Raw genomic sequence first — 55,102 nt, 5'->3', positions numbered from 1 at the left:
CTCAAGCACGGCCGCGCCGACCACCTCGACGCCGTGATCGACAAGCTGCGCGAAGCCGGCGCCACCGTGACGGCGGGCGAGGGCTTTATCCGCATCCAGGCCAGCGGCCGCATGAAGGCGCAATCCTTCCGCACCACCGAATACCCCGGTTTTCCGACCGACATGCAGGCCCAGTTCATGGCGCTCAATGCCATCGCGCTGGGCAGCAGCACCGTGACCGAGACGATTTTTGAAAACCGCTTCATGCACGTCAACGAGATGGTGCGCCTGGGCGCGAAGATCCAGATCGACGGCAAGATCGCCGTCATGGAGGGCGTCGAAAAGCTCTCCGGCGCGACTGTCATGGCCACCGACCTGCGCGCCTCCGCCAGCCTGGTGATCGCCGGCCTTGTGGCTGAAGGCGAAACCCTGGTGGACCGCATCTACCACCTGGACCGCGGCTACGACCAGATGGAAGCCAAGCTGCGCGGAATCGGCGCCGACATCGAGCGGATAAAAGCATGATCACGCTCGCGCTCTCCAAGGGCCGCATCTTTGACGACATCCTGCCGCTGCTCAAAAGCGCTGGCATCGAGGTGCTGGACGACCCTGAAAAATCCCGCAAGCTGATCCTGGATACCAACCAGCCCGGCGTACGCGTGGTGCTGGTGCGCGCCACCGACGTGCCCACCTACGTGCAATACGGCGGTGCCGATCTCGGCGTGGTCGGCAAGGACACCCTGCTCGAGTCCGGCAGCCAGGGCCTGTACCAGCCGCTTGATTTACAGATCGCCAAATGCCGCATCAGCGTGGCCGTGCGCGAAGGTTTTGACTACGCCGCCGCCGTGCGCCAGGGCTCGCGCCTGAAAGTCGCCACCAAATACGTGGCGATCGCCCGCGACTTCTTCGCCACCAAGGGCGTGCACGTCGACCTGATCAAGCTCTACGGCAGCATGGAACTGGCGCCGCTCACGGGTCTGGCCGACGCCATCGTCGACCTGGTGTCCACCGGTAGCACGCTCAAGGCCAACCATCTCGTCGAAGTCGAGCGCATCATGGACATCAGCTCGCACCTGGTGGTGAACCAGACCGCGCTCAAGCTCAAGCAGGCGCCCATACGCCAGCTCATAGACGCCCTTTCCGCCGCCACGGCCTCCTCGAAAAAACCCTGACCCATGAAACTGACCGCCGCGCCCGCCCGCCTTTCCACGATTTCCGGCAGCTTTGAGGCCGACTTCAAGGCGCGGCTGCATTGGTCGGCGGACACCGACGCGGCCATCGAGCAGCGCGTGGCCGACATCCTGGCCGACGTGCAGCAGCGCGGCGATGCGGCGGTGCTGGAATACACCGCGCGCTTCGACGGCCTGGATGCTGGTGGTATGGGCCAACTGGAACTCACGCAGGCCGAACTCAAAGCCGCTTTCGACGCGATTCCAGCCGCCCAGCGCGACGCGCTCGAAGCCGCCGCGCGCCGCGTGCGCAGCTACCACGAAGCCCAGAAGAAGGCCAGTGGCGAAAGCTGGAGCTACCGCGACGAAGACGGCACCCTGCTCGGCCAGAAGGTCACGCCGTTGGACCGCGTCGGCATCTACGTGCCCGGCGGCAAGGCGGCTTACCCCTCGTCGGTGCTGATGAACGCCATCCCCGCCCACGTGGCCGGCGTCGGCGAGATCATCATGGTCGTGCCCACCCCCAAGGGTGAGAAAAACGCTCTGGTGCTGGCCGCCGCCTACGTGGCGGGCGTGACCCGCGCCTTCACCATTGGCGGCGCGCAGGCCGTGGCCGCGCTGGCCTACGGCACGCAGACCGTGCCCAAGGTCGACAAGATCACCGGCCCCGGCAACGCCTACGTCGCCAGCGCAAAAAAGCGCGTCTTCGGCACCGTGGGCATAGACATGATCGCCGGTCCGTCAGAAATCCTGGTGCTGGCCGACGGCAGCACGCCGGCCGACTGGGTGGCCATGGACTTGTTCAGCCAGGCCGAGCACGACGAGCTTGCCCAAAGCATTCTGCTGTGCCCCGACGCCGCCTACATCGACGCCGTGCAGGCCGCCATAGACCGCCTGCTGCCTGAAATGCCGCGCGCCGAGATCATCGCCAAGTCCTTGAACGGACGCGGCGCGCTGATCCACACGCGCAGCATGGAAGAGGCCTGTGCGATCAGCAACCGCATCGCGCCCGAACACCTGGAAGTCTCCAGCCGCGAGCCGCACAAGTGGGAGCCGCTGCTCAAGCACGCCGGCGCCATCTTCCTGGGCGCCTATACCAGCGAGTCGCTGGGTGACTACTGCGCCGGCCCGAACCACGTACTGCCCACCAGCGGCACGGCGCGGTTCAGTTCGCCGCTGGGCGTCTACGATTTCCAGAAGCGCTCCAGCCTCATCGAGGTCAGCGAAGCCGGCGCGCAGATTCTCGGGAAGGTCGCTGCCGAGCTGGCCTACGGCGAAGGCCTTCAAGCCCACGCCCGTGCCGCCGAGATGCGATTGAAGACCGTCCCCGAGATGAGAAAGACCAAATGACCCTGCCTGCACCCTCCCTGGACCCCAAACTCAAAAAGCTGATCCGCCAGGACGTGCAGTCCATGCACGCCTACGCCATCCAGGACTCGGCCGGCATGGTCAAGCTCGACGCCATGGAGAACCCGCACCGCCTGCCCGCGGCGCTGCAGGCGCACCTGGGCCAGCGCCTGGGCGCGCTCGCGCTGAACCGCTATCCCGACGGGCGGGTCAACGACCTGCGCCGCGCGCTGGCCGACTATGCGCAGATGCCCGAGGGCTTCGACATCATGCTGGGCAACGGCTCGGATGAGTTGATCTCGCTGCTGGCCATGGCTTGCGACGTGGAGGGCGGCTCCATCCTGGCGCCCATGCCCGGTTTTGTGATGTACGGCATGAGCGCGCAGCTGCAGGGCCTCAAATTCATCGGCGTGCCGCTGACGGCCGACTTTGAGCTTGATGAAGCTGCCATGCTGGCCGCCATCAAGGAGCACCAGCCTTCCATCATCTACCTGGCCTACCCCAACAACCCCACGGCCAACCTGTGGGACGACGCGGTGATCGAAAAAATCGTCGCGGCGGCGCCCGGGCTGGTCGTGATGGACGAGGCCTACCAGCCGTTTTCGAGCAAAAGCTACATCGACCGCATCGCCGGACACGGCCACGTGCTGCTGATGCGCACCATGAGCAAGTTCGGCCTGGCCGGTGTGCGCATCGGCTACATGATGGGGCCCAAGGCCCTGATCGCCGAGGTCGACAAGGTGCGCCCGCCCTACAACATCAGCGTGCTCAATTACGAATGTGCGCTGTTCGCGCTGGAGCACCAGGAAGAATTCGCCGCCCAGGCCCAGGAACTGGTGGCCCAGCGCGCCGTGCTGATGGATGCGCTGGCCGCCCTCGCGCCCAAGGGCATTAAGGCCTGGAAAAGCGACGCCAACATGATCCTGGTGCGCGTGCCCGATGCGGCCAAAACCTTTGAAGGCATGAAATCGCACAAGGTGCTGGTCAAAAACGTTTCTAAAATGCATCCATTGCTGGCCAATTGTTTGCGCCTGACGGTCGGCACCGCGGACGAGAACGCGCAAATGCTGGCGGCGCTTGAAAAATCCCTATGACCATCCCCACACCTGTTTCCACCGAACCGAGAACGGCCGAGGTCTCGCGCAACACGGCGGAAACCCAGATCACCGTCAAGCTCAACCTCGACGGCACCGGCAAGGCCAGCCTGTCGACGGGCATAGGCTTTTTTGACCACATGCTGGACCAGATCGCCCGCCACGGGCTGATCGACCTGGACATCCAGGCCAAGGGCGACTTGCACATCGACGGCCACCACACGGTGGAAGACGTGGGCATCACGCTGGGGCAGGCCGTGGCCAAGGCCGTGGGCGACAAGAAGGGCCTGCGCCGCTACGGCCATGCCTATGTGCCGCTCGACGAGGCACTGTCGCGCGTGGTGATCGATTTTTCGGGCCGCCCGGGGCTGGAAATGCATGTGCCCTTCAAGAGCGGCATGATCGGCACTTTCGACAGCCAGCTGGCCTACGAGTTCTTCCAGGGCTTTGTGAACCACGCTTTTGTCACCCTGCACATCGACAACCTCAAGGGCGAAAACGCCCATCACCAGGCCGAAACCGTGTTCAAGGCCTTTGCCCGGGCGCTGCGCATGGCGCTGGAGATCGACCCGCGCTCGGTAGGCGTGATTCCTTCGACCAAGGGTTCGCTGTAAGCCAAGCCCTTGCTGTCCCTCCAACTTTGATCCCCTGATGGCAAAACCCAAAACAGTGGCCGTGGTCGACTACGGCATGGGCAACCTGCATTCCGTGTCGCAAGCCGTGCGCCATGTGGCGGCGGGCAGCGGCTTTGAGGTGCTGGTCACCTCCCGGGCCGAAGACGTGATGGCGGCCGAGCGCATCGTGCTGCCCGGCCAGGGCGCGATTGCCGACTGCATGCGTGAGCTGGCCGATTCCGGCATGCTGGACTCGGTGCTGCACGCGGCGGCCCACAAGCCGCTGTTCGGCGTCTGCGTCGGCATGCAGATGCTGCTGAGCCACAGCGACGAAGGCCAGCCCGGCGACGGCGGGACAGGCACAGCCGGCCTGGGGTTGATCCCCGGCGAGGTCGTCAAGTTCGAACTGGCGGGCAGGACCCAGCCCGACGGCAGCCGCTACAAGGTGCCGCAAATGGGCTGGAACCAGGTTTACCAAAATGGTGCGGGCACGGCCAAAGCCCACCCGGTCTGGGCCGGCGTGCCCGACGGCGCCTACTTTTACTTCGTGCACAGCTTTTATGCCCGCCCGTCGGATGCGCGCCACATCGCCGGCGAAGCCGACTACGGCGCGCGCTTTACGGCGGCGGTTGCACGCGATAATATTTTTGCCACCCAGTTCCACCCCGAAAAAAGCGCCGGCCACGGCCTGGCCCTGTACCGCAACTTCCTGCACTGGAATCCCTGAGTCCCTTGGGTCAGACCCGGGTATCGGGGCGCGCCGCTTTTTGTTACCCTGAGCACCCGTTTCTTTTTTACCGTCTTTTTTACCGCCACATGCTACTCATCCCCGCGATTGACCTGAAAGACGGTCACTGCGTCCGCCTCAAACAGGGCGACATGGATCAATCCACCATCTTCAGCGAAGACCCGGCCGCCATGGCGCGCAACTGGGTCGACAAGGGCGCGCGCCGCCTGCACCTGGTGGACCTGAACGGCGCGTTCGCGGGGAAACCCAAAAATGAGGCGGCCATCAAGCAGATCCTGGCTGAAGTCGGCAGCGAAATCGACGTGCAGCTGGGCGGCGGCATCCGCGACCTGGACACCATTGAGCGCTACCTCGACGCCGGCCTGCGCTACGTCATCATCGGCACGGCCGCCGTGAAGAACCCGGGTTTCCTGCAGGACGCCTGCACCGCCTTCGGCGGCCACATCATCGTCGGCCTGGACGCCAAGGACGGCAAGGTCGCCACCGACGGCTGGAGCAAGATGACCGGGCACGAGGTCATCGACCTCGGCAAGAAATTCCAGGACTACGGCGTCGAATCCATCATCTACACCGACATAGGCCGCGACGGCATGCTCAGCGGCATCAACATCGCCGCCACCGTCAAGCTGGCCCAGGCGCTGACGATTCCGGTGATCGCCTCGGGCGGACTGTCCAACATGGCCGACATCGAGGCCTTGTGCGAAGTCGAGGAAGAGGGCGTGGAAGGCGTGATCTGCGGCCGCTCGATTTACAGCGGTGATCTCGACTTTGAGAAAGCCCAGGCTCGGGCGGACGAATTAAACGGATGACCGCTGTTGCGATGAAGAGCGGCTCTTCATGCCAGCCAGGGCCGCGGAACCGGCTTTGCCGGGCCGCAGGCGCAGCGGCCCCCTCGGGGGGCAGCGCACTACGCGAAGCGAGAAGCGTGGGGGCCACATGCTAGCCAAACGAATCATTCCTTGCCTCGACGTCACCGGCGGCCGCGTGGTCAAGGGCGTCAACTTCACCCAGCTGCGTGACGCGGGCGACCCGGTGGAAATCGCGGCGCGCTACAACGATCAGGGCGCCGACGAACTCACCTTCCTCGACATCACCGCCACCAGCGACGCGCGCGACCTGATCCTGCCCATCATCGAGGCCGTGGCCTCGCAGGTTTTCATTCCGCTGACCGTGGGCGGTGGGGTGCGCACCGTCGAGGACGTGCGCCGACTGCTCAATTCCGGCGCCGACAAGACCAGTTTCAACTCGGCCGCCATCGCCAACCCGCAGGTCATCGCGGACGCATCCGCCAAGTACGGCTCGCAGTGCATCGTGGTGGCGATTGACGCCAAGCGGCGCAATGCAGAGGACGAAAAACGCCTGACCCCTGCCGGCGAACCGGTGGGCCCCGGCTGGGACGTCTACAGCCACGGCGGGCGCAAAAACACCGGCCTGGACGCCGTGGCCTGGGCCACCGAGATGGCGCGGCGCGGCGCCGGCGAGATTTTGCTGACCAGCATGGACCGCGACGGCACCAAGTCGGGCTTCGACCTGGCGCTGACCCGCGCGGTGAGCGACGCCGTCAGCGTGCCGGTGATCGCCTCGGGCGGCGTCGGCAACCTGGAACACCTGGCCGACGGCATCCAGACCGGCGGCGCCGACGCAGTGCTGGCCGCCAGCATCTTCCATTACGGTGAATACACCGTGCAGCAGGCCAAGCAGCACATGGCAGCGCGCGGCATCCCCATGAGGTTGAAATAAGCCCGCAGGATTCGCGCGCGGCGTGCCGCTGCGCCTTGCCTCCGCCGGTTTTATGTTGCAATCGGCTGTAATGCCCAAATCTTCGAGAATATGCCGATGAACTGGTTGGACGACGTTAGCTGGGACGACAAGGGCCTGATCCCGGTCATTGCGCAGGAAGCCTCCAGCGGCGATGTGCTCATGTTCGCCTGGATGAACCGCGAGGCACTGCAAAAAACCGCCGAACTCGGCCAGGCGGTCTATTACAGCCGCTCACGCGGGCGCCTCTGGCACAAGGGCGAAGAATCCGGCAATCAGCAAACGGTGCATGAAATCCGCCTGGACTGCGACAACGACGTGATCCTGCTCAAGGTGACGCAACTGGGCCACACGCCGGGCATCGCCTGCCACACCGGCCGCCACAGCTGCTTTTTCAGTGTGTATAAAGACGGCCAGTGGGTGGTGACCGAGCCGGTCCTGAAAGACCCGACAACGATGTACAAACAGACCCCCGGCAAACATGAGCACGAATGACTCCCTCCAGCGCCTGGCGCACATCATCGAAAGCCGCAAAGCGGCCAACGGCGGAGACCCGGGCACAAGTTATGTGGCGCGCCTGCTGCACAAAGGCCCGGACGCCTTCCTGAAAAAAATCGGCGAGGAAGCCACCGAAACCGTGATGGCTGCCAAGGACATCGACTGCGCGCTGAGCCACGGTGGTGCGGCGGGTGAACTCAAGGGTAAGCTGGTCGGCGAAGTCGCCGACCTGTGGTTCCACAGCCTGATCGCGCTGGCGCATTACGGGCTGAGCCCGACCGACGTGATCGCCGAACTGGAGCGCCGCGAAGGCACCAGCGGCATCGAGGAAAAAGCCTTGCGCAAGGCGCAGCAACGCGATGCGGCCGAAAAGCCATGAGGGCACCGGCCGTCGATTTTCTTTTGACTTCACCGTGACAGGAACCTGAGCGATGGAAACCGACCTGGCCGAATTCGAAGGCAAAAACCCCAACGACCGCATCGTCATGCATGTGCTTTACGGCCTGCACACGCTGGCCTGGTTCAGCGGCGGCGTGTTCGCGGTGATTGCCGTGATCGTCAATTACATACGCCGCGCCGATGAATCCGATGCGCTGTACATCGACCACCACAACTACATGATCCGCACATTCTGGTGGACGCTGGGCTGGCTGGTGCTGCTGTCGCCTCTGTGGCTGCTGTTGTTCTTCCCGGGCCTCTTTGCCTATGGCATCGTCTGGCTCTGGTACCTGTACCGTTGCGTGCGCGGCTGGATGCGTTTCAACAGCCACCGGCCTACTTGATTTCTTCAGAGCAACCAAGCCATGAACCACTCCGACAACTGCATTTTCTGCAAGATCGCTGCGGGCGCCATTCCCAGCCGCAAGGTGTACGAAGACGACGAACTGTTCGCTTTTCACGACATCAATCCCTGGGCGCCCGTGCATTTTTTGATCATCCCCAAGGACCATATTCCGTCGATGGCGCAGGTGGGCCCTGAGCACGCGGCGCTGCTGGGCCGCATGCTGGTTTTGGCGCCGAGGCTGGCGATGGAGCAGGGCTGCAACCCTTATCCCGAGGGCGGCTACCGCATCGTGACCAACACCGGCTCGGAAGGCGGGCAGGAAGTGCACCACCTGCATTTCCACGTCATTGGCGGTCCACGCCCTTGGCTGAAAGGCTGAAGAGAGCTGGGGAACCCCGGGCCGCGTAAGCACACTAACCCGGTAGGCCAATGGGTCTAATAGGCGTCCCGGCGGGACTGGCCTTTAGAATCAATGCAATTGCGTGCAAACCGCCCCAAACCGGCAATATTGCATTTACACCTGTATTTACAGATTAGGAGCAAATCATGGGTTCATTTTCCATCTGGCACTGGCTGATCGTGCTGTTGATCGTGGTGATGGTTTTCGGCACCAAAAAGCTGAAAAACATGGGCAGCGACCTCGGCGGCGCCGTCAAAGGCTTCAAGGACGGCATGAAGGACGGCAGCCAGACGCCCGCCGACGTGCCCGTGCCGCCAGCCAGCGTGACCAACGCACAAGCTGCCGACAAAACGACGATCGACGTCGAAGCGCGCCAGAAGTCGTAATTCAGGCCTGACACTCCGTGATTGACCTCGGCATTTCCAAAATGGCGCTGATAGGCGCCGTGGCGCTGATCGTCATCGGCCCGGAAAAACTGCCGCGCGTGGCACGCACCGTGGGCATGCTGCTGGGCAAGGCGCAGCGCTATGTGGCCGACGTCAAGAATGAAGTCAACCGCTCCATGGAGCTGGACGAGCTCAAGAAGATGAAGGAAACCGTCGAGGGCGCCGCCCGCGACGTCGAGAACTCCATCCAGACCAACGCCAGCGATTTTGAAAAATCCTGGGCCGAGGCAACCGGCGACTCGTCCTCCAGCGCCTTGCCGGGCATGGAAATCTTCCCCGAATACAAGCACCCGAAAAAGAAGTGGCGCCTCAAGCAGGGCGCGACGCCCCAGTGGTACAAGGCCCGTTCCGGCGTGCGCACCCGTGCGCAGTCGGGGGCCGCGCGCGTGGCGCGCTTCCGTCCGCAGCCGGGCCGCCTGTCTTGAGCCTTGCTGCCGATCTTCTGTTCTTTGCGCATCTTCCGGCGCCACCCATCCAGCGCAAATTCCCTTCATGAGCGATCCCAACACCGACAAGCCTGACGAACTCGCGGGCACCGAGCAGCCTTTTGTGCAGCACCTCATGGAGCTGCGCGACCGGATGATCAAGGCGGTGATCGCCATCGGGATTGCCGCCGCCGTGCTGGCGGTGTACCCGGGCGCCAGCGCGCTCTATGACCTGATGGCCGCGCCCCTGGTGGCCACGCTGCCCAAGGGGGCCACGCTGATTGCCATCAGCGTGATCACGCCCTTTGTGGTGCCGATCAAGATTTTGTTCATGGCGGCCTTCATGATCGCGCTGCCGGTGGTGCTTTACCAGGTCTGGGCCTTCGTCGCTCCGGGCCTTTACTCGCACGAGAAAAAACTCGTCATGCCGCTGGTGGTTTCCAGCACCTTGCTGTTTTTTTTCGGCGTGGCCTTTTGTTATTTCGTCGTGTTCGGCCAGGTGTTTGCCTTTATCCAGAGCTTTGCGCCCAAGTCGATCACGGCCACGCCGGATATCGAGGAATACCTGAGTTTTGTGCTGGGGATGTTCCTGGCGTTCGGCCTCGCCTTTGAGGTGCCGATCGCGGTGATTTTGCTGGTGCGCATGGGGGTACTCACCGTGTCCCAGCTGCGCCAGTACCGCGGTTATTTCTGGGTGATTGCGGCTGTCGGCACCGCGCTGGTGACCCCGCCGGACGCGGGCTCGATGATCATGCTGCTGGGCGTCGTCGGTGGGCTTTATGAAGTGGGCATCCTTGCCGCCCTGCTCTTCGTCAAGCACACCAAAAAGCCGGAAGACGACGGCGAGGCCGAAGCGGCCAAGCCCTGATTCTTTGGCGGACTAGCGCTGCGGCTGCGGTTTAGGCCGCTGGCGCTTGCCGGGCGTTACCGCAATCTCCGTCTCTTTGTCCTTGCGCAGCACCGTCAGCGGCGCGGGCGTGCCTGGTTTGAGGGCCGCCACGGCGGTCAGCAGCTGGCTCACGTTACGCACATTCTTGCCGTCCACGGCGGTGATCACGTCGCCGGGCTGTATGCCGGCGTGCGCGGCCGGGCCGTTTTGCAGTACGCCGGTGATGATGACGCCCCCGTCTTTTGCGGCGGCCGGCTTGAGGCCGAAAGTCTCGGCGAGTTCGGGGTTCAAGTCCTGCGGCTCAACGCCTATCCAGCCGCGTGTGACCTGGCCGTCTTTCACGATACCTTCCAGCACCTGTTTGGCGGTGGACACCGGAATCGCGAAGCCTATGCCCATGGAGCCGCCCGAGCGCGAGTAGATCGCGGTGTTGATGCCCATCAGGTTGCCGTTCACGTCGACCAGCGCGCCGCCCGAGTTGCCGGGGTTGATGGCTGCGTCGGTCTGGATGAAGTTTTCAAAGGTGTTGATGCCCAGCTGGTTGCGGCCCAGCGCGCTCACGATGCCGCCGGTCACGGTCTGGCCCACGCCGAAGGGGTTGCCGATGGCCAGCACCGGGTCGCCCACCTGCAGCGCATCGGAGTTGCCCAGCACGATGACAGGCAGCTTGTCGAGTTCGATTTTCAGGATGGCCAGGTCGGTGTCGGGGTCGGTGCCTATGACCTGGGCCTTGGCCTTGCGCGTGTCGTTGAGGATGACCTCGATCTCGTCGGCGCCTTCCACCACATGGTTGTTGGTCAGGATGTAGCCGCTGGCGCTGATGATGACGCCGCTGCCCAGGCCGCCCTGCGGCTCGTTGGGACTCTGGTCGCCGAAGAAGAACTTGAACCACGGGTCTTCGGCATGCGGGTTTTTCGCCGCGGCCTTGCTGGTGTTGATGCTGACGACGGCGGCGGAGGCCACCTTGGCGGCCGAGGCAAAGCCGCCTGCCGCGCCCGCGCTGCGCGGCGTGCTGCCGGCCGGCGCCTCGATCACCGAGACGCCTGGCGTGTTGCCGCGGTCCAGCCACTGGGGCTTGAGCGTGGCGACGACGAAGTAAGCCGCCAGCAGGACGGTGACGGCTTGGGAAAACAGGAGCCAGGTACGCTTCATGAGTGAGTGGGGGAGTGTCGGCAAAAAAAACGTCAAAAACCGCGCGGAGCTTGGCGCTGCAAGCCTCTATTGTCCCTCAGGTCCATCAAGTCCCCAAGCCTTTCGCCGGCCGCCCGCGCCTGAGACAATCGCCGCATGAGCACCACACGACAGGATTTGCTGCAGGCCTTTGATGCGCTTTTGCAGCCCGCGCGCTTCAAGGACTACGGCCCCAACGGCCTGCAGGTCGAGGGCAGGCCCGAAGTCCGCAAGATCGTCTCCGGCGTCACCGCCAGCCTGGCGCTAATCGAGGCGGCCATTGCCGCGCAGGCCGATGCCATTTTTGTGCACCACGGCTTGTTCTGGCGCGGCCAGGACGGCCGCGTCACGGGCTGGATGAAGCAGCGCCTGGCCTTGCTGCTGGCGCATGACGTCAACCTCTATGCCTACCACCTGCCGCTGGACGCGCATCCCGAACTGGGTAACAACGCCCAGCTGGGCCTGCAACTGGGCCTGACGGCCGGCGGGCGCTTCGGCGAGCAGGACCTGGGTTTTATGGGCGCAAGCACCGACGGCAATGGGTTCACCGACGCCGCTGCGCTGGCGGCGCATGTGCAGCGGGTCTTGGGACGGCAGGTGGTATTGGCCGGACCGGCTCAGAAGCCCGTCCGCAACATCGCCTGGTGCACGGGCGGCGCGCAAGGCTACTTCGAGGCGGCGATCGCGGCGGGCGCCGATGCCTTTATCACCGGCGAGATTTCCGAGCCGCAAGCGCATTACGCGCGAGAGATGGGCGTGGCCTTCATGGCCTGCGGCCACCACGCCTCCGAGCGTTATGGGGCGCCGGCGGTGGCGGGACGGGTGGCTGCGCAACTGGGCCTGGCCCACGAGTTCATCGATATCGACAACCCGGCCTGAGGCCTGCCCGTCGGGGGGGGCGATTCAGGCGGGCTTGTGGCGCGGCCTGCCGGTCCGCGGGGATTTGCTGTTGACGGGTTTCGGGTGTTTGGGGCGCACAGCCGCTTTCGGCGGCGCATTGCGCAGGGCGCGCCAGCTGGAGCCCAGCTCGGCATGCTCGACCGGCACGGCGGTGTGGCTTTCCAGGTCCAGCAAGGCCGCACGGGAACGCATGGCACGCGCCGCCTCCGCCACCGATTGCGCCTCGTGCAGCAACTGGTCCACGTCCTTGTCCGCGGTGGACAGGTGAACGATGCCGACGGCGATGTCGGGTGTGATCCGCAGGTGCCGGCCGTCCAGCGAGGGCACGTCCATGGGCCGGCGCAGGCTGGAAGCCACGCGCAGGCCCAGCGTGCGTATCCAGCGCGGTGAATGCATGGTCTCCAGCAACACCACGAAGCAGCGGTCGTAGTAGCGGCCCGCCGGGTTCACGGTGCCGGTATGGCGCTGCATGCGGCGCGCCAGCTGGATGTAGATGTCGTTCAGGCCCGCCTGGCCGATTTGCGGCAGCAGGCGTTCGGGCTCGAACAGCAGCACGGCCATCAGGGCGCCGTCGCGCCGGGTGCGCAGGCGGCGGCGCTGCGCGCGGATGATTTTCTGCACCATGGCCACGCCGTCATAGAGCTGGGTGATGGGATCGCGGCGGGACACCTCGCCCTGCATCATCTGCCGGGTCTGGTGGTTGCGCAGCCACAGCATCGCGGCAGTGATGACCACGCTGAGCAGCGCCGTCAGCGCCACGCCGCCCTGCAGCAGCAGCGGCGGCCGCGTGGTGTTCAGCGCCATCCCGTAAAGGCCGATCTGCGCGGGCAGGGTCAGCAGGCACCCCAGCGCCAGGCCCCAGGCCAGCCTGTCGCCCAGTTGCGTGGCGCGCACCGACAGCCACAGAACCACCGACAGGTTGGCGATGGCCAGCGCGCCCGAGGCCGGCAGGCGCCAGTCAGGGGCAAGGAGCAGTAGGCACAGCGGGCCGCCTGCCAGGCATACCAGGGTCATCCCCAGCAGGCTGGCTTTCATCACGCGGTCGCGCTGGTGGGCCGACAGCCATTTGCTGGCGCCGAAACTGCCGACGGCGGCGCACAGCGGGCCCGACAGGATTTGCGCGGTGGCCAGCCACTCCCGCGCATCCGGCCAAAGGGCGGCGGGCAGGCCGCTGAGCAGCATCACCACCACCCAGCACAGGGCCAGGTAGGCCAGCGTCTGCCACGCGGCGCGGTTGCGGCTGTAACAGGCGTCGGCCAACGCCAGCAGGAGCACAAGGCCCAGCGCGCCGGCGGCAGCGCTCCAAAGCATCATGTCGGCGTCGGGCATCAAGAGGTGGGCGGCGGCATTCATGGCTAGCTCAACCTTGCGCGCGCGGGCTTGCCGGCCGCCGTGCTCTGGTTTGCGCCAAAATAGCCCAAGAATGCATTTGCCCGAATCCCCTTCGTCTTTTTACCCGCCGCGGCGTCTTGCCGCCTGCAGGCTTACCCGTTTTTTCGCGATTATGGTCCGTCCGGCCGTGGAATGCACTTTGCGGCCCGAATGGTCTACCGTGAAGCGGAGGGCGCCCTGTGGCTAAGCCGCTGCTCGTCACCATGGGCGATCCGGCCGGCATAGGCCCGGAAATCATCGCCCGGGTTTTTCGCGAAGCGCCGGCCGACATGGCGGGCTGCGCCGTGGTGGGTGACGTGGCCACGCTACGCCGCGCCGCCGCGCTGGTGGCATCGCCGCTCGCATTGCCTGTTGCGCGGCTGGACAGCCTGGCCGACCTGCCGGGCGTGCCGCCAAACTGCATCGCGGTGTTGCAGCAGTGCACGCTGCCGGGGCTGGTCCCCTACGGACAGGTCAGCGCTGTGGCGGGTCAAGCCGCGGCGGACTGCATCGTCTGGGCGGCCCGCCACGTACTGGCTGGCGAAGCCGCCGCGCTGGTGACCGCACCCATCCATAAAGAAGCCCTGTCGGCTGCCGGTGGCTGGGCAGCGGGCTTTCCGGGCCACACGGAAATGCTGCAGGCTGAGGCGGCCGCCTTTTTGGGCAAACCCGTGGGCGAAGTGCCGGTGCGCATGATGCTGGCCAATGACGAACTGCGTACCGTGCTGGTCAGCATCCACATGTCGCTGCGCCACGCCATCGAGGCCGTCACCTTCGACAACGTGCTGCAAACCCTGCGCATCACGCACAGCGCCGTGGCCGCCAGCCTGGGACGCGCGCCACGCATCGCGGTGGCGGGGCTCAATCCCCATGCGGGCGAAGGCGGACTGTTCGGCAGTGAAGAGCAGGCCATCATCGCGCCGGCCATCGCCGCCGCCCGCGCGGAAGGCCTGGATGTGAGCGGCCCCTTCGCGCCGGATACGGTGTTCATGCGGGCCCGCCATGCAGCCGGCAAGCCCGGCGAGTTTGACGTGGTGGTCGCGATGTACCACGACCAGGGGCTGATCCCGGTCAAGTACCTGGGGGTAGAGCAGGGCGTCAATGTCACGCTGGGCCTGCCGCTGGTGCGCACCAGCCCCGACCACGGAACCGCATTCGACATCGCGGGAAGCGGCCGCGCCGATGCGTCCAGCCTGCTGGCGGCCGTGCGCATGGCGCGCCGGCTTGCTGTTTGCTGACGCGCTACGGGTTTATTTCTTGAGGCTGTCGCGGATTTCGCGCAGCAGCACGATGTCTTCAGGCGTTGCGGCAGGGGACGGCGTGGCCTCGTGATGCCGCTTGAGGCGGTTGATCTGTTTGACCATGAGGAAAATGATGAAGGCCAGGATGACGAAGTTGACCGTCACGGTCAGGAAGTGGCCATAAGCGAACACCGGCACACCGGCCTTGCGCAGCGCCTCCAGCGACGTGTCGGTGCCGGGCGGTACGGTGCCCAGCAGCACATACATGCTGGAAAAGTCCAGTTTGCCGAAGACCAGACCCACCACCGGCATGATCAGGTCGCTCACCACGGCGTCGACGATCTTGCCGAAAGCCGCGCCGATGATCACGCCGACGGCGAGGTCGATTACATTGCCCTTGACGGCAAATTCCTTGAATTCCTGCATCATTCCCATGAAGTCTCTCCTCTTGTTGCTGAGCCATTGCCGGCCGCGCCGGCTTATCCCGAAAAACATTATCAAGGCTGGACCCGCCGGCGCAGCGGGCGCGTGGGACCGGCTTGAAACAAAGTATGTGGATGCCCAATCGTGGCGATGCTTAAAAAACAGGCAGGCAACCCGGCGCGAAGCTCGTCAGGGCCACCGGGATACGCCCCCTTGCCTTGAAAAACGACATCGCGCTCCGCTACAATTGCGGGTTGACCCCACTATGCCTATTTCAAGCCAGTTCTTGAAGGACTCTCATGACCCAAGCAAGCGAAGCAAGCGCGAATGGTGTGCCGCACGGCGCCCCCGTAGACAAAGATAAAAGAAACTGGCTCGTGACCACCTGCGTGGTGGGCGGCGCAGGCGTAGCAGCCACCGCTGTTCCCTTCGTCAGCACCTTCCAGCCCTCCGAAAAAGCCAAAGCCGCCGGCGCCGCCGTCGAAGTCGATATTTCCGACGTCAAGCCCGGTGAAAAAATCACGGTCGAATGGCGCGGCAAGCCGGTCTGGATCGTCAAGCGCACGCCCGCGCAGCTCGCCGAGCTGCCCAAAGTCGATGCCCTGCTGGCCGACCCCAAGTCCGAGCGCAAGCCCGATGAGCTGACCCCTGTTTACGCCCGCAACGAAAACCGCTCCATCAAGCCCGAAACGCTGGTGGTGGTCGGTATCTGCTCGCACCTGGGCTGCTCGCCTTCCGACAAGTTCCAGCCCGGCGCGCAGCCTTCGCTGCCCGACGACTGGGCCGGCGGTTTTCTCTGCCCCTGCCACGGCTCGACCTTCGACATGGCCGGCCGCGTCTACAAGAACAAGCCCGCGCCCGACAACCTCGAAGTTCCCCCGCACATGTACCTGTCAGACACCCGGTTGCTGATTGGTGAAGACAAGAAGGCCTGAAGGCGCTTTCCACCCCAAGCTCCTTTACAAGACCCTGTAGCCAGCGCCCGATATTTGCCGCCACACAGCCGCACCTGCCAGGCGCTTGCCAAAGAACCCCACCGAACCAGGATCAGTTATGGCTGAATTCAAAGAAATTTCCCCCGATGCCCCGCTCGCCGCCAAGGCGATGAACTGGGTCGACAACCGGTTTCCCGCCAGCAAGCTCTACAAAGAGCACATGAGCGAGTACTACGCGCCGAAGAACTTCAACTTCTGGTACATCTTCGGCTCGCTGGCCATGCTGGTGCTGGTCATCCAGATCGTGACCGGCATCTTCCTGACGATGAACTACAAGCCCGATGCCGCACTGGCTTTCGGCTCGGTCGAGTACATCATGCGCGACGTGCCCTGGGGCTGGCTGATCCGCTACATGCATTCCACCGGCGCTTCCGCTTTCTTCGTGGTGGTCTACCTGCACATGTTCCGCGGCCTGCTCTACGGCAGCTACCGCAAGCCGCGCGAGCTGGTCTGGATTTTCGGCTGTGCGATTTTCCTGTGCCTGATGGCCGAGGCCTTCATGGGCTACCTGCTGCCATGGGGCCAGATGAGCTACTGGGGCGCACAGGTGATCGTCAACCTGTTTGCCGCGATTCCTTTCATCGGCCCCGATGTGGCGCTCCTGATTCGCGGCGACTACGTGGTGGGTGATGCCACGCTGAACCGCTTCTTCGCGTTTCACGTGATCGCCGTGCCCCTGGTGCTGTTGGGCCTGGTGGCCGCGCACATCATCGCGCTGCATGAAGTGGGCTCCAACAACCCCGACGGCGTTGAAATCAAGGGCCCGAACGCGCCCAAGGACGCGCAAGGCCATCCGCTTGACGGCATTCCTTTCCACCCGTACTACACGGTGCACGACATTTTCGGCGTGAGCGTCTTCCTGATGATCTTCTCGGCGATCATCTTTTTCGCACCCGAATTCGGCGGCTATTTCCTCGAGTACAACAACTTCATCCCGGCCGACCCGCTGAAGACGCCGGCGCACATCGCCCCGGTCTGGTACTTCACGCCTTACTACTCGATGCTGCGTGCCATCACCACCGAGATGATCTATGCATTGATCGTCTGCGTGGTCGGTGCCGCGGGCTTCAGCGTCTGGAAGTTCCGCATGCCGGTGCTGTTCAAGGCCGTCATCGTGGGCGCCGCCGTTGTGGGCGCCGCGCTGCTGCTGTCCATCGACGCGAAATTTTGGGGCGTGGTCGTGATGGGCGGTGCCGTGGTGATCCTGTTTTTCCTGCCCTGGCTCGATCACAGCCCGGTCAAGTCGATTCGCTACCGTCCTGACTGGCATAAATACCTCTACGGCATTTTTGTCATCAACTTCCTGGTGCTGGGCTACCTCGGCGTTCAGCCGCCGTCGCCCATCGGCGAACGCGTCTCGCAGGTCGGCACGCTGTTTTACTTCGGCTTCTTTATCCTGATGCCGTGGTGGAGCCGTGTGGGCACCCCCAAGACACCGCCGGACCGTCCTGTTTTTCACGGTCACTGAGAGTTGGAGATAAAAACGATGAAAAAAATTATTTTTGCGTTGGTTACCGCCTTTGGCCTCGTGGCTGGTGCACAAGCTTCGGAAGGCGGCATCGCCTGGGACAAGGCGCCCGACCGGACCAACGACATGGGCTCCCTGCAAAACGGCGCCAGGCTGTTCGTCAACTATTGCCTCAACTGCCATTCCGCCGCTTTCATGCGCTTCAACCGCCTGAAAGACATCAATCTGACCGACAAGGAAATCAAGGACAACCTGCTGTTCACCACTGAAAAAGTGGGTGACACCATGAAGGCCGCGATCGACCCGAAACAGGCCAAGGACTGGTTCGGCGGCAATCCGCCCGACCTCACCGTGATTGCGCGTTCGCGCGCCGGCCACGGCGGCACCGGTGCCGACTACCTGTATACCTACCTGCGCACCTACTACCGCGACGAAACCAAGGCCACCGGCTGGAACAACCTGGCATTCCCCAGCGTTGCCATGCCGCACGTGCTCTGGGAATTGCAGGGCGTGCGCACCCCCGTGTATGAGGAAAAAGAAGAGCACGGCCATAAGGTCGCGATCTTCAAAGGCTGGCAACAGGTCACGCCCGGCACGATGACGCCGCTGCAGTACGACCAGGCCATGGGCGACCTTGTGGGTTACCTGCAGTGGATGGGCGAGCCGGCCCAGAACATCCGCATTCGCGTCGGTGTCTGGGTGCTGCTGTTCCTTCTCTGCCTGACTTTCGTCACCTGGCGCCTGAATGCGGCGTTCTGGAAAGACGTCAAGTAATTTTTTTCGCCGGGATTCGGTTCCCGGCACCTTCTGGAGTGGATGCTTTTATATGTATCCACTCCTTTGCATTTAGGAGTTCCGCACCATGATGGTCCTTTATTCAGGCACAACCTGCCCCTTCTCGCACCGCTGCCGTTTTGTGCTGTTTGAAAAAGGCATGGACTTCGAAATCCGCGACGTCGACCTGTACAACAAGCCCGAAGACATCAACGTGATGAATCCCTACGGCCAGGTGCCTATCCTGGTCGAGCGCGACCTGATCCTGTACGAGTCGAATATCATCAACGAGTACATCGACGAGCGCTTCCCGCACCCGCAACTCATGCCCGGCGACCCGGTCGACCGCGCGCGCGTGCGCCTCTTTTTGCTCAACTTCGAAAAAGAGCTGTTCGTCCACGTCAGCACGCTGGAATCACGCGCGTCCAAAGGCAACGAAAAGGCGCTCGAAAAAGCCCGTTCGCACATCCGCGACCGCCTGACGCAGCTCGCGCCCATCTTCCTGAAGAACAAGTTCATGCTGGGCGACAACTTCTCCATGCTGGACGTGGCGATCGCCCCCTTGCTGTGGCGCCTGGATTACTACGACATCGACCTGTCGAAGAATGCCGCGCCGCTGCTCAAGTACGCGGAACGCATCTTTTCGCGCCCGGCCTACATCGAAGCGCTGACGCCTTCCGAAAAGGTCATGCGTAAATAAAGCCCGACCCTGATTTCACGGACAAGCAGTTTGGCTGAATTCATGAACGCCCTGGACTCCACGTCAACGCGCCCGTACCTGATACGCGCCCTGTACGACTGGTGCACCGACAACGGCTTCACGCCCTATGTGGCCGTGTCGGTGGATGACAGCGTGCAGGTGCCGCGCGAATACGTGAAGAACAATGAGATCGTGCTCAACATCAGCTTCGACGCGACTTCGTCGCTCAAGCTGGGCAATGATTTCATCGAATTCAAGGCGCGTTTCGCCGGCAGCGCCCGGGAAATCATGGTGCCTATCAGCCATGTGATCGCCATCTATGCCCGTGAAAACGGGCAGGGCATGGCGTTTCCCATGGTGGCGCCTTCCGCCGCGGGCCCGGTCTCCAGTGCCGAGTCGGGAAGCGATGCCGGTTTGGCGGCACCGGCCGCCGCCCCATCGTCGGCTCCGGCGCCGCACAGCGCGGCGGACGGACCCGACGCCAAAATCATGCAATTGGTGCCCGAAAGCACGCCCGATGCCGGAGACGGTGGCCCCGAGACCCCGCCGGAGCCTCCCAAGCCGCCGCGCGCGCGGCCGTCGCTGAAACGCGTCAAGTAAAATACCCCCGTGCCGCTTTAGCTCAGTTGGTAGAGCAACCGCCTTGTAAGCGGTAGGTCGTCAGTTCGATTCCGACAAGCGGCACCATTTCCCCCCGGCCTTGCCTTCCCCATGCAACATGGGTACTATCGCTAGCAATTTTGTAGCGAGCCATCAGGCGGGGCTTTAGCTTCCATGCCATAGCGCCGTTAATGAAGAGAATGGCTACTACTTTCTGCTTATTAGGATCTTGAGTCGAATTGAGGTAACCTTCCAACCTTTGCCTATAAGGCGGGCCTGGATCAAGGGGAGTAGTTGCCGGATTTTCGCTGCGGCCGCGTTGCCGCTGACCAGCAGGCACCAGGTCTCGCCGTCTATCGGCCCGGCTTGGACAGCGGGGCGGAGGGCCTCGGGCAGTAGCGACTCAATGGCCTTGAGCCTGTCGCTGGACTCCCGGACGAGTTCGGTCAACCGCGCCAGGGAGGGGGAATTCCCGGCGGCTTGGTAAACGGAGAGCGCCTGCGGAAGGCGCCGGTCGGAAGTCATGGTGGACGGAGAGCGGCTCAGGGAGCAGAAGCTTTTAAAGAGGTAGACAAGTGCATTTGATTATCACGGATGCGTGGCTGGCGAAAAGCCGGGCCATCTATTTAAGCGGCACAAAACTGGTGCTGGCGGGCTTTGTCGCCGCGCTGGCGCTGATGCTTGTGGCCGCCGGCCTCTACCACTGGGTGTTCCTCAAGGGCGCGCGCGAAGGCTGGCCCGTCGTCGGCTCGCTGGTCAAGCTCATGGTCAAGGACGAATTCGACCAGCGCGACCGCTTCATGCGGGAAAACCTCGACGTGATGGCCAAGCGTGTCGGCGAAATGCAGGCCAAGATGATGCAGCTCGAAGCGCTCGGTGAGCGTGTGTCGGGCCTGGCAGGCGTCAACCCCAATGACATCAAGGTCCAGCCCGGCCGCGGCGGCGCGCTGGTGGCGGGCCCCTCGCTCACCATGGAGGAGCTGCAGGCCACGCTGGCGGAGCTGGACAAGCTCACCGACCAGCGTGTCGACCTGATGACTGTGATGGAGTCGCGGCTCTTTGACCAGAAGATCAAGAAAATGATGGTTCCCACCCAGGAACCCGTGGCCGGCGGCAACCTCGGCTCTCCCTTCGGCTGGCGCATCGACCCGATGAACGGGCGCTCGGCGTTACACACCGGGCTCGATTTCCCGTCCGAACCGGGCACGGCCATCCTGGCCGCGGCGGGCGGCGTAGTCGTGACGCAGGAGTACCACCCTGCCTACGGCAACATGGTCGAGGTCGACCACGGCAACGAACTTGTCACGCGCTATGCCCATGCATCGCGGGTATTGGTCAAAAAGGGCGACCTGGTCAAGCGAGGCCAGAAGATCGCCGAGGTCGGCACCACCGGCCGCTCCACCGGCCCGCACCTGCATTTCGAGGTGCTGGTTCAGGGCGTGTTCCAGGACCCGCAGAAATTCCTGACTGCAGGGCAGAAACTGCCCGCACCGATGGTGGCATCAGCTGCTGCGCGGCCTGCCGCGCCCGCGCCTGCACCCGTACCCGCACAGCTTCAGCAGCTACCGCGCCCTCATTAGGCGGGCTTCGCCTGCCGCGCATGCCTATGCGGCCTATTGCCAATCGCCCTGGATTTAGGGCGGTAGCCTGTGCGACGCTCCCGGCAGAGTTAAAATCAGAGGTTTGGGCCCAGTTGAACTCACTGATGGCGCCCACACCTAGGTTCCGTACTCAATAAGGGATTTCGGCCGCATTGCCAGCTCATGGGGAGCGGTCAAGGCGGCCTCGCATTTATGGCTTCCAACATCCTGACCAAAATTTTCGGCAGCCGCAATGACAGGCTGCTCAAAACCTACCGCAAAACCGTAGAACGCATCAATGCGCTGGAGACCCAGTACGAAAAGCTTGACGACGACCAGTTGCGGGCCAAAACCCAGGAGTTCAAAAGCCGGATAGCCGCGGGCGAGGAGCTCGATGCCATTCTTCCCGAAGCCTTCGCGGTGGTGCGGGAGGGCAGCAAGCGTGTCATGAAGATGCGCCACTTCGACGTCCAGATGCTGGGCGGCATGTCGCTGCACAACGGCAAGATTTCCGAAATGCGCACCGGCGAGGGCAAGACCCTGACCGCCACGCTGCCGGTTTACCTCAATGCATTGACCGGCAAGGGTGTGCATGTGGTGACGGTCAATGATTACCTGGCCAGCCGTGATGCGCGCTGGATGGGCAAGCTCTATAACTTCCTGGGCCTGTCGGTGGGCATCAACCTGCCCAACATGTCGCGCGAGGAAAAGCAGGCGGCCTACGGCTCGGACATCACCTACGGCACCAACAACGAATACGGCTTCGACTACCTGCGCGACAACATGGTCTATGAAGTGACGGACCGCGTGCAGCGCGGCCTGAACTACGCCATCGTCGACGAGGTCGACTCCATCCTGATCGACGAGGCGCGCACGCCGCTCATCATCAGCGGCCAGGCCGAAGACCACACCGAGATGTACCTGGCGATGAACAAGGTCGTGCCCTTGCTGACACGCCAGGAAGGCGAAGCCGACCCGCGCACCGGCGAGGGCGTGACCAAGCCCGGCGATTTCACCGTCGACGAGAAAAGCCACCAGGTGACCCTGACCGAACAAGGCCATGAGAGCGCCGAGCGTCTGCTGTTCAACCTGGGACTGATCCCCGAAGGCGCCACGCTGTACGACCCGGCCAACATCTCGCTGATGCACCACCTGTATGCGGCCCTGCGTGCCAACCAGCTCTACCACCGCGACCAGCACTACGTGGTGCAGGACGGTGAGGTCGTGATCGTCGACGAGTTCACCGGCCGCCTGATGTCGGGCCGCCGCTGGAGCGACGGCCTGCACCAGGCCGTCGAAGCCAAGGAGGGCGTGCAGATCCAGGCCGAAAACCAGACCCTGGCCTCCATTACCTTCCAGAACTATTTCCGCCTTTACGCCAAGCTGGCCGGCATGACCGGCACCGCCGACACCGAAGCCTACGAATTCCAGGAAATCTACGGCCTGGAAACCACGGTGATCCCGCCCAATCGCGTGAGCCGCCGCGACGACCAGCTCGATCGCGTCTACAAAACCACGCGCGAGAAATACGAAGCCGCCATCAAGGACATTCGCGAGTGCTATGAGCGCGGCCAGCCCGTGCTGGTCGGCACGTCCTCGATTGAGAACTCTGAAATCATCGACGACCTGCTGACCAAGGAAAACCTGCCGCACCAGGTGCTCAACGCCAAGCAGCATGCCCGCGAAGCCGACATCATCGCGCAGGCTGGCCGGCCGAAGATGATCACCATCGCCACCAACATGGCGGGCCGCGGCACCGATATTGTGCTGGGCGGCAACGTTGAAAAACTGATCGAAGCCGTTGAAGCGGACGAGGCGCTGGACGCCGCCGCCAAAGAGACGGAAATCGCCCGCCTGCGCGCCGCGTGGAAGGACGAGCACGAACAGGTCACCTCGCTGGGCGGTCTGCGCATCATCGCGACCGAACGCCATGAATCGCGCCGCATCGACAACCAGTTGCGCGGCCGCTCCGGTCGCCAGGGCGACCCTGGCTCTTCGCGCTTTTACCTGAGCCTGGACGACCCGCTGATGCGGATCTTCGCGGGCGACCGCGTCAAGGCCATCATGGAGCGGCTCAAGATGCCCGACGGCGAGGCGATCGAGGCGGGCATCGTCACCCGCAGCATCGAATCGGCCCAGCGCAAGGTCGAAGCACGCAACTTCGACGTGCGCAAGCAATTGCTTGAATACGACGACGTGGCCAACGACCAGCGCAAGGTGATCTACCAGCAGCGCAACGACATCATGGACGCCGCCAGTCTGCAGGCACAAATTGCCTCGCTGCGCGAAGGCTGCTTCACAGACCTCGCGCGCCAGTATGTGCCGGTGGAAAGCGTGGAAGAGCAGTGGGACGTTCCCGGCCTCGAGAACGTGCTGCGCGACGAATGGCAGATCGAATTGCCCCTGCGCCAGGAACTCGAAGCTGCCACCGCCATCACCGACGAAGAAGTGGTCGAGAAGGTCATAGCGGCCGCCAACGCCGCCTTTGCCGACAAGGTCGAGAAAATCGGCGAAGAAAACTTCACGCAGTTCGAGCGCGTGGTCCTGCTGCAAAGCATAGACAGCCACTGGCGCGAACACCTGAGCGCCCTCGACTACCTGCGCCAGGGCATACACCTGCGCGGCTACGCGCAAAAGCAACCCAAGCAGGAATACAAGCGCGAAGCGTTTGAGCTCTTCGGCCAGTTGCTCGACAGCGTGAAAAACGAAGTCACCAAGGTCCTGATGACGGTCAAGGTCCAGTCCGGCGAGCAGCTGGAGCAGGCCGCCGAAGAGATGGAAAACCGCGCCGAAAACATCGCCAACGTCACCTACACCGCGCCCACTGAAACCGGCGAAGTGGAAACGACGGTGGACGAGGAGTCGCAGCGCCGCGCACCGGCCGTGCCGGTCGGCGATGTGCCCCGCGTGGGCCGCAACGACCCGTGCCCTTGCGGTTCGGGCAAAAAATACAAGAACTGCCACGGCCTGCTCAACTGAGCGCGGCCCGAGTCGAACGCCTATCCCTCCACACTGGTTTTCCGGAGTCAATACATGCCCGTCAATCTGGTTGCCACGCCCGCCGCGGACCTTCACCCTGTGCGCGGCGTGCGCTGGGGCATCACCGAGGCGGGCATACGCAAAGCGAATCGCAAAGACCTTTCCGTGCTGTTGCTTGATGAAGGAGCGTCCGTTGGCGCTGTCTTCACGCAAAACCGCTTTTGCGCCGCGCCGGTGCAAATCTGCCGCGAGCACCTCGCCAGAAACGGTGGGCAGACGGCCGGCATACGCGCCATGGTCATCAACACCGGCAATGCCAATGCCGGGACTGGCGACGATGGCCTGAGCCGCGCGCACGCCACTTGCATCGCACTGGCCCGGTTGCTGGATCTTGCCCCCGAGCAAGTCCTGCCGTTTTCCACCGGCGTCATCATGGAGCCCCTGCCCAACGACCGCATCGCGGCGGGCCTGCCGGCCGCGTTGGCTGCCGCGAAAGAAGATAACTGGGGCGCTGCGGCCGAAGCCATCATGACCACCGACACGGTGGCCAAAGCATTTTCCAAACGCATCAAGCTTTCGGGTACAGACGTCACCATCACCGGCATCAGCAAGGGCGCCGGCATGATACGGCCCAATATGGCCACCATGCTGGGCTTTATGGCGACCGATGCCTGCGTGGCCCAGCCGCTGATGGCGCAACTGGCCCGCGAGCTGGCGGAGGGATCGTTCAACCGCGTGACGGTGGACGGCGACACCTCGACCAACGACTCCTTCGTGGTGGTGGCCACCAACAAGGCCGCCCACGCACCCGTGACCTCGCTGGACAGCGCCGACGGCCAGGCCTTGCGCGCCGCCATGCTGGACATCGCCCGGCAGCTGGCGCAGGCCATCGTGCGCGACGGCGAAGGCGCGACCAAATTCATGACCATCCAGATTGAAGGCGGAAAGACCGGCGAGGAATGCCGCAAGGTGGCCTACGCCATCGCCCATTCGCCGCTGGTGAAAACCGCTTTCTTCGCCAGCGACCCGAATCTCGGCCGCATCCTCGCCGCCGTCGGTTATGCCGGCATCGACGACCTGGACCAGACAAAAATCGATCTGTACCTCGACGAGGTGCTGGTGGCCAAGAACGGCGGCCGGCATCCCGGTTACGTCGAGGCCGATGGCCAGCGCGTGATGAAACAAAGCGAGATCACGGTGCGCGTGGTGCTGGGCCGCGGCGCGGCCGCCGACACCGTCTGGACCTGCGATTTCTCCTACGACTACGTCAAGATCAACGCCGACTACCGCAGTTAATCCAGAACAACCCAATGAACGAGCAGTTTGAACGCCTGATCACCCGCGTCGAGTCCTTGATGGCGCGGATCGAATCCGTGCTGCCGCAGCCCTTGACCGCGCCGGACTGGAGCGCCTCGGTCGCTTACCGCTACCGCAAGCGCAGTTCGGGCCATGGTTCACTGGAGCCGGTCCGGCACATCGGCAACATGAGCCTGGGCGACCTCAAGGAGATCGAGGACCAGAAGGAAAAGATCAAGCGCAACACCGAGCAGTTCGTGCTGGGCAAACCCGCCAACAACGTGCTGCTGACCGGCGCACGCGGCACCGGCAAGTCCTCGCTGATCAAAGCCTGCCTCAATGAATATGCCTCACGCGGCCTGCGCCTGATTGAAGTCGACAAGGCTGACCTGACCGATTTGCCGGACATCGTCGACGTGGTCGCCGGCCTGCCCGAAAAATTTATCGTGTTTTGCGATGATTTGAGTTTTGAGGAGGGCGAACCCGGCTACAAGGCGCTCAAGTCCATCCTGGATGGTTCCGTCGCGGCCGCCACGCCCAATGTGCTGATCTATGCGACCAGCAACCGGCGCCACCTGTTGCCCGAATACATGACGGAAAACCTCACCTATACCCGCGGCGATGACGGTGAGGTGCATCCCGGTGAAGTGGTCGAGGAAAAAATTTCGCTGTCCGAACGCTTCGGCCTCTGGGTCAGCTTCTACCCCTTCACCCAGGACGAATACCTGACCATCGTCGCTCAGTGGCTGTCGTCCTTCGGTGTGGGCCGGGATGCCATCGCGGCGGCGAAACCGGCCTCCCTGGTCTGGGCGCTGGAACGCGGTTCGCGCAGCGGCCGTGTCGCCTACCAGTTCGCGCGTGACTATGCCGGCCGCGACAGCGCCAGCCGGCCTGTGGTGGCGCCCGCCATTGCGGCCTATGAGCGCCCGGGCGCTTCCGCTGTAGCGCCGTCCGACCAGGCTCCCGACAGTTCGACATGAGCGTGCTGGTCGCCGACGGAGAACGGCCGCGCGAGGGCGGTGCGGACCGCAAGGTGGTCGACGTTGCGGTCGGCGTGCTGATCCGGCCTGATGGCGATTTCCTGCTGACCTCGCGCCCGCCTGGCAAAGTCTACGAAGGTTATTGGGAGTTCCCCGGCGGCAAGCTGGAGCAGGGCGAAAGCGTCGAAGCCGCACTGCGCCGCGAGCTGCAGGAAGAAATCGGCGTCACCATAGGCACGGTCCATCCCTGGAAGGTCGAAATGGTCGACTACCCGCATGCGCTGGTGCGCCTGAATTTTTGCAAGGTGTTTGAGTGGGCCGGCGAGCTGCAAATGCATGAAGGCCAGTCGCATGCCTGGCAATCCTTGCCGGTCAGTGTGCAGCCCGTCTTGCCGGGCACGGTGCCGGTGCTGGCCTGGTTTGCCGAAGAGCGGGGCTTTGCCGGCGCGACCTGCTGAGCTGCCGCTTTGGCCGTCTCAGGCCGTAAACACCCAGTTCTTGCTCGCCCCCAATACAGCGTCGGGGTAAGGCGATTTGCCGCGTGAACCGTTGTAGCGCCCCAGGCCCATAAAGAGGTCGCCGCGCTCCCTGTCCAGGTAGTGGCGAAGGATCACGCAGCCAAAGCGCAGGTTTGTCTGCATGTGAAACAGCTTGGCCGGGTCGCCGTCTCCGATCACGCGCGTCCAGAAGGGCATGACCTGCATGTAGCCGCGCGCGCCCACGTTGCTGACCGCGAACTTGCGGAAATTGCTTTCGACCTGGATCAGGCCCAGCACCAGTGTCGTATCCAGCCCGGCGCGCTTGCTTTCGTACCAGACGGTTTGCAGGAATTCCTTGCGGATCTGCCACTCGGGTTTTTTCTTTTTGAGCCGGTCGCTCATCGTGCCCAGCCAGCGCAGGTAGGCGAGGCGGCTCTCCGTATCCTTGAACTCGGGCACGGGAGGCGCCTGGTTGGCGATGGCCGAACTCAACGCGGTACGCACCGAGTCAATCAGCGGTTCTTCAACCTGTGCGCCGGCATGCGCCCGCTCCGCGAGCAGCAATGGGCTGAGGGCAATGGGCAATGCCTGCAGGCAGGTTCGGCGGGAAAGCCCTTCCGCCTTTGCCTGGGCGGCGCCGGATGCGGACAGGGTCAATGAGCGCACGGGAACCATGAAGGCGTCAAAGCGCCAGCTTTCCCTTGAGGAAATCGAAAGCACCGGCCGCATCGATCTTGCTGGAGGCCGCATCGCGGCGATGCTGGTATTCGAGCTGTCCCTCTTTCAGGCCGCGGTCGCCGATGGTGACGCGGTGCGGCACGCCAATCAGCTCCCAGTCGGCGAACATGGCGCCAGGACGTTCGCCCCGGTCGTCCAGGATCACGTCCACGCCGGCCGCGAGCAGTTCCGCGTAGAGTTTGCTGGCGGCGGCTTCGACTTCGGGGAAGCGGTCGGGGCTGATGGGGCACAGCACCACGGTGAAGGGGGCAATGGCGTCTGGCCAGATGATGCCGCGCTCGTCATGGTTCTGTTCAATGGCTGCGGCCGGCAGGCGCGTGATGCCGATGCCGTAGCAGCCCATTTCCATGAACTGCGGCTTGCCGTTTTCACCCAGGAAGGTGGCGTTCATGGCGCGGCTGTATTTGGTGCCGAGGTAGAACACATGGCCGACCTCGATGCCGCGCTCGATCACCAGCGCGCCCTTGCCGTCGGGCGACGGGTCGCCCGCCACCACGTTGCGGATGTCGGCCACCAGTTCGGGCTCGGGCAGGTCGCGGCCCCAGTTGACGCCGGTCATGTGAAAGTCCGCTTCGTTGGCGCCGCAGACCCAGTCGGCCAGTGCGGCGACTTCGCGGTCGGCGATCAGCTTGACGGGCTTTTTCAGGTTCAGCGGGCCGAGGTAACCCGGCTTGCAGCCGAAATGGTCTTCAATCTCGGCCAGGGTGGCGAAGCGGAAGTCCGCCAGGCCAGGCACCTTGCCGACCTTGACTTCGTTCATGTCGTGGTCGCCGCGCAGCAGCAGCAGCCAGACCTGCGACTTGACGGGCTTGCCCGCCTCATCGAGCGTGTCGGTGGCCAGCACCAGCGACTTGACGGTGGTTTGCAGCGGGATGCCCAGCAGCTCGGCCACGTCGGCGCAGGTGGATTTGCCGGGCGTCGCCGTTTTGGCCATGGCCTGCGATGCGGCTTTGCGCGCGCCTTGGGGCGGCAGCGCTTCGGCTTTTTCCATGTTGGCGGCGTAGTCGCTGCCGGGGCAGTAGACGATGGCGTCTTCGCCGGTCGCGGCGATCACCTGGAACTCTTCGCTCAGGTCACCGCCTATGGCGCCGCTGTCGGCGGCGACCGCGCGGTAGGTCAGGCCGAAGCGGTCAAAAATCTTGCGGTAGGCGGCTGCCATGATCTGGTAGCTGGCCTTGGCGCCGGCCTGGTCGCGGTCGAAGCTGTAGGCGTCCTTCATGATGAACTCGCGCCCGCGCATCAGGCCGAAGCGCGGCCGGCGTTCGTCGCGGAACTTGGTCTGGATCTGGTACAGGTTTTTCGGCAGCTGCTTGTAGCTCTTGATGTCCTGGCGCATCACGTCGGTGACGACTTCTTCGCTGGTCGGCTGGACCACGAAATCGCGGCCGTGGCGGTCCTTGATGCGCAGCAGTTCGGGCCCCATTTTTTCAAAGCGGCCGGTTTCCTGCCAGAGCTCGGCCGGCTGGATCACCGGCATGGTCATCTCCACGGCGCCGGCCCGGTTCATTTCCTCGCGCACGATGGCCTCGACCTTGCGGATCACGCGCAGGCCCATGGGCATGTAGTTGTAAACGCCGGCGCCCAGTTTCTTGATCATGCCGGCCCGCATCATGAGCTGGTGGCTGACGACTTCGGCGTCGGCGGGGGCTTCCTTGAGGGTGGAAATGAAGAACTGGGAGGCTTTCATGGGCGGTTTTCGGGGATTCCGGGGTTGGAAATGGGGGGAAAGGTGCTGCAGCCCGCTGTGCGCTTGGCGCTGGGGCCTTCGCTGTGCATAATGGACTCAGTTTAAAAAATTGAGGTTTGATTATGCTTGACCGGGACGGCTTTCGGCCCAACGTCGGCATCATCTTGCTCAACCAGAGAAGTCAGGTATTTTGGGGCAAACGTATCCGTACCCACTCGTGGCAATTTCCGCAGGGTGGCATTGACCGGGGCGAAAATCCCGAGCAGGCCATGTACCGCGAGTTGCATGAAGAAGTGGGGCTGTTGCCACAGCATGTGAATGTGCTGGCCCGAACCCGAGACTGGTTGCGCTATGAGGTGCCTGACCGGTTCATCCGCCGCGATGCGCGCGGACATTACAAAGGCCAGAAACAAATCTGGTTTCTCCTTCAACTGGTCGGCCACGACTGGGACTTGAACCTGCGCGCAACAGACCATCCCGAGTTCGATGCCTGGCGTTGGAACGACTACTGGGTGCCGCTGGACGTGGTGGTCGAGTTCAAGCGCGGTGTCTATGAAATGGCGCTGACCGAACTCTCCCGGTTTGTTCCCCGCGTGGACAACCGCGTGGAGCCGCGTCCCGACCATCGCAACCGCTATTTGCGCGGCGGCCTGCACCAGCGCGACCATTCGGGCCCGCCGGGCGAGGGTGGCTTTCACCCCGCAGTTGAGCCTTTCCATGCCCAGATTACCCGCCCCGGCGCTTCTTTTGAATTGCCGCCCGGCGCCACCTTTGAACCTGATCCGCAAACCAGCCTGGGTGCGGATCCCAGCACCCAGAAACCATGAAACTCAAATCGGCTTTTTTGGCCTCCCTCGTCCTGATGGCGATCGGCGCCTCCGGCCCGGCAACGGCCCAGGTCTATGCCCTCGAGGATCCTGTCGACTGGAAGGAGTCGCCGGTTCCCCCGCCGCCGGCCTTCGATGTCAAAAAACTGATCCCGCTGGAGGTGTCGCCTAACTCTTCGCTGGCTTACGGCATCGATCCCGCTTCCATCAGCATCACCGACAGCGACAGCCTTGTTCGTTATGTGATTGTGGCCAGCAGCGCCAGTGGCGCCCGCAACGTGATGTACGAGGGGATTCGCTGTTCCACCGGGGAGTTCAAGACCTACGGCCGGTATTCCCCCGACGGCAAATGGAACATGGTGGCCAACCCGGAGTGGCAGTCCATGTTTGGGCCCGTGCCGTCCAAGCACGCGCTGCGGTTTGCCAGGGCCGGCGCGTGTGACAGCGCCGCATCGGCGCCTTCGGTGCATGTGTTGGTCTCGCGCCTGAAGAACCCGAATTTCAGGATGGCCGACTGACCTTGCTGATGCCGGGCTTCGCCTAGCGGGTCAGGACGAGGTTGGTGCGGTGGACCATTTCGGGTTCACCCGTGTAGCCAAGCAACTTTTCAAACTCCGAAGACGCCTTGCGGCAGATCAGCCGGGCTTCGGAGCTGGAGTAATTGGCCAGGCCGCGCGCGATCTCCACGCCCTCGGGGCTTCGGACGGCGATCACGTCGCCACGCGAAAAATCGCCCTGAACTGCCGTCATGCCGATGGGCAACAGGCTTTTGCCTTCACCCTGCACCTTGACCACGGCGCCTGCGTCGACGGTGACCGAGCCGCGCATTTGCAGGTGATCCGCCATCCATTGTTTGCGCGCCTGCATTTTCTGCGTCTGCGCCACCAGCAGCGTGCCTATGGGTTCGCCCTGCGTCAGCCGGATCAGCGCCTGCGGCTCGCGCCCCCAGGCGATCACCGTCGAGGCGCCCGAGCCCGCGGCGCGCTTGGCGGCCAGAATCTTGGTGATCATGCCGCCCTTGCCGATGCTGGAGCCCGCGCCTCCCGCCATCGCTTCCAGCGCCGGGTCGCCGGCTTTGGCTTCGTGCACGAACTGCGCTGCCGGATCCTTGCGCGGGTCGGCAGTGTAGAGGCCTCTTTGGTCGGTGAGGATCACGAGCGCGTCGGCCTCGACAAGGTTGGCCACCAGCGCGCCCAGCGTGTCGTTGTCGCCGAACTTGATTTCATCGTTGACGACCGTGTCGTTTTCATTGATAACGGGAACGACGCCCAGTTGCAGCAGGGCCAGCAAGGTGGAGCGCGCGTTGATGTAGCGCTCCCGGTCGGCCAGGTCGGCGTGTGTGAGCAGGACTTGCGCGCTGCCGATGCCGTTTTCGCGCAGTTTGGTTTCATAGACCTGGACCAGGCCCATCTGGCCTACCGCCGCGGCGGCCTGCAGCTCATGGATGGCTTTCGGGCGGGTGGTCCAGTTCAGGCGCTTCATGCCCTCGGCGATGGCGCCACTGCTCACCATGATCACTTCGCGCCCGTCCTTGACGAGCGCGGCCAGCTGTTCGCACCACTGGCCGATGGCGACGGCATCGAGTCCGCGGCCCTCGTTGGTCACCAGGCTGGAGCCCACCTTGACCACGATGCGTCTGGCGTTGCGCAGGATGGTGGAGCCTGGTTTGTCTTGCATGTTGAGTATTTTCAGGCTATCGCCCAATCGTACGGGCGTCAGCAGCTGTTATTGATTGAAGAAAGCAAATGCAGCCCTGCACCTGCCTGCGTACGGGAGCGAAGGGTCAGGATGCTTCCGGCGGTTCAGGCGGCAACGGGGCAAAGCGCGGGTCGACTTCTTCCACCGGTTGCTCGCTTTTCTGGACCTGCTTGACGTGCTGGTAGATGGTCTTGATCAGGTGTTCGCAGCCTTCGCGCGTCAGCGCCGAAATCTCGAACACCGGGCCCTTGAACTTGAAACGCTTGACGAAATCCTTGACGATGGCCGCGCGCTTGTCGCTGTCCACCATGTCGAGCTTGTTCAGAACCAGCCAGCGCGGCTTTTCATACAGCGCTTCATCGTATTTCTTGAGCTCGCCCACGATGGCCTTGGCTTGCGCCACCGGGTCCACGCCTTCGTCAAAAGGCGCCAGGTCGACGACGTGCAGCAGCAAGCGGGTGCGCTGCAGGTGGCGCAGAAAAAGATGGCCCAGGCCCGCGCCTTCGGATGCGCCTTCGATCAGGCCGGGCAGGTCGGCGACCACAAAACTTTGCTCGGGCCCCACGCGCACTACGCCCAGATTGGGGTGCAGCGTGGTGAAAGGATAGTCGGCAATGCGGGGGCGGGCGTTGGACACCGCCGAGATGAAGGTGGATTTGCCGGCATTGGGCATGCCCAGCAGGCCGACGTCGGCCAGCACCTTGAGCTCAAGCTTCAGGCTTTTGCGCTCGCCGGGCCAACCCGGTGTCTTGCTGCGGGGTGCGCGGTTGGTCGAGCTTTTGAAGCGCAGGTTGCCGAAGCCGCCGTCGCCACCCTTGGCGATCAGGACCTGCTCGCCAGGCACCAGCAGTTCAAAAAGGACTTCGCCGGTCTCGGCATCGGTCAGGATGGTGCCTACCGGCATCTTGAGAATGACGTCGTCGCCCTTGGCGCCAAACATATCCGAGCCCATACCGTGCTGGCCGTTGCGGGCATCGTGGCGGCGCGAAAAGCGGAAATCCACCAAGGTGTTCAGGTTGATGTCCGCGACCGCGTATACATGGCCGCCGCGCCCGCCGTCGCCGCCGTTGGGGCCCCCGAACTCTTTGTACTTTTCATGGCTGAAGGAGACGCAGCCACTCCCGCCATCGCCTGCGGCAATGTCAATAAAGGCTTCGTCAACGAATTTCATGATGGAGTGCTGCGGTTAAAACAGGGGGGCGATAGTAGCCGGAGATCAAGTTTACAAACAAAAAAGCCCCGACAGGTCGGGGCTTCGTTTCAGTCGAAGTGACTTATCGAAGTGATCAGCTTACGCCGGGGTCACATTCACGGTGTGCTTGTTCAGCGCACCCTTGACGGAAAACGAGACCGAGCCGTCAACCAGCGCAAACAGCGTGTGGTCTTTGCCGATGCCGACATTGACGCCTGGATGGAACTTGGTGCCGCGCTGGCGCACGATGATACTGCCTGCGTTGATGACTTCGCCGCCAAATTTCTTGACGCCAAGCATTTTGGGCTGCGAATCGCGCCCGTTTCGCGTAGAGCCGCCGCCTTTTTTCTGTGCCATTTTTCGTTACTCCTGGTACGTCTCTGCTTAACCGGCGATAGCGCCGATTTGCAGTTCCGTGTAGTTTTGCCGGTGGCCCTGGCGCTTTTGGTAATGCTTGCGACGGCGCATTTTGAAAATGCGAACCTTGTCGTGCCTACCTTGCGAAAGGACAGTGACTGTAACAGTGGCGCCGGACACCAAGGGCGTACCAACCGTGATTGTGCTGCCGGTGCCGACAGCCAATACCTGGTCAATAACGATCTCTTGGCCTACGTCCGCAGCAATCTGTTCTACTTTAATTTTTTCTCCAGTAGCAACCTTGTATTGTTTGCCACCGGTTTTTATGACCGCGTACATGTAAGACCTCGTAATTTGAGTTCTGCAGACGGATTTCCGCAGAGCCCAGCATTCTAGCACGGCATGCTAAAAATGGCCAGAAGCGCGGTTTTGGGGCTTTTCCGGGGCTGTTTCCCGAGCCCATCGGAGCGGTACCGGCGGGACGGCTTCCTATAATCTGCCCACACTTAACGTCTGGACCGCCTCTTGTCTGCCAATTCTTCAAGCACCGCCGCAGCCCTTGCCCTGATTGCCGATGACATGCGCGGGATGGACGCAGTGATTGAGCGCCGCCTGAAGTCCGAAGTGCCGCTGGTCAGCCAGGTTTCCGGCTATATCGTGGCGGCAGGCGGCAAAAGGCTGCGTCCGGCCCTGTTGCTGCTGATGTGCGGCGCGCTGGGGTACCGCGGCGAGCAGCGCTATAACCTCGCGGCTGTCGTTGAGTTCATTCACACGGCGACCCTGCTGCATGACGATGTGGTGGACGAATCCACCTTGCGCCGCGGCCGGGCGACCGCCAATGAGGCATTCGGCAATCCCGCAAGCGTACTGGTTGGCGATTTCCTGTATTCCCGTGCCTTTCAGATGATGGTGGAGGCAGGGGATATGCGCGTCATGCAAACGCTGGCGGAAGCCACCAACGTGATCGCCGAAGGGGAGGTGCTGCAGCTCATGAATATGCATGACGCGGCGCTCTCCGAGGACGGCTACCTGCGCGTGATTCGTTCCAAAACGGCCAAGCTGTTCGAGGCCAGCGCCCGCCTGGCGGCCCTGCTGGCGCAGTCGCCGCCTGCCATCGAGCAAAGCTGCGCCGATTATGGGCAGGCGTTGGGTACGGCGTTCCAGGTGATCGACGATGTGCTCGATTACGACGGGGATGTGTCGGAAATGGGTAAAAACCTGGGCGATGACTTGCGGGAGGGCAAGGCAACACTTCCGCTCATCATTGCGATGCAGCGCGGCAGCGAGGCGGAGCGGGCCACCATCCGGCAGGCGATTGAAACAGGCGGTACCGACCAGATGGCGCAGATCATTGAGATCGTGCAGCACACGGGAGCGTTGCGGGCCACCCGGGACGCCGCAGCCGTGGAGGCGCAGCGGGCGCTGAATGCCTTGCAGATATTGCCGCAAAACATTTACAGTAATGCCTTGACGCAGCTGGCCTCCCAATTGCTGGAGAGGCGATCCTGATGAGCTGCGCGACGGCGGGGTGTAGCTTAGCCTGGTAGAGCGCTACGTTCGGGACGTAGAGGCCGGAGGTTCGAATCCTCTCACCCCGACCAAGCCTTTTTTATCGTAAGTGTGCGTTTCTTCGCATAGTTCCAACGCCGCCCGGGCCCTGCGGGTGTTTTCGATTTACACCCGCGAATCTATGGGCGATGATACCCATTTGAGCTAATCCCCGAGAACCATGGCCGCTGTCGACACCGCTATCAACCCCCCGCCTACCATGGCCTTGCCCGGCTTGGGGCGTGCCTTGGTGATAGCCGGTAAATTAGGTCAAAAGGCCGCAGAAGACATTTTTCGCAAGGCCCAAACCGGCCGCACCAGTTTTATCGCCGAACTGACGGGGTCCGGCGCGGTATCCGCGTTCGACTTGGCCCACACCATGTCCACGGCATTTGCCGCCCCCCTGCTGGACCTGGAAGCTATCGACGTACAGCGCTTGCCCAAGGGGTTGCTAGACAACAAGATTTGTGCGACCTACCGCATTGTTGTGCTCAGCAAGCGCAACAACCGCTTGATAGTCGCCACAGCCGACCCTTCCGACCAGGAGGCTGCGGAAAAAATCAAGTTCTCCACCCAGATGGGGGTGGATTGGGTCATCGCCGAATACGACAAGCTTTCGAAACTGGTGGAGGCATCCAATACCACGGCCTCCGAGGCCATGGAAAGCATCATCGGTGATGACTTTGAGTTTGATGAAGCCAGCACCGACGCATCGACCGAGGATAGCGATACCAGCGTTTCCGAGGTGGAAGACGCGCCGGTCGTTAAATTCCTGCAGAAAATGCTGCTCGACGCCTTCAGCATGCGGGCTTCCGACCTGCATTTCGAGCCGTTCGAACATACCTACCGCGTGCGTTTCCGGGTGGACGGCGAATTGCGCGAAATCGCGTCGCCGCCGGTGGCCATCAAAGAGAAGCTGGCGGCTCGCATCAAAGTTATTTCCAAGCTGGATATCTCCGAGAAGCGCGTACCGCAAGACGGCAAGATGAAGCTCAAGATCGGCCCGGACCGCGTCATCGATTTTCGGGTCAGCACCTTGCCAACCATGTATGGCGAAAAAATCGTCATTCGTATCCTGGATCCGAGCAGCGCCAAGCTGGGCATTGATGCGCTGGGCTACGAGCCCGTTGAAAAAGAGCGATTGCTGGCGGCCATCCAGCGTCCCTACGGCATGGTGCTCGTGACCGGTCCCACCGGCTCCGGAAAGACCGTGTCGCTCTATACCTGCCTGAACATCCTCAACAAGCCGGGTGTCAACATTGCGACGGCCGAGGATCCCGCCGAAATCACCTTGCCTGGCGTCAACCAGGTCAGCATGAACGACAAGGCCGGCATGACCTTTTCGGTCGCGCTGAAGGCGTTTTTGCGGCAGGATCCCGACATCATCATGGTCGGTGAGATTCGGGATCTTGAAACCGCCGACATCGCGATCAAGGCCGCGCAGACCGGTCACATGGTCATGTCGACGCTGCATACCAACGATGCGCCGACGACACTGACGCGTATGCGCAACATGGGTATCGCGCCCTTTAATATTGCCTCCAGCGTCATCCTGATCACCGCCCAGCGCCTGGCGCGGCGCCTGTGCCTCAACTGCAAAGCCCCTACGGATATCCCTCGCGAGACCCTGCTGGACGCCGGATTCAAGGAAGAGGATGTCGACGGTTCCTGGACGCCCTACAGGCCGGTTGGCTGCTCGATGTGCACGAATGGTTACAAAGGCCGGGTCGGTGTTTATCAGGTCATGCCCATTTCCGAGGAAATTCAGCGTATCGTCCTTCGCGACGGCAGCGCGATGGACATTGCGGCCCAGGCGGAAGCCGAGGGCGTCAGGAGCCTGCGGCAATCGGGGCTGTCCAAAGTTAAACTTGGCCTGACCTCGCTGGAGGAGATTCTGGGGTGCACCAATGTTTAAGCCGGTGTGCTTAAAAGCCGGAACAGGGCGGCGTGACGGTGGCGACGGGGCGGTCTGAGGCTGTCCATACAACGAGAAGGCATCATGGCAACTGCAGCATCCAAGGGCATCAAGGAATTTGTTTTCGAGTGGGAAGGCAAGGACAGGGGCGGAAAACAGATCCGCGGCGAAATCCGCGCTTCCGGTGAAAACCAGGTCAAGTCTTCGTTGCGCCGGCAAGGTGTTTTGCCCGTCAAGATTCGCAAACGCAAGATGCGCTCCGGCAAGTCCATCAAGCCCAAGGACATTGCCATTTTCACCCGCCAGCTGGCCACCATGATGAAGGCCGGCGTGCCGTTGCTGCAATCCTTTGACATCGTGGGCCGCGGCAATCCCAACGGCAGCGTGACGAAACTGCTCAATGACGTGCGCACCGATGTGGAAACCGGAACGTCACTGAGTGCCGCGTTTCGCAAATACCCGCTGTATTTCAATGCGCTCTACTGCAACCTGATTGAGGCAGGCGAGGCCGCCGGTATTCTGGAATCCCTGCTGGACCGCCTGGCGGTCTACATGGAGAAGACCGAGGCGATCAAATCGAAAATCAAGTCGGCCCTGATGTACCCCATCTCGGTGATGGTCGTCGCCTTCGTGGTGGTCGCCGTTATCATGATTTTTGTGATTCCGGCTTTCAAAACCGTGTTCTCCTCTTTCGGTGCGGACCTGCCCGGCCCCACCCTGGTCGTCATCGCGATCAGCGAGGTCTTTGTGGCCTATTGGTGGCTGATTTTCGGCGGCATCGGAGGGGGAATTTATTTTTTCCTCCAGGCCTGGAAGCGCAATGAGCGGATGCAGAAAGTCATGGACAGGGTACTGCTCAAGATACCCGTGTTTGGCGCCCTGATCGAGAAATCCTGCATAGCCCGCTGGACGCGCACGCTTGCCACCATGTTTGCCGCTGGCGTGCCTTTGGTGGAAGCGCTGGACTCCGTGGGCGGCGCATCGGGCAATTCTCTGTATGCCGACGCCACTACAAAAATCCAGCAGGAAGTCTCCACGGGGACCAGCCTGACGGCAGCCATGGGCAATGCCAACCTGTTCCCCACCATGGTGCTGCAGATGTGCGCCATCGGCGAAGAATCCGGCTCCATCGACCACATGCTGGGCAAGGCTGCCGATTTTTATGAAGCCGAGGTCGATGAGATGGTGGCGGGCCTTTCAAGCTTGATGGAGCCCATCATCATCGTGATCCTGGGCACCCTCATTGGCGGGATCGTGGTCTCCATGTACCTGCCCATCTTCAAGCTGGGCTCCGTCGTTTAATGGAGCCTGGTCTGGGGCCGGCGCTGGATGCGCTGCTCGCCGGTATTTTCGGGCTGCTGATCGGCAGCTTTCTCAACGTCGTCATCTACCGCCTGCCCAAGATCATGGAACGGCAGTGGGCGCAGGAATGCGCGGAACTGACCGGAAACTCCCCCGGGCCCACCGAAAAATTCAACCTGCTGGTTCCGCGTTCGCGCTGCTCCAGTTGCGGCCACGTCATACGCTGGTATGAAAACATTCCGGTGGCCAGCTACCTGTTCCTGCGAGGCAAGTGCTCAGTGTGCGGCACCCCCTACGGTGTGCGCTACCCGATCGTGGAAGCGGTAACGGGCGCCCTGTTCTTTTTTTGCGCGTGGCGCTGGGGCTGGTCGCTGACCGCGCTGGCCTGGTGCGGGTTTTCCGCCGCGCTGCTGGCGCTGGCCCTCATTGACTGGGACACGACCCTGCTGCCGGACGACATCACCTTGCCTTTGCTGTGGGCCGGCTTGATCGTCGCCTCCCTGCAATGGAATCCCCTGGTCAGCTTGACGGCGGCATTGTGGGGCGCGGTTGCCGGCTACCTGTCCCTGTGGCTGGTCTACTGGGCGTTCAAGCTGGTGACCGGCAAGGACGGCATGGGCTATGGTGACTTCAAGCTGTTCGCAGCGCTTGGCGCCTGGTTCGGCTGGGCGGCGCTGGTGCCTATGATCCTGATGGCCTCCGTGATCGGCGCCGTGATCGGCATTGCGATGAAATTTTCCAGCGGTTTGCGCGAAGGCGGTTATGTCCCCTTCGGCCCTTTCCTGGCGGGGGCGGGATTTACGGCCATGGTGTTCGGGCCTCAGTCGATTTTGCGGTTCGTGGGCTTGTGATGCCATGGGCGGTGCAGTCTTGCGCATCGGACTGACCGGCGGTATAGGCAGCGGGAAAAGCACGGTTGCCCGCACCCTGGTGGCGTGCGGCGCAACGCTGGTGGACGCCGATGCGATTTCCCGCGCGGTCACGGCCGCCGGCGGGGCCGCCGTGAAGGAAATCGCTGCGCAATTCGGGGGCCAGTTCGTCACGCCCGATGGCGCCATGGACCGGGAGATGATGCGGCAACTGGCATTTACCGATGCGTCCGCCAGGCGGCGGCTGGAGTCCATCGTCCATCCCCTCGTGAGCCAGGAAACCATACGGCAATACGGACAGGCTGTCGGCGCCGGCAGCGCGTGCGTGGTATTTGATATCCCCTTGCTGGTGGAGTCCGGTCGCTGGCGGCAGCAGGTGGACCAGGTGCTGGTCGTGGACTGCAACGAAGCTACCCAGGTCAGCCGGGTCATGGCCCGCAATGGCTGGCCCCGGGAGGCCGTGGAGAAAGTCATCGCCGGGCAGGCCAGCCGCGCGCAGCGCCTGTCGGCGGCCGATCTGTGCCTGTACAACGATGGTTTGCCGCTGGACGCCCTGGATCTCCAGGTGCGGCGGTTGGCCGCTCGCTTCGGGCTATGATGCGCAAACAAACCTCCTCATTGAAGCCGACGAAAATATAGCGCTGTGATCCTTTACGAGTATCCTTTCCACGAACGCATACGCACTTATTTGCGACTTGAACACCTGTTCCGCCGCCTTGGCGAACTGGTGGAGCGGGAGAGCCCGACGGATCACCACTACGCGATCACGACCATCTTTGAAATCATGGACGTGGGCGCGCGGGCGGACCTGAAGACCGACGTCCTCAAGGACCTCGAAAAACAAAAACATGTCCTCAACGGCTACCGCGGCAATCCGGCCATTTCCGAAGCCGTGCTTGACGAGGTGACCGGCCAGCTTGAGGGGTGTTTTTCGGCCTTGAACGGCCTGCCGGGCAAGGCCGGCCAGTCCCTGACAGAAAACGATTGGCTTATGAGCATTCGCAGCCGAGTCGGCATCCCCGGCGGAACCTGCGAATTCGACCTGCCGGCCTACTATGCGTGGCAACACCTGCAAACCGGCGTGCGCCAGCAAGACCTGCAACGCTGGATCACGCCGCTGGTGCCGCTGGCCGAGTCCATACGCGTGCTGCTGACGCTGCTGCGTGATTCCGGCGCCCCGCAAAAAGTGGTGGCGCCGGCCGGGCAATACCAGCAGACACTGCCGCAAGGGCGCACTTTCCAGCTCCTGCGCCTCAGGATTGATCCCGCCTTGGGCCTGATCCCGGAAATCAGCGGCAACCGCCTGATCGTGTCCGTGCGCCTCATGCGCCACGGCAGCGACGACAGGCTGCATGCCAGCACCGAAGACTCGGCCTTTGAGCTGACGCTTTGCTCCTGATCCCCGGGCGCCGCCGACTGCTGGCCATCCCATCCGTTTGATCCCTCAGACCTGTCCTGAAACATGCCTGCGATGAAAAAAGATTCCCCACCCGTCAAGCTGGTCGTATGTCCCGGCTGCGGCGGCGAGAGCGTTTACGCGCCCAGCAACCCGTTTCGCCCATTCTGCAGTGAGCGCTGCAAAAATATCGACCTGGGCGCCTGGGCTAGCGAAGGTTTTCGTTTGCCCGCGGATGCGCCACTCGATGACGAGGTGTTCGGCGACCCGAAGCGCCAATAAAATTTGACGGATCACGCGGTGTCACCCGCGTTTTGGTGTGAGTAAAAAAAGAGGGGAGAGAAAAATGGACAGAAAGTCTTTGATGGGTCACGTGGTGGCCGTGGTCATGATGGCCGCCTTGGCGGCAAGCAATACCCAGGCGCAAACCCAGCCGGCGCCGGAGGGCGACAAGCCCGCCAAATCAAAATCGAAAAAAACCGCCAAATCCGGCGCTGCCAGCGGGAGCGGAAAAGTCACGTTTATCCCCGGATCCGGCGAAACGCCCGCCCAGCGCACCGCGAGGCTCAAGCGCGAATGCAAGGGGGGTGTGGACGCGGGCGCGTGCTCGGGCTACACACGCTGATTGGCTTTTAAAAAGCGCGATCCACCGGATGCGCGCTTTAGCCTTCAACCCTCAGGCTGCGGGCGTTCCCAGCACCTGCTGGAGTTCGCCGCTTTGGTACATCTCCATCATGATGTCCGAGCCGCCTATGAATTCCCCCTTCACGTACAGCTGGGGGATGGTGGGCCAGTTGCTGAATTCCTTGATGCCGTGGCGGATTTCCTCGTCTTCCAGCACGTTCACGGTGGCCGGCTTGTTCACGCCGCAGGCCTTGAGCACCTGGATGGCGCGGCCCGAAAAACCGCACATCGGGAACTGGGCCGTACCCTTCATGAAAAGGACCACGTCGCTGGATTTGACGATTTCGGCGATGCGTTGCTGGGTGGGGTCTGTGCTGCTCATGGTGAAATCCTTTGAAATCCGGGGTAAAGGCTTGCTGCCCATGCCAGGCTCCTGATTGCCGAAGCCGGGCTACTCAATTAGATGGAATCTGGAAACCAGAATTCAACCGGCTGATTATCCCGCCGTTTGAAATCCCGCGCCGATTCCCTGCCCGCCCGGCCACAGCCCGCCGGAGCATCGCGCGATGCCGGCCAGGTCCAGCCGGCTCTGGACCTGCACAAAGCCCTCCTGTGCAAGCAGGGCGCACACCGCTTCGGCCTGGTCATAGCCATGCTCCAGCAGCAGCCAGCCGCCCGCAAGCAGATGTCCTGGCGCTTGCCGGACGATCTCCCGGATGTCGTCCAGGCCGTCCTCGCCGGCCGCCAGGGCGGTCAGCGGCTCATAGGCCAAGGCTTCCAGGTGGGGGTCGGCGCTGGCGATATAGGGCGGATTGCTGAGGATCAAGTGAAAGTGTTCGCCAACTTCTTTCAGCCAGTGGCTCTGGATGAAGTCCAGGCTCAAGCCCAAACGGCCGGCATTGTCACGGGCTACGTCCAGCGCATCCGCACTCGCATCTACCGCCACAACCCTGGCTTGGTGGGCGGTCGCTCGCAGGCTGTACGCGATGGCCAGCGCGATGGCACCGCTGCCCGTGCCCAGGTCCAGCACGGCGGGCTTCGGAGGCATCGCCGGGGCTTTCAAACATTCGAGCGCCCAGTCCACCAGGGTTTCCGTGTCGGGCCGCGGCACCAGCACACGGGCGTCCACCTGCAGCGTGAGGCCAAAAAACTCCTTGCTGCCGACGATATAGGCCAGGGGTTCACCGGCCGCCCGGCGTGCGCACATGGCGCGGAAATCTTCGGCGGGTTTTTCCGGCAAAACATCGGTGTCATGCGCCAACAGCCAGGCCCGCGCGTCACCGGGCTTGCCCAGCGCGTGCAGCAGCAGGAGCTGGGCGTCCAGCCGGTCCAATCCCTGGGCCTGGGCGGCGGCCAGGGCGTGCGCGCATGTGGGTGGATTCATGGCCGGGAAGCGGTGAAGGCTCACAGCCCGCTGTTCGTGGCTTCCAGCTCGGCGAGCTGTTCGGCGCCGCGCGCCACCTGCAGTGCGGTGATCACGTCGCTCAGGTCGCCTTCCATGATGGCCAGCAGCTTGTAGAGCGTCAGGTTGATGCGGTGGTCGGTCAGGCGCCCCTGCGGGAAGTTGTAGGTGCGGATGCGGTCGCTGCGGTCACCCGTGCCGACCAGGCCCTTGCGCATGGCCGCGTCCTTGGCGGCGCGCTCGGCGCGGTCTTTTTCATGGATGCGGGCCGTCAGCACCTTGAGCGCCTGGGCCTTGTTGCTGTGCTGGCTGCGGCCTTCCTGGCACTCGGCGACGATGCCGGTCGGGATGTGCGTGATGCGCACGGCCGAGTCGGTCTTGTTGATGTGCTGGCCGCCGGCGCCGCTGGCGCGATAGGTGTCTATGCGCAGGTCCGCCGGGTTGATCTGGATGGCCACGGCTTCGTCCGGCTCTGGCATCACGGCCACGGTGCAGGCGCTGGTGTGGATGCGGCCCTGGGTTTCGGTGGCCGGCACACGCTGAACCCGGTGGCCGCCCGATTCAAAGCGCAGCTTGCCGTAGACGCCCACGCCCATGGAATCGGCGGTGCCCTCGATGCGCAACACCACTTCCTTGTAGCCGCCCAGTTCGCTGGGCGACTCGCTGATGATCTCGACCTGCCAGCGGTTGCGCTCGGCAAAGCGGGTGTACATGCGGAACAGGTCGCCCGCGAACAGCGCCGACTCGTCGCCGCCGGTGCCGGCGCGGATTTCCACAAAAGCCGGCCGCAGGTCGTCCGGGTCCTTGGGGATCAGCATCAATTGCAGGGCTTCGTCGATCCGCGCGATGTCGGCCTTGGCCGCGTCGATCTCTTCCTCGGCCATGGCGGCCATCTCGGGGTCGTCTTTCGCGTCGGCCAGCATGCTTTCAGCGCCGGCCAGGTCGGCCTCGCGGCCGGTCAGCCGCGTGTACTGCTCGGCGAGCACGCTGGCTTCGGCATGTTCCCGGGTCAGCGCGCGAAAGCGGTCCAGGTCGCTGACCACGTCGCTGGCCGACAGCAGCGCGTCCAGCTCATGCAGCCGCAGAAGCTGGCGGTCCAGGGTTTGGCGAAGAAAGGGTTTCATGAAAGAGGGGCTGGAAAAGCCGAAAAGGGTGCCGCGAGGCCGTCGACAAGGACGCCGGCAGGCGCCGGCGGGAGAAGTCAGCGCTGAGTGGGCGCTAACGCTCTTTGTCGTCGGGCTTGATTTTGGGCGGCTGGCCGCGCAAGAACAGCCGGGAGACCGTCTGCGCCGTGGCTTCGCGGCTGCTGGCATCGCCCGCATGCAGCTCGGCCAGTGTGCCGTGCAGCATTTTCTGGGTCAGGCCGCGTGTCAGCGCATCCAGTACGGTGTCTATGGGTTCGCCCCGGGCCAGCAGTTTTTTGGCCCGCACGATTTCAGCGGCGCGCCACTCGTCGGTCTGTGCATTGAGCTGCTGGATCAGCGGCACGCTGCGGCGCTGGCCCAGCCAGTGCATGAAGTTCTGCACGCCGGCGTCGATGATGACCTCGGCCTGCGCCACGGCGGCCTTGCGGCTGTCCTTGCCGGTCTGCACCACGTGCGCCAGGTCGTCCACCGTGTAGAGGTAGATGTCCGGCAGGGCTTTCACTTCGGGTTCGATGTCGCGCGGCACGGCCAGGTCGACCATGAACATGGGGCGGTGCTTGCGCAGCTTGACGGCGCGCTCGACCGCGCCCAGGCCGATGATGGGCAGCGTGCTGGCGGTGCAGCTGATCACCGCGTCGAATTCGTGCAGGCGGCTGGGCAAATCGGCCAGGCGCATGACTTCGGCGCCGAAGCGGCCGGCCAGCTTTTCGCCGCGCTCCAGCGTGCGGTTGGCAATAGCCATGGCCTTGGGATTCTTGGCGGCGAAGTGGGTGGCCGCCAGGTCGATCATTTCGCCGGCGCCGACAAACAGCACCTTGATGTCGCTCAAATCTTCAAACAGCTGTCCGGCCAGGCGGACGCTGGCGGCCGCCATGCTGATGCTATGGGCGCCGATCTCGGTGCTGCTGCGCACCTCCTTGGCCACGGCGAAGGAGCGCTGGAACAACTGGTGCAGCGTGGTGCCCATGGCACCGGCGACTTCGGCGGCGCGCACCGCGTCTTTCATCTGGCCCAGGATTTGCGGCTCGCCCAGCACCATGGAGTCGAGCCCGCTGGCCACGCGGAAGGCGTGGCGGGCGACCTGGTCGCCCTGCAGCGTGTAGGCATGCGAGCGCAGCAGGGCCGGCGAGACGCCGCCGTTGTGCGCCAGCCACTCCAGCGTGTGGTCCATGTCCTTGTTGTCGCCGGCGCCGTAGATTTCGGTGCGGTTGCAGGTCGAGAGCAGGGTGGCCTCGGGCTGGCGGGCCAGCGAGGCGCGCAGGCCCCGCAAAGTGGGCTCGACCTGGTCGAGGGCGTAGGCAAAACGTCCACGCAAATCGAGGGGTGCGGTGTTATGGTTTAGCCCAAGGGCCCAGACTGACATCCGCCGATTATAAAATTGAAGTGCTCACTCCGGCGGGAAGCCCTGACAATTGCCCTGATAGCCCTTTTTGGGGCTTGTTTTGGCACCTTCCCCGGCGATTTCCCCACCACCCGCACGCGCATGACCTTTTACCTGCTGGCCAATCACCTGCTCAACTTCGTTTTGCCGGCCGCTGCCGTCGCCTTGCTGCTGGTGCTGTCCAGCCGTGTCTTTGGCAGTGTATTCCGGTCCAAAACCCCCATGGCCGCCACCTGGTGGGCGCAGGCATCCATTGTTTTTGCCGCGAATGTGGTGGTGCTGGCCGCCGGCCTGGTGTTTTTCGGCCACGACGGGAAGATGCTGACTTATGCCGCCATGGTGGCCGGTGCGGCGCTTTGCCAGTGGGTCTTGCTGGGCGCGTGGAAGGCGTAAAAGCCTAGTCGGGCTTGAAGACGTTCACGGCGTCCGTGATGATGCCGTCGGTGCCCAGCGCCAGCAGCCTTTGCACATTGGCCTCGTCGTTGACGGTGTAGCTCAGCAACTTGAAGCCGGCCTTTTTGGCCTGCGCCACCGTGTCGGCGCTCCACAGCTTGTGGTTGCAGACAATCGCCACGCAGCCCAGCCGGGTGGCGGTTTCCAGCCAGTTTGCGGGCAACTGGTCGAGTAGCAGGCCGCGCGGCAGCCGCGGCTGGGCGGCCTGGGCGGCTTCCAGTGACAGCGGCTGGAAAGACGTCAGCAGCGGGGGAACGGCCTGGCCCTGCCACAGCCGGGCCGCCTCGTTGGCCACCACGGTGCCGGTATGGCTTTCCGCGCCCGGCGTGGGCTTGATCTCGATGTTCAGGAAATAGCCCTTGTCCAGGCAGAAGCGGGCAATTCGCTCGAAGCTTGCCAAACCTTCGGCGGCAAAGGCCGGCGAATGCCAGGCACCCGCATCCAGCTTCGCCAGTGCCTCCCAGCTCAGCTCGCCGGCCACGCCTTTGCCATTGCTGGTGCGCTCCAGCGTGGCGTCGTGCAGCAAAAACGGGATGCCGTCGGCGCTGAGCTTCACGTCGCACTCAAACATCCGGTAGCCGTGGCTGGCGCCCAGCATGAAAGCGGCCAGGGTGTTTTCGGGGGCCAGCTTGCCCGCGCCGCGGTGCGCCACCCAGCGGGGATAGGGCCAGTTGGTGGCGGATACGGGATTCGTCATGGCGTTCTCAGGAACTGCGGTGATTGAAAAATTACACGCGTTTTCCGGTCTCGGCATCAAACCAGTGCAGACGGTCCGCGCGCGGCGTGACGTGGATGGTCGCGCCGATCTCGGGTGCTATCGACAGGCTTTCGTCGGTGCGCACGATCAGGAATTCATCGCCCATGCGGCAATACACCAGGCGCTCGGCGCCCAGCATTTCAATCGTGTCGACCTGCACGGCCCAGCCGGTGGCGCCGGCCGTCAGGTGTTCGGGCCGTATGCCCAGGATGGCGCCGGGTTTGCCGCCGAAGTCGGCATTGGGCGCCTGCTTGAGCAGGTTCATGGGCGGCGAGCCCATGAAGCTCGCCACAAAGGTGGTGGCGGGGCGGTTGTAAACCTCTTCGGGCGTGCCGAACTGTTCCATACGGCCGGCGTTCATCACCATCATGCGCTGGGCCAGCGTCATGGCCTCGACCTGGTCGTGGGTGACGAACAGCGAGGTGATGCCCAGTTCGCGGTGCAGCTTCTGGATTTCCAGGCGCGTCTGCACGCGCAGTTTTGCGTCCAGGTTGGACAGCGGCTCGTCGAACAGAAACACCTGCGGCTGGCGCACGATGGCGCGGCCCATGGCCACGCGCTGGCGCTGGCCGCCCGAAAGCGCGCGGGGCTTGCGGTCCAGCAGGTGGCCCAGCTCCAGGATCTTGGCGGCCTTGTCGACGCGCGTCTTGATTTCGTCCTTGGGCACCTTGGCGATCTTCAGGCCATAGGCCATGTTGTCGAACACGCTCATGTGCGGGTAGAGCGCGTAGTTCTGGAACACCATGGCGATGTCGCGCTCGGAGGGTTCCAGCTCGTTGACGACCTTGCCGCCTATCGAAATCTGCCCGTCGCTGACCTCCTCCAGCCCGGCCACCATGCGCAGCAGGGTGGATTTGCCGCAGCCCGAGGGCCCGACGATGACGATGAACTCGTGGTCGGCGATTTCGGCGTTCACGCCGTGCAGCACCTGCAGTGCGTCCTTGCCGGAGCCGTAGCGTTTGATGACGTTGTTGAATGAAAGGGATGCCATAGTTGTTGTTCCGTCTTGTCTTGCTTGCGTGTTTCTTTTATTTCTCGGTGTCGACCAGGCCCTTGACGAACCATTTCTGCATCAGCACCACCACCAGGGCGGGCGGCAGCATCGCCAGGATGGCGGTGGCCATGACCACGTTCCATTCATTCTGGCCGTCGCCGCCGGCGATCATGCGCTTGATGCCCACGACGACCGGGTACATGTCCTCGCTGGTTGTGGCCAGCAGCGGCCAGAGGTACTGGTTCCAGCCGTAGATGAACTGGATCACGAAGAGCGCAGCGATCGAGGTCTTGGACAGCGGCAGCAGCACGTCGAAGAAAAAGCGCATGGGGCTGGCGCCGTCCATGCGCGAGGCTTCGGTCAGCTCTTCAGGCACCGTCAGGAAGAACTGGCGGAACAAAAAGGTCGCCGTCGCCGAGGCGATCAGCGGCACCGTCAGGCCCGCATAGGTGTTGAGCATGTTCAGGTCCGACAGCACCTTGTAGGTCGGCAGTATGCGCACCTCCACCGGCAGCATCAGGGTGATGAAGATGGCCCAGAAGCAGGTCTTCTTGAAGGGGAAGCGGAAGTACACGATGGCGAAGGCCGACAGCAGCGAGATCGTGATCTTGCCGATGGCGATCACCATCGCCGTGACGAAGCTGACCCACATCATGTGCGCCACCGGCGCATTGGAGCCGGCCGCGGACTCGCGCCCGAACAGCGCCGCCTTGTAGCTGTCGAGCATGTTGGTGCCCGGCAGCAGCGGCATGGGTGCCTGCACGATTTCCTGTGCCGTGTGGGTCGAGGCTACAAAGGCCAGGTAAAGGGGAAAGGCGACGATGAGGACGCCCAGGATCACGATCACATGGGCGAGGATGCCGTGGGTGCCGCGTTTTTCAACCATGGTGGGCTCCCGTTTTCTTTTCTGGTTTCATCAGTATTGAACCTTTTTCTCGACGTAGCGGAACTGGATGACCGTCAGGGCCACCACGATCACCATCAGCACCACCGACTGCGCGGCCGAGCCGCCCAGGTCCATGGCCTTGAAGCCGTCGTAATACACCTTGTAGACCAGGATGGCGGTGTCCTTGCCGGGGCCGCCCTGGGTGGCCGCGTCGACGATGGCGAAAGTATCGAAGAAGGCGTACACCACATTGATGACCAGCAGGAAGAAGGTCGTCGGCGACAGCAGCGGGAACTGGATGGTCCAGAAGCGGCGCCAGGGTTTCGCGCCGTCGATCGCCGCGGCCTCGATCAGCGACTTGGGAATGGACTGCAGGCCCGCCAGGAAAAACAGGAAGTTGTAGGAAATCTGCTTCCAGACCGACGCCATCACGATCAGCGTCATGGCGTGGCCTGAATCGAGCAGGTGGTTCCAGTTGATGCCTATCTTGCCCAGGGCGTAGGCCACCACGCCCAGCGAGGGCGAGAACATGAAAACCCACAGGACGGCGGCCACGGCCGGGGCCACAGCGTAGGGCAGCACCAGCATCGTTTTGTAGAACATGCCGCCGCGCGTGATGCGGTCGGCAAACACCGCCAGCACCAGCGACAGGCTGATGCCGAGGCCGGCCACCATCACCGAGAAGAAAGCGGTCGTCTTGAAGGACTCCACATAGCTCGGGTCGTCCAGCAACTGCCTGAAATTGGCCAGGCCGACGAACTCGACGGAGGTGCCGAAGGGGTCCTGCTGCTGCAGCGACTGCAGCAAAGCCTGCGCCGCCGGCCAGAAGAAGAACACCAGGATGACCGCCATTTGCGGCAGCAGCAGCAGCCAGGGCAGCCAGCTGGATTTAAAGACAACGCGTTTTTCCATAGGGCCTTCAGTGGGCAGAAACTTGGGGGCGCTTAAACATAAAAACCCGCCTGGCCGTCTCTTGTCTGGAAGAGGGATTCAGGCGGGCCGAGTGTAGCCCGGCGGGCGGGCTTGCTCTGTCTCGTGGGCGATCAGCCGCCTTTGTTGGCCTTCTGGAAGCGCTCAAGCTGCTCGTTGCCGCGCTTGACGATGGACTCCAGCGCTTCCTTGGCGGTCTTTTTGCCGTTCCAGACCTGTTCGAGTTCTTCGTCCTCGATCGCGCGGATCTGCACATAGTTGCCCAGGCGGATGCCGCGGCTCTTGTCGGTGACCTTGCGGATCATCTGCGTGACCGCGACGTCGGTGCCCGGGTTCTGTTTGTAGAAACCCGACTTTTCGGTCAAGTCGTACGACGCCATCGTGACGGGCAGGTAACCGGTGCGCTTGTGGCTGGCCGACTGCACTTCAGGCGTGGAGATGAAGCTGAAGAACTTGGCAACGCCTTTGTATTCGGCCGGCTTTTTGCCCGACATGACCCAGAGGCTGGCGCCGCCGATCACGGTGTTCTGCGGCGCGCCGGGAACGTCCTGGTAGTAAGGCAGCGGGGCCAGGCCATAGGCGAACTTGGCATTCTTGGCCACATTGCCGTAGAAGCCCGAAGACGTATTGATCATGGCGCACTCGCCCGACACGAAGCTGGCTTCCGGCACGTTGCCGCGGCCCTTGTAGACAAAGAGGCCCTGCTTGGCCATGTTGGCCAGGTTCTCGATGTGGCGAATGTGCAGCGGCGAATCCACCTTCAGGCGCGCATCCAGGCCTTGCAGGCCGTTGGCTTTGGTGGCGAATTCGACGTTGTGCCAGGCGGAGAAGCTCTCCACCTGCGTCCAGTTCTGCCAGGCGGTGGTGAAGGGGCACTTGTGGCCGGACGCCTTCAGTTTGGCGGCGGCGTTGACGACCTCAGGCCAGGTGACGGGGGCCTTGTCGGTCGGCAGGCCCGCGGCCTTGAAGGCGTCCTTGTTGAAATAGAAGATGGTGGTGGAGCTGTTGAACGGGAAGCTCAACATCTGGCCGTTCGGCGCGGTGTAGTAGCCGGCCACAGCGGGTATGTAGGCTTTCGGGTCGAACTTTTCACCCGCGTCCTGCATGATCTTGCCGACCGGGACGATGGCGCCCTTGCTGGCCTGCATCGTGGCGGTGCCGACTTCGAACACCTGCAGGATGTGCGGCGCGTTGCCTGCGCGGAAGGCCGCGATGGAAGCCGTCATGGATTCGTCGTAGGTGCCCTTGAAGGTGGGGACGATCTTGTATTCCTTCTGGCTTTCGTTGAACTGCTTGGCCAGGTCGTTGACCCACTCGCCATTCACGGCCGTCATGGAGTGCCACCACTGGATCTCGGTCTGCGCCTGGCTGGCCAAAGGCACGCAAAGGCCTAGGGCCGCAAAAGCAAACGCGGAAAGACGGTTTTTCATCAAAACTCCTGGGAATTGGGCGCGCGCATGGCGCGCCAAGTTAAACGGGACAGTCTAGGAACTGTTTATGACAGACGGATTTAAGCGATTTGAGGCGCTCCCGACAAGCGGGATTTCCATAAGATAACTTAAGATTGCCTTGGGGTCTACGCACACGCCGCCCCAAATGTTGCGCTGCGGTAATATAGGGCAACAGCGCTGGACAAGGGTCTGAAGCCGCTGGCTTTTCACGATGAACGCCCCTACCACACTCCAAGAACTCCATGTCTTTGCCGGCGACGCAAAGGCCGGCGAAGCCCGCATCCGCGAGATTCCCTACAACTACACCTCCTTCTCCGATCGCGAAGTGGTCATACGCCTGCTCGGTGAGCGGGCCTGGGACCTGCTGAACCGCCTTCGCGACGAACGCCGCACCGGCCGCTCCGCGCGCATGCTCTACGAAGTATTGGGCGACGTCTGGGTGGTGCAGCGCAACCCCTATTTGCAGGACGACCTGCTGGACAACCCGAAGCGGCGCAAGCTGTTGGTCGACGCCCTGCAACACCGCCTGACCGAGGTGGAAAAGCGCCGCACACCGGAGGTCGACCCGCAACGCGACGCCATCGTCGGCGAACTGCTGGACGCCGCCCGGGGCGCCGTCGCACGTTTCTACACGTCCTTCAGCGAGATCTACGACCTGCGCCGCCTGGCGGAACGCAAGCTGCGCAAGCTGACCCTCAAAGACAACATCAAGTTCGACGGCCTTTCTCGCGTCTCGCACGTCACCGATGCGACCGACTGGCGCGTCGAATACCCGTTTGTGGTCCTCACGCCCGACACCGAAGTGGAGATGGCCGGCCTGGTCAAGGCCTGCATCGAACTGGGCCTGACCATCGTCCCGCGCGGCGGCGGCACCGGCTACACCGGCGGGGCGATCCCGCTGACCTGGAAGTCGGCCGTCATCAACACCGAAAAGCTCGAGGCCATGACCGAGGTCGAAATGGTCTCGCTGCCGGGCCTTGAAACACCGGTCGCCACCATCTGGACCGAAGCCGGCGTGGTCACGCAGCGCGTGGCCGATGCGGCCGAGCGCGGCGGCTTTGTCTTCGCGGTCGACCCGACCTCCGCCGAGGCCTCCTGCATAGGCGGCAACATCGCGATGAACGCGGGCGGCAAGAAGGCCGTGCTGTGGGGCACGGCGCTTGACAACCTGGCCTCCTGGCGCATGGTCACGCCCGAGGCAACCTGGCTGGAAGTCACGCGCGTGGGCCACAACCTGGGCAAGATCCACGACGCCGACATGGCCAGCTTCGAACTGCAGTACTTCGAGGCCGACGGCAAGACGCCGCTGCGCCGCGAGCGGCTCGACATCCCCGGCAAATCCTTCCGCAAGGAAGGCCTGGGCAAGGACGTCACCGACAAGTTCCTGAGCGGCCTGCCCGGCATCCAGAAGGAGGGCTGCGACGGCCTGATCACCAGCGCGCGCTGGATCGTGCACCGCATGCCGGCGCACACACGCACCGTCTGCATGGAGTTCTTCGGCAACGCCAAGGACGCGGTGCCCAGCATCGTCGAGATCAAGGACTTCATGTTCGCCGAGCAAAAGCGCGGCGGCGCCATCCTGGCGGGCTTGGAGCACCTGGACGACCGTTACCTGCGCGCCGTCGGCTACGCCACCAAGTCCAAGCGCGGCGGCCTGCCCAAGATGGTGCTGATAGGCGACATCGCCGGCGACGACGCCGACGTGGTGGCCCGCGCCACCAGCGAAATCGTGCGGATCGCCAACTCGCGCAGCGGCGAAGGCTTTATCGCCATCAGCGCCGAAGCGCGCAAAAAATTCTGGCTGGACCGCAAGCGCACGGCCGCCATCTCCAAGCACACCAACGCCTTCAAGATCAATGAAGACGTGGTCATCCCGCTGCCGCGCATGGCCGAGTACACCGACGGCATCGAGCAGATCAACATCGAGCTGAGCCTGCGCAACAAGATCAAGCTGTGCGACGAACTGGAAGCTTTCTTCCTCAAGGGCAGCCTGCCATTGGGCAAGTCGGACGACGCCAACGACATCCCGTCGGCTGAGCTGCTTGAGGACCGTGTCGGCCAGGCGCTGGCGCTGGTGGGCGAGGTGCGCGCACTCTGGTCCGGCTGGCTGCAAGGCGTGGCCACCTTGTTCCCGCAACTGCAGGACCATTCGCTGCGCGCCAGCTGGAAGACCCAGATTCGCGCGCCGCTGCAGGCGATCTTCTCGGGCGGCGCGTTCCTGCCCATCCTGGAGGAATGCACGGCCATCCACAAGCGCGTGCTCAAGGGCCGCGTCTGGGCGGCGCTGCACATGCATGCCGGCGACGGCAACGTGCACACCAACCTGCCCGTCAACAGCGACGACTACGAGATGCTGCAGACAGCGCACGAGGCCGTGGCGCGCATCATGGTGCTGGCCCGTTCGCTGGACGGCGTGATTTCCGGCGAACACGGCATCGGTATCACCAAGCTCGAATTCCTGACCGACGAGGAGCTCCGGCCTTTCACCGAATACAAGCAGAAGGTCGACCCGGAAGGGCGCTTCAACAAAGGCAAGCTGCTGCGGAACCAGGGGCACCTTGGCAGGGAGGGGCAGGGCCTGCAGGCCGACCTGACCAACGCCTACACCCCCAGCTTCGGCCTGATGGGGCACGAGTCGCTGATCATGCAGCAGTCCGACATAGGCGCCATCGCCGACAGCGTGAAGGACTGCCTGCGCTGCGGCAAATGCAAGCCGGTGTGCGCCACCCACGTGCCGCGCGCCAACCTGCTGTACAGCCCGCGCAACAAAATCCTGGCGACCTCGCTGCTGGTGGAGGCGTTCCTCTACGAAGAGCAGACCCGGCGCGGCGTGAGCATCAAGCACTGGGAAGAGTTCGAGGACGTGGCCGACCACTGCACGGTCTGCCACAAGTGCCTGACGCCTTGCCCGGTGGACATCGACTTCGGCGAAGTCTCGATGAACATGCGCAACCTGCTGCGCAAGATGGGGCAAAAATCCTTCCGGCCCGGCAACGCCGCCGCGATGATTTTCCTGAACGCGACCAGCCCCCAGACCATCAAATTCATGCGCGGCGCCATGGTGGGCGTGGGCTTCAAGGCCCAGCGCCTGGCCAACGACCTGTTGCGCCGGCTGGCGCGCAAGCAGACGGCCCTGCCGCCGGCCACCGTCGGCAAGTCGCCCGTGAAAGAGCAGGTGATCCATTTCATCAACAAGAAGATGCCGGGCGGCCTGCCCAAGAAGACCGCGCGCGCGCTGCTGGACATCGAGGACAAGGACTACGTCCCCATCATCCGCAACCCGAAAAGCACCACCTCCGAAACCGAAGCCGTGTTCTATTTCCCCGGTTGCGGCTCCGAGCGCCTGTTCAGCCAGGTCGGCCTGGCGACGCAGGCCATGCTCTGGCACGCGGGCGTGCAGACCGTGCTGCCGCCGGGTTACCTGTGCTGCGGCTACCCGCAGCGCGGCAGCGGCCAGTTCGACAAGGCGGAAAAAATCATCACCGACAACCGGGTGCTGTTCCACCGCGTGGCCAACACGCTGAACTACCTGGACATCAAGACCGTGGTGGTCAGCTGCGGCACCTGCTACGACCAGCTGCAGGGCTATGAGTTCGACAAGATATTCCCGGGCTGCCGCATCATCGACATCCACGAATACCTGCTCGAAAAAGGCATCACCCTGCGCACCGACCAGCCCGGCGCGGGCTACCTCTACCACGACCCTTGCCACAGCCCCATGAAGCTGCAGGAGCCCATGAAGACCGTCAAGGCGCTGTTGGGCGACAACGTGCTCAAGAACGAGCGCTGCTGTGGCGAGTCCGGCACGCTGGGCGTCACCCGCCCCGACATCTCCACGCAGATCCGCTTTCGCAAGGAAGAAGAGCTGCGCAAGGGCGAGGCCACCCTGCGGGAATCGGGCGCGGTCGCCGAAAGCGGCAACGTCAAGATACTCACCAGCTGCCCGAGCTGCCTGCAAGGGCTCTCGCGCTACGGCGACGACCTGCAGAACGGCCTGCTCGAGGCCGACTACATCGTCGTGGAGATGGCCAACCAGATCCTCGGCAAGGAGTGGCTGCCGGCCTATGTGGAGGCGGCCAACCACGGCGGCATCGAGCGCGTGCTGGTTTAGGCCGGCTGCGGGCTTCGATGTCAACGGGCTTATTGCCAAAACCATGAAGGCCGGACGCGTCCGGCCTTTTTCCCTCAGAAAGCGATCGTCCCATGGCAGGCCTTCAACCCGGTTCCCCGACACCCACGGCGCTGACGGTTCACAGCCAGTCGCGCGTTCTTGAAATCGCTTTTTCCGACGGCGCCGAGTTCCGCATTCCGTTCGAGCTGATGCGCATTTACTCGCCGTCGGCCGAGGTGCAAGGCCACGGCCCGGGCCAGGAAGTCCTGCAGACCGGCAAGCGCGAAGTCGATGTGGTCGAGCTCGAATCCATAGGCAACTACGCGGTCAAG

At 63.3% G+C, this 55,102-nt stretch carries 58 protein-coding genes, 2 tRNA genes and 1 pseudogene (1 of these 61 running past the window's edge); 42 read left to right on the top strand and 19 right to left on the bottom strand.

Annotated elements, in window-relative coordinates:
• From ACLV8F_RS09985 to tatC, 15 genes and pseudogenes are all read left to right on the top strand, one after another.
• Positions 1–504 (top strand): annotated as a pseudogene (locus tag ACLV8F_RS09985) (UDP-N-acetylglucosamine 1-carboxyvinyltransferase); the annotation flags it as partial.
• Positions 501–1,151 carry an ATP phosphoribosyltransferase gene (hisG, locus tag ACLV8F_RS09980; protein WP_411884070.1) on the top strand — a complete coding sequence of 217 codons (651 nt, stop codon included), beginning with the start codon at positions 501–503 and terminating at the stop codon, positions 1,149–1,151. The pseudogene ACLV8F_RS09985 and the gene hisG, both read left to right, overlap by 4 nt.
• Positions 1,152–1,154: 3 nt before the next feature.
• Positions 1,155–2,498, top strand: a complete 1,344-nt coding sequence (gene hisD / locus ACLV8F_RS09975; RefSeq protein ID WP_411884069.1) for a histidinol dehydrogenase — start codon at positions 1,155–1,157, stop codon at positions 2,496–2,498.
• Positions 2,495–3,589, top strand: coding sequence for a histidinol-phosphate transaminase (hisC, locus tag ACLV8F_RS09970; protein ID WP_411884068.1), 1,095 nt, complete (start codon positions 2,495–2,497; stop codon positions 3,587–3,589). Before hisD ends, hisC begins: the two co-directional genes overlap by 4 nt.
• Complete coding sequence (hisB, locus tag ACLV8F_RS09965; protein WP_411884067.1) at positions 3,586–4,203, top strand: imidazoleglycerol-phosphate dehydratase HisB; 618 nt, start codon at positions 3,586–3,588, stop codon at positions 4,201–4,203. Before hisC ends, hisB begins: the two co-directional genes overlap by 4 nt.
• Positions 4,204–4,240: 37 nt before the next feature.
• The gene (hisH, locus tag ACLV8F_RS09960) at positions 4,241–4,930 is read left to right on the top strand and encodes an imidazole glycerol phosphate synthase subunit HisH (protein ID WP_411884066.1); all 690 of its coding nucleotides are present in this window, start codon (positions 4,241–4,243) and stop codon (positions 4,928–4,930) included.
• An 89-nt stretch (positions 4,931–5,019) separates the two neighbouring features.
• Positions 5,020–5,760, top strand: coding sequence for a 1-(5-phosphoribosyl)-5-[(5-phosphoribosylamino)methylideneamino]imidazole-4-carboxamide isomerase (gene hisA / locus ACLV8F_RS09955; RefSeq protein WP_411877408.1), 741 nt, complete (start codon positions 5,020–5,022; stop codon positions 5,758–5,760).
• 127 nt (positions 5,761–5,887) lie between these two features.
• Positions 5,888–6,691, top strand: coding sequence for an imidazole glycerol phosphate synthase subunit HisF (gene hisF / locus ACLV8F_RS09950; RefSeq protein WP_411884065.1), 804 nt, complete (start codon positions 5,888–5,890; stop codon positions 6,689–6,691).
• A 96-nt stretch (positions 6,692–6,787) separates the two neighbouring features.
• Positions 6,788–7,204: a phosphoribosyl-AMP cyclohydrolase gene (gene hisI / locus ACLV8F_RS09945; RefSeq protein WP_411884064.1), complete on the top strand. Its 417-nt coding sequence runs from the start codon at positions 6,788–6,790 to the stop codon at positions 7,202–7,204.
• Positions 7,191–7,586 carry a phosphoribosyl-ATP diphosphatase gene (locus ACLV8F_RS09940; RefSeq protein ID WP_411884063.1) on the top strand — a complete coding sequence of 132 codons (396 nt, stop codon included), beginning with the start codon at positions 7,191–7,193 and terminating at the stop codon, positions 7,584–7,586. Before hisI ends, ACLV8F_RS09940 begins: the two co-directional genes overlap by 14 nt.
• Positions 7,587–7,638: 52 nt before the next feature.
• Positions 7,639–7,989, top strand: a complete 351-nt coding sequence (locus tag ACLV8F_RS09935; protein WP_411884062.1) for a DUF4870 family protein — start codon at positions 7,639–7,641, stop codon at positions 7,987–7,989.
• A gap of 21 nt (positions 7,990–8,010) precedes the next feature.
• Positions 8,011–8,370 (top strand): histidine triad nucleotide-binding protein, encoded by a 360-nt coding sequence (locus ACLV8F_RS09930; RefSeq protein WP_411884061.1) that lies wholly within the window; start codon positions 8,011–8,013, stop codon positions 8,368–8,370.
• A gap of 167 nt (positions 8,371–8,537) precedes the next feature.
• A complete protein-coding gene (gene tatA, locus ACLV8F_RS09925) occupies positions 8,538–8,777 on the top strand; it encodes a Sec-independent protein translocase subunit TatA (protein WP_411877402.1) in 240 nt (79 codons plus the stop codon).
• Between the two features lie 17 nt (positions 8,778–8,794).
• A complete protein-coding gene (tatB, locus tag ACLV8F_RS09920; protein WP_411884060.1) occupies positions 8,795–9,262 on the top strand; it encodes a Sec-independent protein translocase protein TatB in 468 nt (155 codons plus the stop codon).
• Positions 9,263–9,329: 67 nt separating this feature from the next.
• On the top strand, positions 9,330–10,130 hold the full coding sequence (gene tatC / locus ACLV8F_RS09915) for a twin-arginine translocase subunit TatC (protein WP_411884059.1): 801 nt from the start codon (positions 9,330–9,332) through the stop codon (positions 10,128–10,130).
• 12 nt (positions 10,131–10,142) lie between these two features.
• Here tatC and ACLV8F_RS09910 read toward each other — a convergent pair whose 3' ends face one another.
• Positions 10,143–11,303, bottom strand: coding sequence for a S1C family serine protease (locus ACLV8F_RS09910; protein WP_411884058.1), 1,161 nt, complete (start codon positions 11,301–11,303; stop codon positions 10,143–10,145).
• A 135-nt stretch (positions 11,304–11,438) separates the two neighbouring features.
• On the opposite strand from ACLV8F_RS09910, the gene ACLV8F_RS09905 reads away from it, so the two are divergent.
• Positions 11,439–12,200 carry a Nif3-like dinuclear metal center hexameric protein gene (locus ACLV8F_RS09905; RefSeq protein WP_411884057.1) on the top strand — a complete coding sequence of 254 codons (762 nt, stop codon included), beginning with the start codon at positions 11,439–11,441 and terminating at the stop codon, positions 12,198–12,200.
• Positions 12,201–12,224: 24 nt separating this feature from the next.
• Here the strand turns inward: ACLV8F_RS09905 and ACLV8F_RS09900 are convergent, their stop codons facing one another.
• The gene (locus tag ACLV8F_RS09900; RefSeq protein WP_411884056.1) at positions 12,225–13,574 is read right to left on the bottom strand and encodes a hypothetical protein; all 1,350 of its coding nucleotides are present in this window, start codon (positions 13,572–13,574) and stop codon (positions 12,225–12,227) included.
• 218 nt (positions 13,575–13,792) lie between these two features.
• Here ACLV8F_RS09900 and pdxA point away from each other — a divergent pair, with 218 nt between their 5' ends.
• On the top strand, positions 13,793–14,830 hold the full coding sequence (gene pdxA / locus ACLV8F_RS09895; RefSeq protein WP_411884055.1) for a 4-hydroxythreonine-4-phosphate dehydrogenase PdxA: 1,038 nt from the start codon (positions 13,793–13,795) through the stop codon (positions 14,828–14,830).
• Positions 14,831–14,842: 12 nt separating this feature from the next.
• On the opposite strand, the gene mscL is transcribed toward pdxA, so the two are convergent.
• Positions 14,843–15,268 (bottom strand): large conductance mechanosensitive channel protein MscL, encoded by a 426-nt coding sequence (gene mscL / locus ACLV8F_RS09890; RefSeq protein ID WP_411884054.1) that lies wholly within the window; start codon positions 15,266–15,268, stop codon positions 14,843–14,845.
• 287 nt (positions 15,269–15,555) lie between these two features.
• Here mscL and petA point away from each other — a divergent pair, with 287 nt between their 5' ends.
• From petA to ACLV8F_RS09860, 6 genes are all read left to right on the top strand, one after another.
• A complete protein-coding gene (petA, locus tag ACLV8F_RS09885) occupies positions 15,556–16,191 on the top strand; it encodes a ubiquinol-cytochrome c reductase iron-sulfur subunit (protein WP_411884053.1) in 636 nt (211 codons plus the stop codon).
• 118 nt (positions 16,192–16,309) lie between these two features.
• Positions 16,310–17,719, top strand: a complete 1,410-nt coding sequence (locus ACLV8F_RS09880; RefSeq protein ID WP_411884052.1) for a cytochrome b — start codon at positions 16,310–16,312, stop codon at positions 17,717–17,719.
• A gap of 18 nt (positions 17,720–17,737) precedes the next feature.
• Positions 17,738–18,493 (top strand): cytochrome c1, encoded by a 756-nt coding sequence (locus ACLV8F_RS09875; RefSeq protein ID WP_411884051.1) that lies wholly within the window; start codon positions 17,738–17,740, stop codon positions 18,491–18,493.
• Positions 18,494–18,581: 88 nt separating this feature from the next.
• Complete coding sequence (locus tag ACLV8F_RS09870) at positions 18,582–19,193, top strand: glutathione S-transferase N-terminal domain-containing protein (protein ID WP_007868077.1); 612 nt, start codon at positions 18,582–18,584, stop codon at positions 19,191–19,193.
• A gap of 42 nt (positions 19,194–19,235) precedes the next feature.
• Positions 19,236–19,793 carry a ClpXP protease specificity-enhancing factor gene (locus tag ACLV8F_RS09865; RefSeq protein ID WP_411884050.1) on the top strand — a complete coding sequence of 186 codons (558 nt, stop codon included), beginning with the start codon at positions 19,236–19,238 and terminating at the stop codon, positions 19,791–19,793.
• A gap of 11 nt (positions 19,794–19,804) precedes the next feature.
• Positions 19,805–19,880, top strand: a tRNA-Thr gene (locus tag ACLV8F_RS09860).
• 120 nt (positions 19,881–20,000) lie between these two features.
• On the opposite strand, the gene ACLV8F_RS09855 is transcribed toward ACLV8F_RS09860, so the two are convergent.
• The gene (locus ACLV8F_RS09855; protein WP_411877390.1) at positions 20,001–20,318 is read right to left on the bottom strand and encodes a hypothetical protein; all 318 of its coding nucleotides are present in this window, start codon (positions 20,316–20,318) and stop codon (positions 20,001–20,003) included.
• 50 nt (positions 20,319–20,368) lie between these two features.
• On the opposite strand from ACLV8F_RS09855, the gene ACLV8F_RS09850 reads away from it, so the two are divergent.
• From ACLV8F_RS09850 to ACLV8F_RS09830, 5 genes are all read left to right on the top strand, one after another.
• A complete protein-coding gene (locus ACLV8F_RS09850) occupies positions 20,369–21,373 on the top strand; it encodes a M23 family metallopeptidase (protein ID WP_411884049.1) in 1,005 nt (334 codons plus the stop codon).
• Between the two features lie 213 nt (positions 21,374–21,586).
• Positions 21,587–24,352, top strand: a complete 2,766-nt coding sequence (secA, locus tag ACLV8F_RS09845; RefSeq protein ID WP_411884048.1) for a preprotein translocase subunit SecA — start codon at positions 21,587–21,589, stop codon at positions 24,350–24,352.
• A 54-nt stretch (positions 24,353–24,406) separates the two neighbouring features.
• Positions 24,407–25,648, top strand: coding sequence for a bifunctional glutamate N-acetyltransferase/amino-acid acetyltransferase ArgJ (argJ, locus tag ACLV8F_RS09840; RefSeq protein WP_411884047.1), 1,242 nt, complete (start codon positions 24,407–24,409; stop codon positions 25,646–25,648).
• A gap of 14 nt (positions 25,649–25,662) precedes the next feature.
• Positions 25,663–26,628, top strand: a complete 966-nt coding sequence (locus tag ACLV8F_RS09835) for an ATP-binding protein (protein ID WP_411884046.1) — start codon at positions 25,663–25,665, stop codon at positions 26,626–26,628.
• The gene (locus tag ACLV8F_RS09830) at positions 26,625–27,086 is read left to right on the top strand and encodes an NUDIX domain-containing protein (RefSeq protein WP_411884045.1); all 462 of its coding nucleotides are present in this window, start codon (positions 26,625–26,627) and stop codon (positions 27,084–27,086) included. Before ACLV8F_RS09835 ends, ACLV8F_RS09830 begins: the two co-directional genes overlap by 4 nt.
• Before the next feature lie 18 nt (positions 27,087–27,104).
• Here the strand turns inward: ACLV8F_RS09830 and ACLV8F_RS09825 are convergent, their stop codons facing one another.
• Positions 27,105–27,782: a lytic transglycosylase domain-containing protein gene (locus ACLV8F_RS09825; RefSeq protein ID WP_411884044.1), complete on the bottom strand. Its 678-nt coding sequence runs from the start codon at positions 27,780–27,782 to the stop codon at positions 27,105–27,107.
• A gap of 7 nt (positions 27,783–27,789) precedes the next feature.
• Positions 27,790–29,532 (bottom strand): proline--tRNA ligase, encoded by a 1,743-nt coding sequence (locus ACLV8F_RS09820; protein WP_411884043.1) that lies wholly within the window; start codon positions 29,530–29,532, stop codon positions 27,790–27,792.
• 122 nt (positions 29,533–29,654) lie between these two features.
• Between ACLV8F_RS09820 and ACLV8F_RS09815 the strand changes: the two genes are divergently transcribed.
• A complete protein-coding gene (locus tag ACLV8F_RS09815; protein WP_411884071.1) occupies positions 29,655–30,359 on the top strand; it encodes an RNA pyrophosphohydrolase in 705 nt (234 codons plus the stop codon).
• Positions 30,356–30,877 (top strand): CNP1-like family protein, encoded by a 522-nt coding sequence (locus ACLV8F_RS09810; RefSeq protein ID WP_411884042.1) that lies wholly within the window; start codon positions 30,356–30,358, stop codon positions 30,875–30,877. The genes ACLV8F_RS09815 and ACLV8F_RS09810 overlap by 4 nt, the downstream gene beginning before the upstream one ends.
• 22 nt (positions 30,878–30,899) lie before the next feature.
• On the opposite strand, the gene proB is transcribed toward ACLV8F_RS09810, so the two are convergent.
• The 4 genes from proB to rplU all read right to left on the bottom strand — a co-directional run bounded on the left by proB (position 30,900) and on the right by rplU (position 33,945).
• A complete protein-coding gene (proB, locus tag ACLV8F_RS09805) occupies positions 30,900–32,036 on the bottom strand; it encodes a glutamate 5-kinase (protein ID WP_411884041.1) in 1,137 nt (378 codons plus the stop codon).
• Positions 32,037–32,142: 106 nt separating this feature from the next.
• Positions 32,143–33,228 (bottom strand): Obg family GTPase CgtA, encoded by a 1,086-nt coding sequence (cgtA, locus tag ACLV8F_RS09800; RefSeq protein ID WP_411884040.1) that lies wholly within the window; start codon positions 33,226–33,228, stop codon positions 32,143–32,145.
• Positions 33,229–33,348: 120 nt separating this feature from the next.
• Complete coding sequence (gene rpmA / locus ACLV8F_RS09795) at positions 33,349–33,606, bottom strand: 50S ribosomal protein L27 (RefSeq protein ID WP_122955354.1); 258 nt, start codon at positions 33,604–33,606, stop codon at positions 33,349–33,351.
• 27 nt (positions 33,607–33,633) lie between these two features.
• The gene (gene rplU / locus ACLV8F_RS09790) at positions 33,634–33,945 is read right to left on the bottom strand and encodes a 50S ribosomal protein L21 (protein ID WP_122955355.1); all 312 of its coding nucleotides are present in this window, start codon (positions 33,943–33,945) and stop codon (positions 33,634–33,636) included.
• A 186-nt stretch (positions 33,946–34,131) separates the two neighbouring features.
• Between rplU and ACLV8F_RS09785 the strand changes: the two genes are divergently transcribed.
• The 9 genes from ACLV8F_RS09785 to ACLV8F_RS09745 all read left to right on the top strand — a co-directional run bounded on the left by ACLV8F_RS09785 (position 34,132) and on the right by ACLV8F_RS09745 (position 41,261).
• A complete protein-coding gene (locus ACLV8F_RS09785; protein WP_411884039.1) occupies positions 34,132–35,115 on the top strand; it encodes a polyprenyl synthetase family protein in 984 nt (327 codons plus the stop codon).
• 15 nt (positions 35,116–35,130) lie between these two features.
• Positions 35,131–35,207: transfer RNA gene (locus ACLV8F_RS09780), tRNA-Pro, on the top strand.
• A gap of 128 nt (positions 35,208–35,335) precedes the next feature.
• Positions 35,336–37,069 (top strand): type IV-A pilus assembly ATPase PilB, encoded by a 1,734-nt coding sequence (gene pilB, locus ACLV8F_RS09775; protein WP_411884038.1) that lies wholly within the window; start codon positions 35,336–35,338, stop codon positions 37,067–37,069.
• Positions 37,070–37,153: 84 nt separating this feature from the next.
• Positions 37,154–38,371 (top strand): type II secretion system F family protein, encoded by a 1,218-nt coding sequence (locus ACLV8F_RS09770; RefSeq protein ID WP_411884037.1) that lies wholly within the window; start codon positions 37,154–37,156, stop codon positions 38,369–38,371.
• Positions 38,371–39,222 carry a prepilin peptidase gene (locus ACLV8F_RS09765; protein ID WP_411884036.1) on the top strand — a complete coding sequence of 284 codons (852 nt, stop codon included), beginning with the start codon at positions 38,371–38,373 and terminating at the stop codon, positions 39,220–39,222. The genes ACLV8F_RS09770 and ACLV8F_RS09765 overlap by 1 nt, the downstream gene beginning before the upstream one ends.
• 4 nt (positions 39,223–39,226) lie before the next feature.
• Positions 39,227–39,838, top strand: a complete 612-nt coding sequence (gene coaE, locus ACLV8F_RS09760) for a dephospho-CoA kinase (protein ID WP_411884035.1) — start codon at positions 39,227–39,229, stop codon at positions 39,836–39,838.
• 45 nt (positions 39,839–39,883) lie between these two features.
• Positions 39,884–40,639 (top strand): cell division protein ZapD, encoded by a 756-nt coding sequence (zapD, locus tag ACLV8F_RS09755; RefSeq protein WP_411884034.1) that lies wholly within the window; start codon positions 39,884–39,886, stop codon positions 40,637–40,639.
• Positions 40,640–40,711: 72 nt separating this feature from the next.
• Positions 40,712–40,918, top strand: coding sequence for a DNA gyrase inhibitor YacG (locus tag ACLV8F_RS09750; RefSeq protein WP_411884033.1), 207 nt, complete (start codon positions 40,712–40,714; stop codon positions 40,916–40,918).
• Positions 40,919–40,982: 64 nt separating this feature from the next.
• Entirely contained in the window at positions 40,983–41,261 is a 279-nt protein-coding gene (locus tag ACLV8F_RS09745; protein ID WP_411884032.1) for a hypothetical protein, read from the top strand.
• Positions 41,262–41,312: 51 nt separating this feature from the next.
• On the opposite strand, the gene grxD is transcribed toward ACLV8F_RS09745, so the two are convergent.
• The 4 genes from grxD to hemA form a co-directional block, all read right to left on the bottom strand.
• On the bottom strand, positions 41,313–41,642 hold the full coding sequence (gene grxD / locus ACLV8F_RS09740) for a Grx4 family monothiol glutaredoxin (protein ID WP_411884031.1): 330 nt from the start codon (positions 41,640–41,642) through the stop codon (positions 41,313–41,315).
• Between the two features lie 114 nt (positions 41,643–41,756).
• Complete coding sequence (gene prmC / locus ACLV8F_RS09735) at positions 41,757–42,644, bottom strand: peptide chain release factor N(5)-glutamine methyltransferase (protein ID WP_411884030.1); 888 nt, start codon at positions 42,642–42,644, stop codon at positions 41,757–41,759.
• A gap of 20 nt (positions 42,645–42,664) precedes the next feature.
• A complete protein-coding gene (gene prfA / locus ACLV8F_RS09730) occupies positions 42,665–43,786 on the bottom strand; it encodes a peptide chain release factor 1 (RefSeq protein WP_411884029.1) in 1,122 nt (373 codons plus the stop codon).
• Positions 43,787–43,880: 94 nt separating this feature from the next.
• Entirely contained in the window at positions 43,881–45,170 is a 1,290-nt protein-coding gene (gene hemA, locus ACLV8F_RS09725) for a glutamyl-tRNA reductase (protein ID WP_411884028.1), read from the bottom strand.
• Between the two features lie 120 nt (positions 45,171–45,290).
• Between hemA and ACLV8F_RS09720 the strand changes: the two genes are divergently transcribed.
• On the top strand, positions 45,291–45,581 hold the full coding sequence (locus ACLV8F_RS09720; protein WP_411884027.1) for a hypothetical protein: 291 nt from the start codon (positions 45,291–45,293) through the stop codon (positions 45,579–45,581).
• A gap of 4 nt (positions 45,582–45,585) precedes the next feature.
• Here the strand turns inward: ACLV8F_RS09720 and ugpQ are convergent, their stop codons facing one another.
• From ugpQ to ugpB, 5 genes are all read right to left on the bottom strand, one after another.
• Complete coding sequence (ugpQ, locus tag ACLV8F_RS09715; RefSeq protein ID WP_411884026.1) at positions 45,586–46,338, bottom strand: glycerophosphodiester phosphodiesterase; 753 nt, start codon at positions 46,336–46,338, stop codon at positions 45,586–45,588.
• 31 nt (positions 46,339–46,369) lie between these two features.
• Positions 46,370–47,389: a sn-glycerol-3-phosphate import ATP-binding protein UgpC gene (locus ACLV8F_RS09710; RefSeq protein WP_411884025.1), complete on the bottom strand. Its 1,020-nt coding sequence runs from the start codon at positions 47,387–47,389 to the stop codon at positions 46,370–46,372.
• Positions 47,390–47,426: 37 nt separating this feature from the next.
• Positions 47,427–48,278: a sn-glycerol-3-phosphate ABC transporter permease UgpE gene (gene ugpE / locus ACLV8F_RS09705; protein ID WP_411884024.1), complete on the bottom strand. Its 852-nt coding sequence runs from the start codon at positions 48,276–48,278 to the stop codon at positions 47,427–47,429.
• A gap of 30 nt (positions 48,279–48,308) precedes the next feature.
• Positions 48,309–49,190, bottom strand: coding sequence for a sn-glycerol-3-phosphate ABC transporter permease UgpA (ugpA, locus tag ACLV8F_RS09700; protein WP_411877363.1), 882 nt, complete (start codon positions 49,188–49,190; stop codon positions 48,309–48,311).
• Between the two features lie 131 nt (positions 49,191–49,321).
• A complete protein-coding gene (gene ugpB, locus ACLV8F_RS09695; protein ID WP_411884023.1) occupies positions 49,322–50,638 on the bottom strand; it encodes a sn-glycerol-3-phosphate ABC transporter substrate-binding protein UgpB in 1,317 nt (438 codons plus the stop codon).
• A gap of 232 nt (positions 50,639–50,870) precedes the next feature.
• Here ugpB and ACLV8F_RS09690 point away from each other — a divergent pair, with 232 nt between their 5' ends.
• Together ACLV8F_RS09690 and ACLV8F_RS09685 are read left to right on the top strand one after the other, a co-directional pair.
• Positions 50,871–54,770, top strand: coding sequence for a DUF3683 domain-containing protein (locus ACLV8F_RS09690; RefSeq protein WP_411884022.1), 3,900 nt, complete (start codon positions 50,871–50,873; stop codon positions 54,768–54,770).
• Positions 54,771–54,862: 92 nt separating this feature from the next.
• Positions 54,863–55,102: the 5' portion of a gamma-butyrobetaine hydroxylase-like domain-containing protein gene (locus ACLV8F_RS09685; RefSeq protein ID WP_411884021.1), read on the top strand. The gene runs 174 nt beyond the window's last position; 240 of the gene's 414 nt are visible here — the first part of the coding sequence; it begins with the start codon at positions 54,863–54,865; its stop codon lies off the right edge, out of view.

The organism is Polaromonas sp. YR568 (assembly GCF_943369675.1).
In the GTDB taxonomy this organism is placed as follows: Bacteria; Pseudomonadota; Gammaproteobacteria; order Burkholderiales; family Burkholderiaceae_C; genus Polaromonas.
Note: the sequence above shows the minus strand (reverse complement) of the source record. Positions and strands in the feature narration are given on the sequence as shown.

Bases quoted from the DNA above. Each gene is read 5' to 3' on its own strand.
- hisA (WP_411877408.1), top strand. From the start codon at position 5,020: ATGCTACTCATCCCCGCGATTGACCTGAAAGACGGTCACTGCGTCCGC.
- coaE (WP_411884035.1), top strand. From the start codon at position 39,227: ATGGGCGGTGCAGTCTTGCGCATCGGACTGACCGGCGGTATAGGCAGC.
- prmC (WP_411884030.1), bottom strand. From the start codon at position 42,644: ATGAATCCACCCACATGCGCGCACGCCCTGGCCGCCGCCCAGGCCCAG.
- tatC (WP_411884059.1), top strand. From the start codon at position 9,330: ATGAGCGATCCCAACACCGACAAGCCTGACGAACTCGCGGGCACCGAG.
- ACLV8F_RS09830 (WP_411884045.1), top strand. From the start codon at position 26,625: ATGAGCGTGCTGGTCGCCGACGGAGAACGGCCGCGCGAGGGCGGTGCG.
- ACLV8F_RS09930 (WP_411884061.1), top strand. From the start codon at position 8,011: ATGAACCACTCCGACAACTGCATTTTCTGCAAGATCGCTGCGGGCGCC.
- hisB (WP_411884067.1), top strand. From the start codon at position 3,586: ATGACCATCCCCACACCTGTTTCCACCGAACCGAGAACGGCCGAGGTC.
- ACLV8F_RS09875 (WP_411884051.1), top strand. From the start codon at position 17,738: ATGAAAAAAATTATTTTTGCGTTGGTTACCGCCTTTGGCCTCGTGGCT.
- ACLV8F_RS09815 (WP_411884071.1), top strand. From the start codon at position 29,655: ATGCTTGACCGGGACGGCTTTCGGCCCAACGTCGGCATCATCTTGCTC.
- ACLV8F_RS09770 (WP_411884037.1), top strand. From the start codon at position 37,154: ATGGCAACTGCAGCATCCAAGGGCATCAAGGAATTTGTTTTCGAGTGG.
- petA (WP_411884053.1), top strand. From the start codon at position 15,556: ATGACCCAAGCAAGCGAAGCAAGCGCGAATGGTGTGCCGCACGGCGCC.
- ACLV8F_RS09905 (WP_411884057.1), top strand. From the start codon at position 11,439: ATGAGCACCACACGACAGGATTTGCTGCAGGCCTTTGATGCGCTTTTG.
- ACLV8F_RS09880 (WP_411884052.1), top strand. From the start codon at position 16,310: ATGGCTGAATTCAAAGAAATTTCCCCCGATGCCCCGCTCGCCGCCAAG.
- ACLV8F_RS09935 (WP_411884062.1), top strand. From the start codon at position 7,639: ATGGAAACCGACCTGGCCGAATTCGAAGGCAAAAACCCCAACGACCGC.
- ACLV8F_RS09835 (WP_411884046.1), top strand. From the start codon at position 25,663: ATGAACGAGCAGTTTGAACGCCTGATCACCCGCGTCGAGTCCTTGATG.
- ACLV8F_RS09765 (WP_411884036.1), top strand. From the start codon at position 38,371: ATGGAGCCTGGTCTGGGGCCGGCGCTGGATGCGCTGCTCGCCGGTATT.
- ACLV8F_RS09750 (WP_411884033.1), top strand. From the start codon at position 40,712: ATGAAAAAAGATTCCCCACCCGTCAAGCTGGTCGTATGTCCCGGCTGC.
- hisD (WP_411884069.1), top strand. From the start codon at position 1,155: ATGAAACTGACCGCCGCGCCCGCCCGCCTTTCCACGATTTCCGGCAGC.
- ACLV8F_RS09855 (WP_411877390.1), bottom strand. From the start codon at position 20,318: ATGACTTCCGACCGGCGCCTTCCGCAGGCGCTCTCCGTTTACCAAGCC.
- hisH (WP_411884066.1), top strand. From the start codon at position 4,241: ATGGCAAAACCCAAAACAGTGGCCGTGGTCGACTACGGCATGGGCAAC.
- ACLV8F_RS09865 (WP_411884050.1), top strand. From the start codon at position 19,236: ATGAACGCCCTGGACTCCACGTCAACGCGCCCGTACCTGATACGCGCC.
- tatA (WP_411877402.1), top strand. From the start codon at position 8,538: ATGGGTTCATTTTCCATCTGGCACTGGCTGATCGTGCTGTTGATCGTG.
- grxD (WP_411884031.1), bottom strand. From the start codon at position 41,642: ATGAGCAGCACAGACCCCACCCAGCAACGCATCGCCGAAATCGTCAAA.
- ugpB (WP_411884023.1), bottom strand. From the start codon at position 50,638: ATGAAAAACCGTCTTTCCGCGTTTGCTTTTGCGGCCCTAGGCCTTTGC.
- argJ (WP_411884047.1), top strand. From the start codon at position 24,407: ATGCCCGTCAATCTGGTTGCCACGCCCGCCGCGGACCTTCACCCTGTG.
- hisI (WP_411884064.1), top strand. From the start codon at position 6,788: ATGAACTGGTTGGACGACGTTAGCTGGGACGACAAGGGCCTGATCCCG.
- hisF (WP_411884065.1), top strand. From the start codon at position 5,888: ATGCTAGCCAAACGAATCATTCCTTGCCTCGACGTCACCGGCGGCCGC.
- ACLV8F_RS09810 (WP_411884042.1), top strand. From the start codon at position 30,356: ATGAAACTCAAATCGGCTTTTTTGGCCTCCCTCGTCCTGATGGCGATC.
- pilB (WP_411884038.1), top strand. From the start codon at position 35,336: ATGGCCGCTGTCGACACCGCTATCAACCCCCCGCCTACCATGGCCTTG.
- ACLV8F_RS09820 (WP_411884043.1), bottom strand. From the start codon at position 29,532: ATGAAAGCCTCCCAGTTCTTCATTTCCACCCTCAAGGAAGCCCCCGCC.
- ACLV8F_RS09825 (WP_411884044.1), bottom strand. From the start codon at position 27,782: ATGGTTCCCGTGCGCTCATTGACCCTGTCCGCATCCGGCGCCGCCCAG.
- hisC (WP_411884068.1), top strand. From the start codon at position 2,495: ATGACCCTGCCTGCACCCTCCCTGGACCCCAAACTCAAAAAGCTGATC.
- ACLV8F_RS09710 (WP_411884025.1), bottom strand. From the start codon at position 47,389: ATGGCATCCCTTTCATTCAACAACGTCATCAAACGCTACGGCTCCGGC.
- rpmA (WP_122955354.1), bottom strand. From the start codon at position 33,606: ATGGCACAGAAAAAAGGCGGCGGCTCTACGCGAAACGGGCGCGATTCG.
- proB (WP_411884041.1), bottom strand. From the start codon at position 32,036: ATGCAAGACAAACCAGGCTCCACCATCCTGCGCAACGCCAGACGCATC.
- ACLV8F_RS09900 (WP_411884056.1), bottom strand. From the start codon at position 13,574: ATGAATGCCGCCGCCCACCTCTTGATGCCCGACGCCGACATGATGCTT.
- ugpA (WP_411877363.1), bottom strand. From the start codon at position 49,190: ATGGAAAAACGCGTTGTCTTTAAATCCAGCTGGCTGCCCTGGCTGCTG.
- rplU (WP_122955355.1), bottom strand. From the start codon at position 33,945: ATGTACGCGGTCATAAAAACCGGTGGCAAACAATACAAGGTTGCTACT.
- ugpQ (WP_411884026.1), bottom strand. From the start codon at position 46,338: ATGACGAATCCCGTATCCGCCACCAACTGGCCCTATCCCCGCTGGGTG.
- ACLV8F_RS09940 (WP_411884063.1), top strand. From the start codon at position 7,191: ATGAGCACGAATGACTCCCTCCAGCGCCTGGCGCACATCATCGAAAGC.
- prfA (WP_411884029.1), bottom strand. From the start codon at position 43,786: ATGAAACCCTTTCTTCGCCAAACCCTGGACCGCCAGCTTCTGCGGCTG.
- ACLV8F_RS09690 (WP_411884022.1), top strand. From the start codon at position 50,871: ATGAACGCCCCTACCACACTCCAAGAACTCCATGTCTTTGCCGGCGAC.
- ACLV8F_RS09870 (WP_007868077.1), top strand. From the start codon at position 18,582: ATGATGGTCCTTTATTCAGGCACAACCTGCCCCTTCTCGCACCGCTGC.
- hemA (WP_411884028.1), bottom strand. From the start codon at position 45,170: ATGTCAGTCTGGGCCCTTGGGCTAAACCATAACACCGCACCCCTCGAT.
- secA (WP_411884048.1), top strand. From the start codon at position 21,587: ATGGCTTCCAACATCCTGACCAAAATTTTCGGCAGCCGCAATGACAGG.
- cgtA (WP_411884040.1), bottom strand. From the start codon at position 33,228: ATGAAATTCGTTGACGAAGCCTTTATTGACATTGCCGCAGGCGATGGC.
- ACLV8F_RS09910 (WP_411884058.1), bottom strand. From the start codon at position 11,303: ATGAAGCGTACCTGGCTCCTGTTTTCCCAAGCCGTCACCGTCCTGCTG.
- hisG (WP_411884070.1), top strand. From the start codon at position 501: ATGATCACGCTCGCGCTCTCCAAGGGCCGCATCTTTGACGACATCCTG.
- mscL (WP_411884054.1), bottom strand. From the start codon at position 15,268: ATGGGAATGATGCAGGAATTCAAGGAATTTGCCGTCAAGGGCAATGTA.
- ACLV8F_RS09720 (WP_411884027.1), top strand. From the start codon at position 45,291: ATGACCTTTTACCTGCTGGCCAATCACCTGCTCAACTTCGTTTTGCCG.
- ugpE (WP_411884024.1), bottom strand. From the start codon at position 48,278: ATGGTTGAAAAACGCGGCACCCACGGCATCCTCGCCCATGTGATCGTG.
- ACLV8F_RS09745 (WP_411884032.1), top strand. From the start codon at position 40,983: ATGGACAGAAAGTCTTTGATGGGTCACGTGGTGGCCGTGGTCATGATG.